General features: G+C 55.5%; 53 protein-coding genes and 4 pseudogenes (1 of these 57 running past the window's edge). 31 read left to right on the top strand and 26 right to left on the bottom strand.

Features of this window, described 5'->3' with window-relative positions; genetic code table 11:
* The 5 genes in view from QMX98_RS06945 to QMX98_RS06925 are tightly spaced (at most 17 nt apart) and all read right to left on the bottom strand, a layout consistent with a single transcriptional unit that may run on beyond the window.
* Window positions 1-281, bottom strand: the beginning of a protein-coding gene (locus QMX98_RS06945) for a vWA domain-containing protein (protein ID WP_083375471.1). Its footprint begins 1711 nt before the window's first position; only the first 281 of its 1992 coding nucleotides appear in the window; the start codon lies at window positions 279-281; its stop codon lies beyond the left edge, outside the window.
* The gene (locus QMX98_RS06940; RefSeq protein WP_083375472.1) at window positions 281-1297 is read right to left on the bottom strand and encodes a hypothetical protein; all 1017 of its coding nucleotides are present in this window, start codon (window positions 1295-1297) and stop codon (window positions 281-283) included. Before QMX98_RS06940 ends, QMX98_RS06945 begins: the two co-directional genes overlap by 1 nt.
* 3 nt (window positions 1298-1300) lie before the next feature.
* Window positions 1301-4012: a virulence factor SrfC family protein gene (locus QMX98_RS06935; RefSeq protein ID WP_010465130.1), complete on the bottom strand. Its 2712-nt coding sequence runs from the start codon at window positions 4010-4012 to the stop codon at window positions 1301-1303.
* On the bottom strand, window positions 4009-7074 hold the full coding sequence (locus QMX98_RS06930) for a virulence factor SrfB (RefSeq protein ID WP_010465128.1): 3066 nt from the start codon (window positions 7072-7074) through the stop codon (window positions 4009-4011). Before QMX98_RS06930 ends, QMX98_RS06935 begins: the two co-directional genes overlap by 4 nt.
* A gap of 17 nt (window positions 7075-7091) precedes the next feature.
* Entirely contained in the window at window positions 7092-8474 is a 1383-nt protein-coding gene (locus QMX98_RS06925) for an SrfA family protein (protein WP_282410477.1), read from the bottom strand.
* A gap of 266 nt (window positions 8475-8740) precedes the next feature.
* Here QMX98_RS06925 and QMX98_RS06920 point away from each other — a divergent pair, with 266 nt between their 5' ends.
* Window positions 8741-9952, top strand: a complete 1212-nt coding sequence (locus QMX98_RS06920) for an aldose 1-epimerase family protein (protein WP_154912754.1) — start codon at window positions 8741-8743, stop codon at window positions 9950-9952.
* A gap of 52 nt (window positions 9953-10004) precedes the next feature.
* On the opposite strand, the gene QMX98_RS06915 is transcribed toward QMX98_RS06920, so the two are convergent.
* The 9 genes and pseudogenes from QMX98_RS06915 to QMX98_RS06875 all read right to left on the bottom strand — a co-directional run bounded on the left by QMX98_RS06915 (window position 10005) and on the right by QMX98_RS06875 (window position 18018).
* Entirely contained in the window at window positions 10005-10307 is a 303-nt protein-coding gene (locus QMX98_RS06915; RefSeq protein ID WP_010465122.1) for a hypothetical protein, read from the bottom strand.
* On the bottom strand, window positions 10294-10872 hold the full coding sequence (locus QMX98_RS06910; protein ID WP_154913192.1) for a hypothetical protein: 579 nt from the start codon (window positions 10870-10872) through the stop codon (window positions 10294-10296). The genes QMX98_RS06915 and QMX98_RS06910 overlap by 14 nt, the downstream gene beginning before the upstream one ends.
* Before the next feature lie 58 nt (window positions 10873-10930).
* Window positions 10931-11521: pseudogene (locus tag QMX98_RS06905) on the bottom strand (ATP-binding protein); the annotation flags it as partial.
* 250 nt (window positions 11522-11771) lie between these two features.
* On the bottom strand, window positions 11772-12575 hold the full coding sequence (gene istB / locus QMX98_RS06900; protein WP_200646038.1) for an IS21-like element helper ATPase IstB: 804 nt from the start codon (window positions 12573-12575) through the stop codon (window positions 11772-11774).
* On the bottom strand, window positions 12568-14067 hold the full coding sequence (gene istA, locus QMX98_RS06895; RefSeq protein WP_282410479.1) for an IS21 family transposase: 1500 nt from the start codon (window positions 14065-14067) through the stop codon (window positions 12568-12570). Before istA ends, istB begins: the two co-directional genes overlap by 8 nt.
* A gap of 180 nt (window positions 14068-14247) precedes the next feature.
* Window positions 14248-15186 carry a copper homeostasis membrane protein CopD gene (copD, locus tag QMX98_RS06890; protein ID WP_282410476.1) on the bottom strand — a complete coding sequence of 313 codons (939 nt, stop codon included), beginning with the start codon at window positions 15184-15186 and terminating at the stop codon, window positions 14248-14250.
* A gap of 3 nt (window positions 15187-15189) precedes the next feature.
* Window positions 15190-15573, bottom strand: a complete 384-nt coding sequence (gene copC / locus QMX98_RS06885) for a copper homeostasis periplasmic binding protein CopC (protein WP_282410475.1) — start codon at window positions 15571-15573, stop codon at window positions 15190-15192.
* 370 nt (window positions 15574-15943) lie between these two features.
* On the bottom strand, window positions 15944-17332 hold the full coding sequence (locus tag QMX98_RS06880; RefSeq protein ID WP_077750542.1) for a heavy metal sensor histidine kinase: 1389 nt from the start codon (window positions 17330-17332) through the stop codon (window positions 15944-15946).
* Window positions 17329-18018: a heavy metal response regulator transcription factor gene (locus tag QMX98_RS06875; protein WP_024078225.1), complete on the bottom strand. Its 690-nt coding sequence runs from the start codon at window positions 18016-18018 to the stop codon at window positions 17329-17331. Before QMX98_RS06875 ends, QMX98_RS06880 begins: the two co-directional genes overlap by 4 nt.
* A gap of 207 nt (window positions 18019-18225) precedes the next feature.
* Between QMX98_RS06875 and QMX98_RS06870 the strand changes: the two genes are divergently transcribed.
* From QMX98_RS06870 to QMX98_RS06855, 4 genes are all read left to right on the top strand, one after another.
* Complete coding sequence (locus QMX98_RS06870) at window positions 18226-18579, top strand: co-regulatory protein PtrA N-terminal domain-containing protein (RefSeq protein ID WP_282410474.1); 354 nt, start codon at window positions 18226-18228, stop codon at window positions 18577-18579.
* A 164-nt stretch (window positions 18580-18743) separates the two neighbouring features.
* Window positions 18744-19280 carry a plastocyanin/azurin family copper-binding protein gene (locus tag QMX98_RS06865; RefSeq protein WP_282410473.1) on the top strand — a complete coding sequence of 179 codons (537 nt, stop codon included), beginning with the start codon at window positions 18744-18746 and terminating at the stop codon, window positions 19278-19280.
* A 93-nt stretch (window positions 19281-19373) separates the two neighbouring features.
* Window positions 19374-19625: a DUF2933 domain-containing protein gene (locus tag QMX98_RS06860; protein ID WP_077750534.1), complete on the top strand. Its 252-nt coding sequence runs from the start codon at window positions 19374-19376 to the stop codon at window positions 19623-19625.
* A 2-nt stretch (window positions 19626-19627) separates the two neighbouring features.
* On the top strand, window positions 19628-21985 hold the full coding sequence (locus QMX98_RS06855; protein ID WP_282410472.1) for a heavy metal translocating P-type ATPase: 2358 nt from the start codon (window positions 19628-19630) through the stop codon (window positions 21983-21985).
* 149 nt (window positions 21986-22134) lie between these two features.
* On the opposite strand, the gene QMX98_RS06850 is transcribed toward QMX98_RS06855, so the two are convergent.
* Genes QMX98_RS06850 through QMX98_RS06835 form a run of 4 tightly spaced genes read right to left on the bottom strand, consistent with a single transcriptional unit; the run spans window position 22135 to window position 23941 of the window.
* The gene (locus QMX98_RS06850; RefSeq protein WP_050683282.1) at window positions 22135-22317 is read right to left on the bottom strand and encodes a DUF1289 domain-containing protein; all 183 of its coding nucleotides are present in this window, start codon (window positions 22315-22317) and stop codon (window positions 22135-22137) included.
* Window positions 22318-22319: 2 nt separating this feature from the next.
* Window positions 22320-22691, bottom strand: a complete 372-nt coding sequence (locus tag QMX98_RS06845) for a hypothetical protein (RefSeq protein ID WP_050683283.1) — start codon at window positions 22689-22691, stop codon at window positions 22320-22322.
* A gap of 39 nt (window positions 22692-22730) precedes the next feature.
* Entirely contained in the window at window positions 22731-23645 is a 915-nt protein-coding gene (dmeF, locus tag QMX98_RS06840) for a CDF family Co(II)/Ni(II) efflux transporter DmeF (protein WP_050683284.1), read from the bottom strand.
* 20 nt (window positions 23646-23665) lie between these two features.
* Complete coding sequence (locus QMX98_RS06835; RefSeq protein WP_050683285.1) at window positions 23666-23941, bottom strand: metal/formaldehyde-sensitive transcriptional repressor; 276 nt, start codon at window positions 23939-23941, stop codon at window positions 23666-23668.
* Between the two features lie 364 nt (window positions 23942-24305).
* On the opposite strand from QMX98_RS06835, the gene QMX98_RS06830 reads away from it, so the two are divergent.
* Entirely contained in the window at window positions 24306-24506 is a 201-nt protein-coding gene (locus QMX98_RS06830; protein WP_019821359.1) for a heavy metal-associated domain-containing protein, read from the top strand.
* 117 nt (window positions 24507-24623) lie between these two features.
* Here the strand turns inward: QMX98_RS06830 and flgB are convergent, their stop codons facing one another.
* Window positions 24624-25040 (bottom strand): flagellar basal body rod protein FlgB, encoded by a 417-nt coding sequence (gene flgB / locus QMX98_RS06825; RefSeq protein WP_077750531.1) that lies wholly within the window; start codon window positions 25038-25040, stop codon window positions 24624-24626.
* Window positions 25041-25424: 384 nt separating this feature from the next.
* On the opposite strand from flgB, the gene QMX98_RS06820 reads away from it, so the two are divergent.
* The 13 genes from QMX98_RS06820 (at window position 25425) to QMX98_RS06760 (ending at window position 39389) form a co-directional block, all read left to right on the top strand.
* Window positions 25425-25631: a co-regulatory protein PtrA N-terminal domain-containing protein gene (locus QMX98_RS06820; protein WP_050683287.1), complete on the top strand. Its 207-nt coding sequence runs from the start codon at window positions 25425-25427 to the stop codon at window positions 25629-25631.
* Between the two features lie 178 nt (window positions 25632-25809).
* The gene (locus tag QMX98_RS06815) at window positions 25810-27771 is read left to right on the top strand and encodes a copper resistance system multicopper oxidase (protein ID WP_050683288.1); all 1962 of its coding nucleotides are present in this window, start codon (window positions 25810-25812) and stop codon (window positions 27769-27771) included.
* Between the two features lie 12 nt (window positions 27772-27783).
* Window positions 27784-28032: a hypothetical protein gene (locus tag QMX98_RS06810; protein WP_177346273.1), complete on the top strand. Its 249-nt coding sequence runs from the start codon at window positions 27784-27786 to the stop codon at window positions 28030-28032.
* Entirely contained in the window at window positions 28004-28978 is a 975-nt protein-coding gene (locus QMX98_RS06805) for a copper resistance protein B (RefSeq protein WP_050683289.1), read from the top strand. Before QMX98_RS06810 ends, QMX98_RS06805 begins: the two co-directional genes overlap by 29 nt.
* Before the next feature lie 9 nt (window positions 28979-28987).
* Complete coding sequence (locus QMX98_RS06800) at window positions 28988-29803, top strand: cytochrome c (RefSeq protein WP_282410471.1); 816 nt, start codon at window positions 28988-28990, stop codon at window positions 29801-29803.
* The gene (locus tag QMX98_RS06795) at window positions 29793-30260 is read left to right on the top strand and encodes a DUF411 domain-containing protein (protein ID WP_052966109.1); all 468 of its coding nucleotides are present in this window, start codon (window positions 29793-29795) and stop codon (window positions 30258-30260) included. Before QMX98_RS06800 ends, QMX98_RS06795 begins: the two co-directional genes overlap by 11 nt.
* 217 nt (window positions 30261-30477) lie before the next feature.
* Entirely contained in the window at window positions 30478-31224 is a 747-nt protein-coding gene (locus QMX98_RS06790) for a helix-turn-helix transcriptional regulator (protein ID WP_282410470.1), read from the top strand.
* A gap of 68 nt (window positions 31225-31292) precedes the next feature.
* Window positions 31293-32162, top strand: coding sequence for a sterol desaturase family protein (locus QMX98_RS06785; protein WP_050683301.1), 870 nt, complete (start codon window positions 31293-31295; stop codon window positions 32160-32162).
* 256 nt (window positions 32163-32418) lie between these two features.
* On the top strand, window positions 32419-32760 hold the full coding sequence (locus tag QMX98_RS06780) for a hypothetical protein (protein WP_090401472.1): 342 nt from the start codon (window positions 32419-32421) through the stop codon (window positions 32758-32760).
* Between the two features lie 101 nt (window positions 32761-32861).
* A complete protein-coding gene (locus QMX98_RS06775) occupies window positions 32862-34118 on the top strand; it encodes a TolC family protein (RefSeq protein WP_172689356.1) in 1257 nt (418 codons plus the stop codon).
* The gene (locus QMX98_RS06770; protein WP_052966031.1) at window positions 34115-35599 is read left to right on the top strand and encodes an efflux RND transporter periplasmic adaptor subunit; all 1485 of its coding nucleotides are present in this window, start codon (window positions 34115-34117) and stop codon (window positions 35597-35599) included. Before QMX98_RS06775 ends, QMX98_RS06770 begins: the two co-directional genes overlap by 4 nt.
* Complete coding sequence (locus QMX98_RS06765) at window positions 35596-38754, top strand: efflux RND transporter permease subunit (RefSeq protein ID WP_282410469.1); 3159 nt, start codon at window positions 35596-35598, stop codon at window positions 38752-38754. The genes QMX98_RS06770 and QMX98_RS06765 overlap by 4 nt, the downstream gene beginning before the upstream one ends.
* A gap of 239 nt (window positions 38755-38993) precedes the next feature.
* On the top strand, window positions 38994-39389 hold the full coding sequence (locus QMX98_RS06760) for a hypothetical protein (protein ID WP_077747122.1): 396 nt from the start codon (window positions 38994-38996) through the stop codon (window positions 39387-39389).
* 298 nt (window positions 39390-39687) lie between these two features.
* Here the strand turns inward: QMX98_RS06760 and QMX98_RS06755 are convergent.
* The 3 genes and pseudogenes from QMX98_RS06755 to QMX98_RS06745 form a co-directional block, all read right to left on the bottom strand.
* Window positions 39688-39909 (bottom strand): annotated as a pseudogene (locus QMX98_RS06755) (TIGR03756 family integrating conjugative element protein); the annotation flags it as partial.
* A gap of 462 nt (window positions 39910-40371) precedes the next feature.
* On the bottom strand, window positions 40372-40857 hold the full coding sequence (locus QMX98_RS06750) for a hypothetical protein (protein ID WP_077747123.1): 486 nt from the start codon (window positions 40855-40857) through the stop codon (window positions 40372-40374).
* A 548-nt stretch (window positions 40858-41405) separates the two neighbouring features.
* Window positions 41406-41641, bottom strand: a pseudogene (locus QMX98_RS06745) (OprD family outer membrane porin); the annotation flags it as partial.
* A gap of 665 nt (window positions 41642-42306) precedes the next feature.
* On the opposite strand from QMX98_RS06745, the gene QMX98_RS06740 reads away from it, so the two are divergent.
* From QMX98_RS06740 to QMX98_RS06690, 11 genes are all read left to right on the top strand, one after another.
* A complete protein-coding gene (locus QMX98_RS06740) occupies window positions 42307-42720 on the top strand; it encodes a DUF305 domain-containing protein (protein ID WP_282410468.1) in 414 nt (137 codons plus the stop codon).
* A gap of 75 nt (window positions 42721-42795) precedes the next feature.
* Window positions 42796-43065 (top strand): DUF2933 domain-containing protein, encoded by a 270-nt coding sequence (locus tag QMX98_RS06735; RefSeq protein ID WP_077747124.1) that lies wholly within the window; start codon window positions 42796-42798, stop codon window positions 43063-43065.
* Window positions 43066-43067: 2 nt separating this feature from the next.
* The gene (locus QMX98_RS06730; RefSeq protein ID WP_077747125.1) at window positions 43068-43715 is read left to right on the top strand and encodes an isoprenylcysteine carboxylmethyltransferase family protein; all 648 of its coding nucleotides are present in this window, start codon (window positions 43068-43070) and stop codon (window positions 43713-43715) included.
* A 319-nt stretch (window positions 43716-44034) separates the two neighbouring features.
* Complete coding sequence (ppk2, locus tag QMX98_RS06725) at window positions 44035-44910, top strand: polyphosphate kinase 2 (RefSeq protein ID WP_138738996.1); 876 nt, start codon at window positions 44035-44037, stop codon at window positions 44908-44910.
* A gap of 22 nt (window positions 44911-44932) precedes the next feature.
* Window positions 44933-47362, top strand: coding sequence for a heavy metal translocating P-type ATPase (locus QMX98_RS06720; protein WP_077747126.1), 2430 nt, complete (start codon window positions 44933-44935; stop codon window positions 47360-47362).
* Between the two features lie 913 nt (window positions 47363-48275).
* Window positions 48276-48908, top strand: coding sequence for a LemA family protein (locus QMX98_RS06715; protein WP_077747128.1), 633 nt, complete (start codon window positions 48276-48278; stop codon window positions 48906-48908).
* A 41-nt stretch (window positions 48909-48949) separates the two neighbouring features.
* Entirely contained in the window at window positions 48950-49750 is an 801-nt protein-coding gene (locus tag QMX98_RS06710) for a YgcG family protein (protein ID WP_077747443.1), read from the top strand.
* Between the two features lie 2 nt (window positions 49751-49752).
* Entirely contained in the window at window positions 49753-50250 is a 498-nt protein-coding gene (locus QMX98_RS06705) for a TPM domain-containing protein (protein WP_077747129.1), read from the top strand.
* A 61-nt stretch (window positions 50251-50311) separates the two neighbouring features.
* Window positions 50312-50860: a general stress protein gene (locus QMX98_RS06700; protein WP_077747130.1), complete on the top strand. Its 549-nt coding sequence runs from the start codon at window positions 50312-50314 to the stop codon at window positions 50858-50860.
* Window positions 50861-50911: 51 nt separating this feature from the next.
* Window positions 50912-51166, top strand: a complete 255-nt coding sequence (locus QMX98_RS06695) for a heavy metal-associated domain-containing protein (protein WP_077747444.1) — start codon at window positions 50912-50914, stop codon at window positions 51164-51166.
* A gap of 116 nt (window positions 51167-51282) precedes the next feature.
* Window positions 51283-52512 carry an MFS transporter gene (locus tag QMX98_RS06690; RefSeq protein WP_238706142.1) on the top strand — a complete coding sequence of 410 codons (1230 nt, stop codon included), beginning with the start codon at window positions 51283-51285 and terminating at the stop codon, window positions 52510-52512.
* Between the two features lie 287 nt (window positions 52513-52799).
* Here the strand turns inward: QMX98_RS06690 and QMX98_RS06685 are convergent, their stop codons facing one another.
* Window positions 52800-53015, bottom strand: a complete 216-nt coding sequence (locus tag QMX98_RS06685) for a hypothetical protein (RefSeq protein ID WP_138738998.1) — start codon at window positions 53013-53015, stop codon at window positions 52800-52802.
* Between the two features lie 497 nt (window positions 53016-53512).
* Between QMX98_RS06685 and QMX98_RS06680 the strand changes: the two genes are divergently transcribed.
* The gene (locus QMX98_RS06680) at window positions 53513-54517 is read left to right on the top strand and encodes a cytochrome D1 domain-containing protein (protein ID WP_282410467.1); all 1005 of its coding nucleotides are present in this window, start codon (window positions 53513-53515) and stop codon (window positions 54515-54517) included.
* Window positions 54518-54826: 309 nt separating this feature from the next.
* Here QMX98_RS06680 and QMX98_RS06675 read toward each other — a convergent pair.
* The 3 genes and pseudogenes from QMX98_RS06675 to QMX98_RS06665 form a co-directional block, all read right to left on the bottom strand.
* A pseudogene (locus QMX98_RS06675) lies at window positions 54827-55120 on the bottom strand (MFS transporter); the annotation flags it as partial.
* A gap of 518 nt (window positions 55121-55638) precedes the next feature.
* Window positions 55639-56964: an OprD family porin gene (locus QMX98_RS06670; protein WP_282410466.1), complete on the bottom strand. Its 1326-nt coding sequence runs from the start codon at window positions 56962-56964 to the stop codon at window positions 55639-55641.
* Between the two features lie 219 nt (window positions 56965-57183).
* Window positions 57184-57516 (bottom strand): DUF2790 domain-containing protein, encoded by a 333-nt coding sequence (locus QMX98_RS06665; RefSeq protein WP_077747133.1) that lies wholly within the window; start codon window positions 57514-57516, stop codon window positions 57184-57186.
* Between the last annotated feature and the right edge of the window lie 155 nt (window positions 57517-57671).

The raw sequence follows: 57671 nt of genomic DNA, 5'->3' as shown, positions 1-57671 counted from the left end.
ATGGTTTTGCCGTAACTGTCGGGACCGACTTTGAGCCATTCGGCGTTGGCCGCTTGAGCACGCTCATAAACATAGAAGCGGCTGAAGACTGGTTGCGCATCGCCTGCCGCGCCGCCTGCCGTCGGGCTGAGTTTGCAGCCCGGGGTGGTCAGTACGCGCTGGAACAAGGTCTTTTTACCGGCCTGGATCAGCGGTTTGTCTTCGGCCTGGGACAACGGGCTGATGCACAGTGCCAACAGCGCGGCGCCGCTCAGCAGGAAACGACTCAGGGGAGAACGCATCACTTCTGCAACTCCTCGAAACGCTGTTTGGCTTCGGCGTTGTTCGGGTCCTGGGTCAGGATCGTTTCATACCAGTAGGCGGCGGTGGCGTTGTCCGCGGCCGGGAAGCACTCGCTGGCTTTCAGGTATTTAGGGTCGTACTCGCGGGCATAGGCATTGGCGATCAGCGCGTCACCGGCCTGGGCACGGTTGGCGTACAGGCGCTGGGCAACACCGCAGTGTTTGCCGGCCTTGGCTTCGTTGATGATCTCCAGCAACTTGGCACTGTCGGGCGCGGCCTTGATGCAGGTCTGGACGAAGGTCAGCTCGGGCAGGCTGTTCATGCTGTCGAGGGTGCAGGCTTGCGCATCGGCGCCGGCTGGTACGGCGGCAGCGATGGCCGGGGCGGGGACCGGAGTACGTTTGTAGAACCAGAACCCGGCCGCTGCGGCCACCAGCAACAGCACGACGAGCGCGAGGCCGATGAGGCCTTTTTTGCTTTTCTTTACCGGGGGTGGAGGCGGGGTGTAAGCGGGTTCGTTGGGCACCGATTCCAGTTCGATTTCTGGCTCGGCGGTGTTCAGGACCAATTCCGGCAGCTCTGGAATTTCGGGTTCCGGTGCAGCAGGTGCGCTCAAGTCTGCACCACCGTAAGTCGAACGCGTCTGGCCACCGGCCGTGGACGGCAGCAACCCGACGCCTGGACGGACCACGCCTTTGTCGGTGTGCCCCTGGCTCTGTTCGCGCAGCTCGATCATGAATTGCGAGTTGGTGCCGCCTTCGAGCAGCGGGTCGACTACTTCCGGGCCGACCTGGGCTTCAAGGGCTTCACCACTGGTCGCAACGCTGAAGCGCGAGACCTTGAACCAGAACGGATTGCTGCTCCAGGCTTTCTGATCCTGGAGGTAGAACCCGTCCTGGTTACGCTGAATGGAGAACTCCAGCTGTTCTTCGCCACCCTGCCATTTCTTCACAGTGAGGCACGCCTGGCCAGGCACGTTGGGTTCTAAGGCGAGCAGGTCGACACGAATTGGCATTGCTTATCTCGCTGTGAAGGCTGTGAGCACATGGCCCAGCCGTTCATTCTGTTCAGGGGTGATTTCGCGACCGGCACCATGGCCGGCATTGTCCTGCGTGATGTAGGCCAGGCCCGAGAGCCAGTCACCCAGATACCGCTGCGCCTGGTTAGCCGGTTGCGGCGGCAACACCGGCACTTGTCCCGGACCGATGTCGGTATAGAACGAGAACAAGGGCGCCTTGGCACCGGCACGGCTGTTCGGGCGCTCGTTGACCGGTTTTTGCAGGTAGCCGAACCAGGACACGAAGTCGCGCAGCACGCGTTGCACTTCCAGCACCTGGCGTTCGACCAGTTGATCGCGCCGTGCGCCGCTTTGTGCACGCTTGAGCACCGCACGGCTCAGTTGGCCGGGCAAGTCCTGGCGGTAACCGGCCGTGATCAATTCGTCGACCACCGCTTCGATCAACGCCTTTTCCAGTCCTAGCAGGGTGAGCAGGCTTTGCCGGGTGGTCAGTTCGCGCAGGTGTGCAATCCAGGCCTTGAACGCGGCTTTGGCGAAGCGGTGTTCGTTGCTTTGCAGTTCCGGCGTCGGGGTGTTGGATTTACTGGCGGCCGGTGTGTCGTGACTCAGGTCGTCGCCGAAATCAAAATCGAACCCGGCGTCGTTGCCGTACAGGCTCTGGCTCGGTGTCGGCGTGGCCGGCTCATCGCTGGCGGCGGGCGCGTCATCGGTTTCGTACACACCGCTGAGGTACAGGTCGCGCACCGACTCGCTGGGCATGTCGAGTTCATCGATGAACTCGCCGAGCACGGCCGGACGACGGCCCAGGCCCGTCAGTATCATCTGCGCCTGGGCTTTTTTGGCGGCTGCGGCGCCGTCACCGTCGGCGTGATACCAGGTGCTCAGGCCGTGAGTGGTCAGGCCTTCGAGGCATTCGCTGAGCTGCTCGCGGATGCGCTGCAGTTTGAATTCAATGTTGGCCACGCCCTTGAAACTGCCGCTGAAATGGCTGATGCCACCGTCATCGTTGCGCAGCATTTCTTTCCAGGCGTTGGCGGGATTGTTGATGTGTTTGCACACCAGTTCGTTGCCGGCAAAGCTTGTGCCCAGGGCGTCGACGCGCTCCAGGTAGCTGGGGTTGAGGCCGGTTTCGGCGCCGCTGGCGTCTTGCACGATGAATGCGGCATCCATGCGCGGTTTACGCACCAGGAAGGTGTTCTGGAACGGCGTGCCGGCCCAGTCGTTCATCCAGCTCAGGCTGCCGAAGCGTTCGAGCATGGTCAGCTTGACCATGCCGTTCCAACTCTCGTCGTACTGATCAGGCGTCAGGCTCAGGGAGTTGGTGATGCGCAGGTCGAGCATGGTCAGGGCCCAGATCAGACCGGTGTCGCGTTTACTGCGGGCGGCCGCGTCGGCGCCTTGAGTCTTTTCGATCCAGCGCGTCAGCACCGGGCCGACGTCGTTGACGTCGCTCTGTTTGGTCGAGCCGGTGCAGACCACCAGTGCGTTCATTTCCTGGTTGTCGGTGTAGCGTTCGAACAGGTAAGCGACCTTGCCACGCAGAATCAGCTGCGAGACGGAGTTGTCCTTGGTGGCGGATTCCGGGTCGTTGGAGTCGGCTATCTCGTGCAGCTTCTTGCGCCCGCGATAACCGGGGAAATCCAGCAAGTCGACCTGGTTGACGATGTCGTCCGCCGGGGCTTCGATCAACCCGAAAGTCATCTCGGCGGTCAGTGCAGCCAGTTGCGCGACCGGGATGCCCTGGCTGTTTTGCAGGCGTCCGTCGACCCGGGGCCGCACGTCGATCGGCAAGTCCCGCGGGCTGCCGAAGCGCTCGAGGATGTCGACGTTCATGATGCTGTCGCGCTGGCTGTAGGTGTCGTTTTCGAAACTTACCAAAGCCTTCAATGGCGCGAAGACGGTCTCGGGCAGGCCCAGCTTGTGCAGCGCGCCGGCCAATTGCTGGTACACGCGCGTCAGCTCGCTCTGCTCACCCCAGAGGATGGAGAACAACTCGGCACGCTCCTGGAAATTCAGGCGTGGCGCCAGTTGCAGCGCCGTCGGCCAATACAGGTGCTCAAGCTTCTTCACCGAATTGCGGAAGTTATCGCGCAGGTAATCCCACAGCGACACCAGATCGTCAGCGCTGACGCCCGATTGCAGCGGCCCGGTCTCGCGCCCTTCGAATGGTTTCAACACGCGCTGGATGCGCGCTTCGTCGATCTCGTAGGAGATCCGCTCAAGGTCGAAGTCCTTGAACCACGAGTTGGCGAGAATCTTCGCCAGTTCGATTTCCTTGAACAGCGTCAGTTCGACCGGGAACTGCGGATCCTGGCTCGGCGTGGCGCGGCGGCTGAAGCGCGTCACCAGGCCGGTGGCTTCCTTGCCGCCACCCACCGGGTTGATGTGCTTGATGAAGTCCAGGCGCTGGCCACCGAAATCGGTTTCCAGTTTGCCGTTCTGACCGGCCGCGAGGGCCGAAATCAAGTAGGACTTGCCGGCTTGGGACAAGCCGAAAAAGCCAATGGTCATCGGCGTGCAGGCCACGCGACCGAGGCTGTGGGCCAGGTTGCGGGCGCGGTGCAGGCGGATGTTCAGGTTGTCGGCTTCGCTGTCCAGCCGTGGCGCGTTGCCGCGTGTCTGGCCAATCCATTCCAGCGCCTGACCGGCACCTTCATAAACAGCGGCCCAGCGGGCTGAAAGCTGAGTTTGTTCGGGGGTCAGGTCATTCATTTGCGTTTCACACTTCCACTGTCGAGCCAGTACTTGGTCTCGCTCAGGCCGGCGTCGAGCATGGTGTTGAGTTCCAGCTCGAGGTCGCTGCGCGGGTTGAAGTTGACGTTGTTACTGTTGGATTCGATGTCGCGGACCGAGAGGCGGTCGCTGACCAGATCCTGCTTGCGCGTGTACTTGTCGGCCGCCTTGACCTCGAAGCGCACCTTGAGCAGCGGCGCGCTGCCGTTTTCTCCAATGGCCCGGGAGAACTTTTCCCGGCCGGCCTTGGTGAACCGCAGGGTGTACAGAGGCGAAGCCGCCCAGCGATCGGCGGCCAACTGGCGGAAACCGAGACGCAGGTCGCCGCGCATTTCCAGCTGCGGCGTGTCGGCGTCATCGCCCGTGCCGATTTCCGGCAACTTGATTTTGTAGTCTTCGGACTGGATGTCGCGGTACAGCACGTCGGCATCCTTGATCACGTTGTTCAGGTCGATGACGCCGATGTGCTTGACCGTCGAATACGGTTTGAGCGCCGAAGAGCGGAAGTAGAAGTTCGGCACGCTGTGGTTGGCGCACAACAGGCACAACATCGCGCCCACCGAAGCGGTGCTTTTCGGGTCGTCAATGCGGCCGTTCTTGTGGAACGGGTACCAGCCGCCGGTGCGATAGTTTTGCAGCGCCAGAATGCGCCCGGGTGGCAGCGGCAGAACCTTGCGAATGAACGCCTGAATGCCCGGCAGACGCGAAGGGCGGCCAGTCAGCAGCAGAACATCGCACGGATAGTGCGCGACCACTTCACAGAGTGCGCCGAGGATCTTGGTGATGTTGATCTGATCGTTGAGGAACGCGGCGTGGAGCTTTTGCAGGTCGAAGCCGATCAGCGATTCGTACAGGTCGAAACCGCTCTGGCCCCCGACATCGCGGCGCACGGCGGCGTTGACGTAGTCAAGGACGGTCTGGCTGATCGCGTTGTCGCCCAGCAACTGGCGGTAGCTTTGCGGGCTGACTTCCTGCGGGACTTGCGGGTCGTAATGCTCGTAGGCCTTAAGCAACGCAAGGCCCAGCGGTGCGAACACCTGCAGGTTCAGTTGCTGGCGCAGAATCATGTCCTGCGCGCTGACCGATTCGTCGCCGCACAGCCGCGACATCAGCGAATCCGGGGCTTTTACACCGGCGTTCTGCAAGGCTTTCTCGAAGCTCGGCAGGATGAAATCCTGAATCACGTCCAGCAGGATGTCGTCGCCGGCCACTTTGAAGCCATCGCGGAAACGCTGCTCGGGCACGATGTGCACGTTGCTGCCGCTGCCGGTGTTGCCGGCGCGGTCGAGGCGATAGTCAGTGATGACCAGGTCGGTGGTGCCACCGCCGATGTCGATGGTCGCCAGGGTGATGCGTTCGCGGTCGGTCTTGTCTGGCCGGGCGATGGTGTCGAAAAACTCTTCCGGGTGACCAGCGAAGTTCTCGTTGACCTCGGTGTACAGGTACACCAACTGGCCGCAGGAGGCTTCGTCCCATTCCACGCGGATGCTCGGGATCGGCGTGCGCGGGCTGACGGCCTGATCCTGATGCGGATCTTCCTCGCCGGCGTGCCAGCCAAGGCTTTTCCACACCAGACCGATGGCCTGCTGCATGCGTTCATTGAGGATGCTGCGCTCGGCCTGGGGCATGCCCGGCGGCACGGTCAGGGTGATGCTGTTGAGCTGGCGCGGTACGCGGGTGTGACCCTGGCGCGAGCGTTGGGCCGGGCTGTTGATTTGCGACAGCGCCTGGGCCAGCACCTCGGCGAGCATGAAGGTCATCAGCGAGCTGCGCGAGTAACGCGGCATGAACACCGGCAGACGATCGTCTTCTTCGAGGCTGTAAAGCGCCTCGCCGGTTTCGTTGATCAGGTGCGAGAACGGCGCGGCGGTGGCGTAGGGCTCGTTGTCGGTCTTGATGTACGAGCAGTTGAAACGCCAGCCGTGGCCGTAGGCGTTTTCATCCCACAGGTAACGTTTCGGGCTGGACAGGCCCGTCGAGCCTTCGGTGCCGCGACGGCGGCTGGCCAGACGGCTGGCCTCGTTGCCGACCCGGGCGATCGTCGCCCACTGGAACGCATCGTGACGGCCGCTCTTGACCGAGCAGTGGTCCTTGCCGAAATACGCCTGGGCAAACTCCACACGGCTTTCGAACGGCAGGTTGTAGGTGTGTTCGGGGGTGATCAGGTCGCGCAGTTCCAGCACGTAATTCTGCTTCAGCCCGGAGCCGGCCTGACCGTGGTTCTCGATCAGGATGCCGCAGGTGCGTGAGTTGCCGACGTCCAGCACCAGGTCCACCGGAATCGGTTTGACCAGGCCATTGCTATCGTTGGCCACCACTTTCAGCTCAGGGATTTCCACCTTCGGCCTGGCGGTCGACTGCGCTGCCGCAGACGGCGTGCTCAACAGGCTCAGCAGGTTGAGGTAGTGCGCCAGGTGATGGTTGGCGCGGATGTCGATGTCCAGCTCTTCGCGGGAACGATGGGCATTGCCTTCGTTGAACACTTCGAGCAGCCATTCGTTGACCCATGGCTGGGCCAGGAACCAACGGGTTTCGCTGGCCTTGGTCGCCAGTTTGAAGGACACGCCGGAGCTGATGTCTTCTTCGTTCGGCGCCAGGTAGGCGGTGCCGTCACGCTTGGGCATGACGCGGCTGTCGAACGCCATCGTCAGGCGATGGGTGTTGCCGTCGATGTCTGGCGTGGCCAGTTTCACCAGGCGCATCCGCGACCAGTTGGTCGGGCCTTCGTCGAAGCGGTGCGGCGGCATGAAACGGAAAAACGGCGTCGGCAGCCAGACACCGTCCAACAGCTCGAGGCTGCTTTTCATGTCGACGCTGAACGCCGGCTTGGCCTTCTCGACCTTTTCCGGTTCGGGCTCGTAGAAGTAGAAGTCTTTCTCTTCGTTGTACATCAGCCGGCAGATCAGCCCGCTGATCATCGGCGCGAACTCGCCCGCCGGTTCCTTGCGAGGATCCAGGCGCAGGGCGAAATCCATGAACTGGATACCGGTGTCACTGACGAGCGTGACGGTGTCTTCGAATTGGGTGACTTCAGGCAACATGTCGGGTTATTCCAGTCTTATTCGCCCATTTGCCGCATGGACATGGGGAATTGATCTTTTCCGTAACCGCCGGTGCAGTCCGCGACCGTGGTCGCCCCTTTGCGGCAGTTGACCTTGGGCATGTCGTAAGTGCTGCCATCGCCGCACACGGCCTGGCCCTGGCTGTCGATGGCGAGGCTGCCGCCTTTCATGGTAGCGCTCACCGGCCCGCTGCATTTCGTGCCGTCGGCCTGGTGTACGGTGACTTCGCCCTTACCGTCCTTGAGCTGGTATTCCAGGCGCAGCGGCTTGCCGGTCCGGCGATCCTGAATGCCGGCACCGGCGCGGTACTGACCGTCGAGGAACTTGGCGGCACCGTCGGCGGCGTCAGGCGGAATGCTCAAGGCCGGGCCCGGTTTTGGGGTTGCGGCTGCGGCGGCGGATTTTTGTGCGTCGGGCGGTGTGGTGACAGGTGCCTCGGTTTTGGCTTCGGCTTCGGCTTCCGGTGGCGCGGGTGGCGCGGTTGGGGATTCGGCGGCCGGGTCTTGCGTGATGCCGGCAGTCGCGGCGTCAGCTTCGTTGCCAGCGAGCGCCGGGGCTTCCGCGCCTTGGGTGCCGGTCACGGCGGTGCCTGTGGTGGAACCAGCGACCGTGCCGGTCACGGGAACGCCATTCAGCGTTGTGACATTGCCGGTCAGTTGTGGCTCTTCCAGCTGATTTTCCACCGGCACGATGCCCTCGGGCAGCAAGTCCACCGCCACCAATGGAATCGGTACGCAACCGCGCAGGCCGAGCAACAGCCACAACAGCAGCAACAGGAGCGGCAGCAGCAACAGCCACCACCAGCGACGCCACCACGGACGAGCTACCACGGGCACGACGGGCGCCACCACCGGTTCTTCGACCACGGGTGGCAGCGTGAAGACGGGCGGAACCTGATAGAGGCAGTGCAGGGGATCGCGATTGCCGGTACCGGCGTGCTCGAAACCCCAGAAGGTCAGCACCGGCTTGCCTTGCACCAGGTAGACGAAGTTTTCGTCAGGGAAATGAATGACGCGCTTGAGCAGCTTGCCGAACACGGCTTTGTCGCCTTGCTGCTGTTCGGCCGGGTCCGTGCCCAGGAAACGCTGGCTCAACTCATCGAGCGCAGCCTTCAGGGCTTCAAGTTGGCGACGGGCCGGAGCGCGTTCTTCTTCGGTCGCACTGCTCCACGGGATCACATCGCCTTCGATACCGCTGTACCAATCGATCTGGTTGCCGAGTTCATCGCTTTGAGGAATGGCCAGGTGGTCGACCATGTCGGGGTTCTTGCGGCGAATGGCTTCGCGCAATTGCAGGGCAGCCCGATAGACCGGTTGACCTGTTTCGCCCAGGGCTGTGAATGACCCGCTCTTACCGCTGCGTAATAATGCCCCGCGCATTCAAACTCCATATGTTCCGTTGCGCAAAAATGACAGACAAAGGCGTCTGTTCCTGCTCCTGCATTTAGCTGGCGACCTTAATGTCATAATGATGTCGCCGTCAATCAGCAGAGGTCCAAAACCGTATGAGACTAGCGTAAGCGTGCGGAGGTTGCATGGGGGCAATGTGAATTGATTTGGGAAGACTCGGACGTCCGCTTTTTTAAGCTTGCTGAATCGTTTCATCAGCGCTATAAAAAATGCACAACTCCAAGAAAGGCTTCCCCATGACCCCTCTCAAATTAGTCGTTGCCCTTGGCGCGCTGTCCGCCTCCCACGCCATGGCTTGGGACTACGTCCTGCTCGACAGCGACAAGGCTGCCCAGAACTGGCAGATCACCAGCCAGCAACTCGGTGTCAAAACCGACAAACCCTTCTCCGTGACCCTGCGCACCTTGCACGGCGGCCGGCAAGAGGGCGTCAGCATCGTCGACATCGATAACGGCACAATGAAACTCTCGGTGGTGCCCACTCGCGGCATGAACGTGTTGCAAGCATCGGTCGGCGATGTGCGCATGGGCTGGGACTCTCCGGTCAAGGACGTGGTCAATCCGTCCTTCATCGAACTCAACGGCCGCGGCGGACTGGGCTGGCTCGAAGGCTTCAACGAACTGGTGGCTCGCTGCGGCTACGAATGGGTCGGCCATCCCGGCATCGACAACGGCGAACTGCTGACCCTGCATGGCCGCGCCGCCAACATCCCGGCCAGCAAAGTCACCCTGCACATCGACGAAAAACCGCCTTACGCCATCAGCCTGCGCGGCGAGCTGAAAGAGCAGGCGTTCAAAAAAGTCGATTTCTCGGTGGTAACTGAGTTGGTCACTGAACCCGGCAGCGTAGCGTTCGCCCTGAACGACACGTTGACCAACAACGGCGACTACCCGAAGGAATACCAGGCGCTGTACCACAGCAACTTCAGCACGCCATTCCTGGAGCAGGGCGCGCGTTTTGCTGCGCCGGTTAAACAGGTGTCGCCGTTCAACGACAAGGCCAAAGGGGATTTGCCGGATTGGCAGACTTACCGTGCACCGACCAAGGACTACGACGAGACGGTTTACAACGTCGTGCCTTATGGCGATGCCAAGGGCGACACGCTGACCGTGTTGCATAACAAAGCCGGGAGCCTTGGGGTGTCGGTGGGGTTCAATACGCAGCAGTTGCCGGTGTTTTCGTTGTGGAAGAACACGGATACGCAAGGGCAGGGGTATGTGACCGGGTTGGAACCGGGGACGAGTTTTTCTTACAACCGTCGGTATCAGCGGCCGATTGGTTTGGTGCCGATGATTGGGGTTAAAGAGCAGAGGCAGTTTCAGATCCATTACAGCTTGTTGGCGGACAAGGGGGCTGTGGATAAGGCGCTGAAGCGTGTGAGTGAGATTCAAGGTGGGCGGGAGACTGAGGTAAGGCAGACGCCGCTGGTGGATTTGACCAAAGAGTAAGCGGCCTTTCGAGATGAGCAGTGGAAGTCTGTGTTCACCGCTCATCAAAAGGCTAAAAAGGAAGTCTCATTTCTGACGCTTGTGCCGCATCAAACAGGCGCCGGATGAAATCGAAGTCGTTCCAGGTTTGGTTGGTATAAAACCGATGCTCCTTATTTCCGATCTCATCGATGTAATAGATAACGTACTCCGCATATTTCTCGTCGGCGTTGAAGCTGTAACGCAATGAAAGAGAAAAGTCCTTTTCCTTGAGTTTCACAAACGAGTTGTTGTCGTCATAACTCCAGGAGAATTCGCCTCTCTCCGTTCTCGCGGTGAGTGCTTTGATGAAATCGAGAAATCTAGGCGGTAGCATATTGACGCCCTCTGGCCGGGTTAACCTTTTCGAGGTTTTCTTTGATGTTTTCAAGATTGTGGTGAAGAAGGATTCTGATCGGCTTTTCGAGCGGAGCGTTTGCCGTCGCGAAAACCCCTTTTCTGATGGTGATTTCAGTTTCTCCAAGGATATTGTCAATCCTTTCGAACTCCTGACCTGTACCGGGTATTTTGGCAAACAGAATCCTGAAATGCTGATAGCACTTCAGCGCCAATGGATAGTTTTCGGTGTCCACATAACCTGCTGCTTCATTGAGCGTCGCAATGCATTCACTGACGGCCGAGGCGCCCTCTACAGCTTTTGCGTCCTTGAGTATTCTGTTGGCTTCTGCACTGATGCTGCGTGAGTAACGAACACTGTGCAGAACTTCGGATATTGAAATGATTAGCGCGACGATCGTAATGACTGTGCCAATGTAGGAAAAGTTGTTCAGGGTTGTCGGAGAGCCAACAACAATTTCCTGCTGCAATAGCGCCGCCCATACGATAGCAATGCTTATCAGGCAATAGACGAATCTGATCCAATGACTTCTTAGTAACTTCATGTATTACTGACGCTCTCTCTGAATAGTGATCTGAATGATTTGCTGGAATAGCCATCGGTTACGCTGAGGCTGGTCGGTATTGCAACGCTTCTGCCAAATGCTCGCGTGTAATTGCATTTACCTGTTCAAGGTCTGCCAGCGTGCGTGCGACCTTGAGCAGTCGATGAGCTGACCTGAGTGACAAGGTCAAACGCTCGCAAGCAGTTTCCAGCCAGGCTTCATCGGTTGCGGTTAACTTGCAGTGTCGACGCAGCCCTGGCAGATCAAGGAATGCGTTGGCACAGCCTTGGCGCTTGTTTTGACGCTCCCGGGCGTCGGCGACCAGTACCGCAGCAGTGGCGGTGTCATCACCGGGTTTGAGCGCAGGATTTAACGCCGTGGCTTCGCGCGCGACGGTCAGGTGCAGGTCGATCCGATCCAGCAGCGGCCCCGACAGTTTGTTGCGGTAGCGCTGGACCATGTCCGGTGTGCAACTGCATTTGCCGCTGGGTTCGCCAAGATATCCACAGGGGCACGGGTTCATCGCGGCGACTAACTGAAAGCGCGCCGGAAACCTCACGCGATCCTTGGCGCGGGAAATCACGATGTGGCCCGATTCCAGTGGCTCCCTTAAAACCTCCAACACCTTGCGATCGAATTCCGGAATTTTGCTGTTTGAGACGTTAATCACAAAAAGTTGTCAAAAATACGGTGATCACCTCCGCTGTGATTAGTCGAGTTTCGCGTTCGGTGTTGGCGCTGATTGAAAACTGACCCACCCTGCCGATTGAAAATTGACCCAGGGCGGATTGCTGTTTTTTGTCCCAGCAATTGTGAATAAGCTTAGCAGTAGTGTCCCGGTTGAACGGTCATCGAGCCCCACCGCATAAAGGCATGCGGCAGGGTGTTTATGGTGCAGATCAAAACGGTTCATCGTCCTCGATACCATCTTCGTCCTTGCGCTTTCGTTCACGTGATTTGATCTTTGTCTGCGCGGCCAGCGTGCTGTGTTGCAGGCGGTAGGACTCGTTGCCCGTTTCGACGATGTGGCAATGGTGTGTCAACCGATCCAGCAACGCTGTGGTCATCTTGGCGTCGCCGAACACACTCGACCATTCCGAGAAGCTGAGGTTGGTCGTGATCACAATGCTGGTGTGCTCGTACAGCTTGGACAGCAAGTGAAATAACAGCGCGCCACCGCTCTGGCTGAAGGGCAAATACCCCAGTTCATCGAGTATCACCAGGTCTGTCCGAAGCAGCCCTTGAGCGATTCGGCCACTCTTGCCGTCGTACTTTTCACGCTCCAGCAGATTGACCAGATCCACTGTGGAAAAGAAGCGCACGCGTTTGTTATGGGTCGTGATTCCGGACACGGCCAGGGCGCTGGCCAAATGTGTTTTGCCGGTTCCGGGCCCGCCGATGAACACCACATTCTGCGCGGTCTCTGTGAACTCCAAGCTCGACAGATCTTTGACCAGACGGGCATCTGCGCTGGAGGCGCTAAAGTCGAAGCCAGCCAAGTCACGATGCATGGGTAGTTTGGCCATGCTCATCTGATGGTTAACCGAGCGTACGGCGCGATCTGCTTGTTCTTGTTGGAGCAGATGTTCGAGCAGCCATTTCGACGACGCCGTCGAGGCCTCTCCTTGAGAAGCCAGCTCTTCCCAAGCGCTGGCCATGCCATGCAGACGCAGCTCTTTGAGTTCCGCCATTAGGTCACGCATTGCGATTCTCCTCATCGGTTGTACGGAGCCGGTCGTAGCGCGCTGTATTGGCGACAGGCGCTACCTTGAGTTGCAGGCTGGTTTCTGCGGAAGGAGGTGGTGCAGTAGAGGTCAGTCGAGCTAGAACATTCAGGATGTGATCGGCGCTCAGGCTTCCCGACTCAAGCACCAGTTCTACCGCCACGAGCACCGGGTCGAGACCGGCGATGGGCACAGCAGCCAGTACCTGCGTCATGATTCGATCACCGTTGCTGTGACGTCTCAGGCCCCGCTTGAGAAGCTGTAACGGCTTGGGCAGATCGGCAAACGGCGCGCCATTGCGCAGCGCACCGGGTTTGCGTTCGATGAGTGGGATGTAATGCTGCCAGTCAAAACTGACCTGATCTCGATCAAACAGACGCTCGTGGCTGGCGATCATCGTTTCATCGGCGATGACCACGATCCGAGAAGGATACAGACGGCTGCTGACCCACTGGCCGACTCGCTCACAAGGCACCGAATATCGATTTCGCGCCACGCTGATCAGGCAGGTGCTGGAGACCCGTACGGTGCGCTCGACGTAGCCATCAAAAGCCGTCGGCATCGGCATCATTTCGACCCGCTCCAGCTCCAAGACCTCTGCCACCGTCAGCCCGTTGTACTGCGGATGCACCAGCTCGCTCCAGAGTGCACGACAGCGTTGGCCGAGCCAGGCATTCAATTCTTCGAAGGTGTGAAACATGCAGTCTTGAGCGTCGAGCCAGATGCGTCGTCTGCTGTCTTGCACGTTCTTTTCAACGATGCCTTTTTCCCAGCCCGAGGCGACATTGCAGAAGTCCGGATCGAACAGGTAGTGCGCGCACATCACGGAAAACCGGGCATTGACCGTGCGGCCTTTGCCCTTGTTAACCTTGTCGACAGCCGTTTTCATGTTGTCGTAGATGCCGCGACGTGGCACCCCACCTAACGCACCGAACGAGCGCGTATGGGCATCGAACAGCATCTCGTGGCCTTGGCTGGGATACGCAACCAACCAGAACGCGCGACTGGCGCACAGCTTCATGTGGGAGACCTGAATGCGTCGGAACAGGCCGCCGATCAGCAGACCTTCTTCGCTCCAGTCAAATTGAAAAGCCTCACCAAGTGCAAACGTCAGCGGTACAAAGGCACGTAACGATTTGCCTTGCTCACCGTGCCACGAGCGGATGAAGGCTGTGAGCTGGCTGTAGCCGCCGTCATAACCCTGGGCTTTGATCTGCTCAAAGAGTGCTTTGGCGCTCCTGCGGTTGTGCTTTGCCCGAAACGAATCAGCCTTCAGCGCCTGCTCCAGCGTCTCGTGGAATGGGCTGAGTTTGTTGAAGGTAGCGCCCCGCTGGTACGCCGGCTGAGTGGCTTCGGGTGCTCTGACCCATTTTCGGATGGTGTTTCTCGACAGCCCGGTACGCTTGGCGATCTGGTGCAGCGACAGCTTGTCGCGAAAGTACATCCTCCGAATTTTCCCCAACATTTCCATGCTGATCACCCTGTGTTCTCCTGCTCGGAAAGTGAGCAGAAGTAGTTGAACACCTGGGTCAGTTTTCAGTCGGCAGAACAGCCTTTACTGGGTCAGTTTTCGGTCAGCGGCAACACGCGTTCGGGTCAGGTGAGATGCAGGTTTCCAAGAAGCTCGTCACCTCTCCGAAGTCAGGTACATCTATTCCGCGCTCATTTCCATTTCCGGACTTAAAGTGCCTAACCATGCGACAAGACAAATTATGACGACTGCCATTGAAAACTCGAGTGTCATGCTGCGGCGCAAAGCATTGACCGCGGCAGAGTATTCTCCATTTCGAACTGAACGCTCCAATACCGGACTTAGGTGAAAGCGGTTCAGCGTGGCTAACACGATCATCCCGGCAAAGAGCAGGACCTTCAAAAACAGCAGTACACCGTACGTAGTGAGCATCACTTCATCGAGATTTGGACCGATGACAAACAGGTAATTCACTACGCCTGTGATGCTTATAATCACTACGATTACAGCGCCGGCCGATTCAAAACCAGTCAGCACCCGTGCAAGAATTCGAGCTTCTTGTTCGCCCTTTAGCGATTTCAACCGCAGCAGTAGAGCGAATGCCAATAGAGCACCCAGCCAGCCACCTGCGGCTAGAAGATGGAATATATCGGTGATGAAATGCCAGTAGCGTCGGCTGCCTTCATCCATGGCGCCGTGCCCTGTCCAAGCCAACGTCGCCAACGCAATCGCTCCGCATACGGTGACGATCCAGAGACTGGGTGTCGGAAATCGCTTATTCAACGCGACGCCAATAATTGCCAACACCAAGGCAGCTATTCGGACCATCCAGGTCAACCCGACGTCGGTCCCCATGAGGACCATTTCAAAAATATGGTGATGTAGCTCCATAAGCTCCGACACACCGCTCATTGCTTTCGCAAGCAACAGCATGGCGACAAGGGATAGAGCTACACCTGCAACAGAAGTACCGTAAAGAAGCGACTCAAAATTCAAGACCGTGCCCGATACTCTTTCCTTTCCCCTGAGGCTGTACAAGCCGAAAATTGCCAATCCGAATAACAACATCAGGTCGAAATAAAGAGCAAAGCGAACCACAATATTTATTGAGTCGCTCATAAATCATTTCACTTTAAATGAGAAGTTGCCGGTGATCGGGTGAGTATCCGAGGAGACAGCACGCCATTCGACTTTGTAGGTACCGGTGGTCAGAGGTGCTGCCGGTGTAATCACCATCGTTTTCGGATCACCGCCACCAGCGACGGCGGCCTTAACACCCATTGGGGAGTTCGGCATGCCAGGCATATCGGTCATGATCAGTTTTGCACCGGAAAACTGAGTGGTGAGATTCTCAGAAAAGTGCAGTTCAATTTTCGAAGGGGCCGCCGCATTCGAGCCTTCTGCCGGAGTCGAAGAAAGGAGCTTTGGATGTGCTTGAACAACTGCACTCAGAAGCAAACCAGCGGTAAGTGCAACAGCTACGGTCGTAGTTTTAAGGAATGACATGCAAGGCTCCTCACAGCAAGAGCTGTTGATTCGAGGTTTGTTTGGGAATATCTAGTTTTTACTTTTCGATTCTTGTTAAAACCACTGATGATTAGCTAGTAGCCTCCTTGTTCTAGGGCAGGGTGAACACGAGAAACTCACTAGGCCCCAACGTCACAGTGCAAGAACACGATGCCACACGAACGCAAACTGTTCGATTACATTTCAGTCAGCTTGACGCGGGTGCTTGGCCGCGAATTGGCGGGCGTAGCGGGATTTAAAGACGAGACCGCGTGCCCGCGATACCAGGGTTTTCACTCATTCAAAAATAACGAAAGTGGACGCTGGGCGCAGGCTGAGAGATCGCCGTTGATCACAAATGCGCCGTTGATCAGCTGACCTTCAAGTCAACACTAGGAAACTCTAGATGGAAGGCCGTTTTTCCACTAAAGGACGTACACCATATCTTGCCATCATGCGCTTCAATTATTGATCGTGTAATCGACAGACCTAGCCCCGCGTTGCTTGGACTGCCTTCTCGCCGAGCTGGGTCCACGCGGTAAAAGCGATCGAACAGCTTTTCAAGGTGTTCGGGAGCAATGGGCTCTCCATGGTTCTCCACAACGACCAATACCGACATCTCCTTCTGCTGAATATCGACACTGATGGACTTCCCTTCATAGGTGTAGCGCAGCGCATTTGAGAGCAGATTAGAAATGGCTCTGTGGAGCATAAGAACATCGCCTCGAACACTGCCCCTTCCTGAAACCGTGAGCTCAATACCTCGCTCATCAGCCAACAGGCGGTAGTATTCGAGCAATTTCTCTACGACTTCCACCAGGTCTATCGGTTTGTTCTCGTGCGTGATCAGACCATTGTCAGACTTCGCCAGAAAAAGCATGTCATCAATCATTCGCCCCATACGCTTCAAATCATCAAGATTTGAGTACAGATTGTCTTCGTAGTCCTCGATATTCCTTTTTCTAGAAAGCACCACTTCCGTGTGGGTCATCAAGTTGCTGACGGGGGTCCGCAACTCGTGAGCAATGTCCGCAGAGAAATTCGATAAGCGAACAAACGCATCGTCCAACCTAGATAACATTGCGTTGAATGACAGCACCATTTGCTGAAGTTCTTTGGGAACCGGTGCTAATGGAATTCGTTCTTTGAGTGATTTAGCTGACATTGAGGCCGCGACCTGAGTGACTTGGCGAATAGGCCGCAGGCCACTGCTTGCAACCATCCAGCCCAGCGCCGCACTGACCAGCGCGCTGATCACCAGCCCTATCCAAAACCATCGCTCTAGCGTCTCGAAAAAGGACATGTGCTGAGTAACGTCAAAGATCAACATGACAGTCAATGGCTTGTCTTGCCCCGTCACAACGGCTTGTGCTGTCACGCCACGGAACATCTGCTCTTGATCTCGCCACTCCCAGACGTTGTTGTTTGGGATTGTGCGGAATTCCTCCGGAACATCGACGGGGCCGGGATCAGCAAACAGTATTTTGCCGCCGCCATCGATTATCAGGGCAGTCAAATCACGGTGAGCGCCAAGCAGCGCCTCCAGCTCAGGCTTAACATCACTGAATTGATCAATGCTGTTCAACCCCGTTAGAATTCTTTGAGTCGAATGGAGTTTTTCGTTCAGCGCCTGCTGATCCAGCATCTTGAAGTGATGCCGGCTGAGGTTATTGAAACTGAGTCCGGCAACGGTGAGAACGGCCGTTACCGCGAGCATGAACATCAGACTCATGCGAGTCGTCAGGGACATCCGGTTCATTCCGACTCCGAATCAGGTGCGTCGAGCATGTAACCCATTCCCCTTGAGGTATGAATCAACTTGACCTCAAAGTCGTCATCTATCTTGGCTCTCAACCTTCTCACTGCAACCTCGATAACATTGGTATCGCTGTCGAAGTTCATATCCCAAACCTGGGAGGCGATAAGTGACTTTGGCAGCACCTCCCCTCGACGTCGTAGCAACAGCTCAAGCAACGCAAACTCTTTGGCCGTAAGGTCTATGCGCTTACCTCCACGAATGGCCCGACGCTTGAGCAGGTCCACCTCCAGATCAGCCAATTTCATATAGGTTTGCGAGGGAGCGCCGTTACCCCGACGCAGCAATGTTCTGACGCGAGCCAACAGTTCAGAAAATGCGAAGGGTTTGATCAGGTAATCATCTGCCCCGAGTTCAAGTCCTTTCACTCGATCCTCAACGCGGTCCCGCGCCGTGAGGAAGAGCACGGGAACATCTTTTCCGGATGCACGAACCTTCTGAAGTACTTCCCAGCCATCCAGCCCGGGCATCATGACGTCTAAAATCAGCAGGTCATAGGCCTCGCTCAAAGCGTGCTGTAGCGCCACTTTGCCATTGGTAAAGCGATCCACATTGAACCCCGCCTCCGTGAGTCCTTGTTGCAAATAGATACCTATTTTGGGTTCGTCTTCAGCAACCAGAAGTCTCATGAGGGTGGCTCTCGGATAATGATGAAGCGCAGTCTGCAACGAAACACGCCAGCCAACCAGCAACTGACAGAAAAGTAATATTGGCTTCAGGTAGATGTCAGCGAGCGCTGTCTAGGGTTCAAGCATGAGTACTTCCTGGTGCTCGACCGACTCTTCAGCATGAAACGTTTGGGAGCCGGAAAAATCATTCCATAAGGAGTTGCCCCCATGAATCGCCTGAAAATGCTGTTTTTTGTGAGCTCAATACTCGTCTCAGCTTCTGTATGGGCTGAAAGTGGCGGAGACCGGGTGATAGAGCGTATGGAAGGCCTGCGCGACAGGGCTGAAGCCGTACTGATTCAAGCTGAAAAAGCCCCTGAAGGACAACGTCATGTCCACATGGCCGAGCATATGAAGATGCTCGGCGACATCATGAGCCAACTCCATAAAGATCATCCAGACGCCTCAATGTCACCCCAGCAGCACCTGACCTGGATGGAAAAACACGACAAAATTGTCGACGACGTTCTGAGTCAAATGCAACGCGAGCACAAGCTGATGCTTTCAGAGAACCACCAGTGAGCAACTCGCTGGAAAGAGCTTTTTAAACAGTCTTGTTGAATGCGGCGTCATCTGGACGCCGTATTTATTTCGAAAACTGACGGAAATGTAATGTTCAGGTCAGTTAACTGGCAGCTCCGCATCATTAGCATAGCCGGTGCTTCCCACTTACTCCCGAGGTCACCATGAAAGCTAAGCTCGTTACCCCAGTCATCGCAGCAATCACCCTGCTATTCGGTGCAACGGCCATGGCCGGCGTAGGTCATGGGAAAGAGGACATCGGTCGTCCTGGAGTCGCCTCTGAGGTTACCCGTACGGTGGAGGTTGAGATGGGTGATCTTTTCTTCAAGCCTGAAAGCATCGACGTAAAACCTGGTGAAACCATTCGATTTGTCCTTCACAATGAGGGTTTGATGCTGCACGAGTTCAACATCGGCAAAGCCGCTGCTCATGCAGCGCACCAAAAAGAAATGGTAAGCATGCTCCAGAACGGGACGCTGACCCCCACTGGTACCGGGAAAGCGATGAGCGACATGGGCCACAGCATGGGTGGAATGAAGATGGTCGGAATGGAACACAACGACCCGAACAGCATCCTGATCGAGCCAGGCGCAACCCAGGAGTTAATCTGGACCTTCAACAACAGCACTGGGCTTCAGTTTGCCTGCAACATGCCGGCGCATTATCAATCGGGGATGGTCGGTCAGTTTGACCTGAAATAAGCCAGAGCTGGCTGCTAACACCGCTTCGATACAAGAGTTGGCTACGCTCTGTCGCAGAGATCACAGCAATGCTCACACAGTGGGGTATAGATCATGAATAACCATCAGCATCCGGATGGAAACACCACCGCCCCATTTTGGAGGCGCAAAACAGGCGTTGTACTGATCATGCTTATTGCGATTGGTGCCTTTTACGTTTTGCGGGAGCATTTCAGCCACGTTTATCCATTTTGGCCTTATCTGATTCTGTTGATCTGTCCATTGATGCATTTTTTTGGACATGGACATGGCGGACATAGCCATGGCGATCAGACAGCAACCAACAAGGACGAAAAAGGGAAATAGCCATGCCTACCATATCGAGCCACCACGAACACAGTCACGCCCATGCTGCTCCGCTCAATGACGATGATCTGCGTGACCCGGTGTGCGGAATGGCAGTCACTTCACCAAGTAAATTTGGTGAGTCTTATCAGGGACAGGCATATCAATTTTGTAGCCTGAAATGCCAGGAGAAGTTTCGAGCTGATCCTGAACGCTTCAGCGGTAATGTTTCGAGCGCCGAATCCCGCGTCACCACTCCAGATTCTGCGGTACAAACAGGCACTGAGTTTACCTGTCCGATGCACCCGGAAATACGCCAGTCCGGACCCGGCAACTGCCCTAAATGTGGCATGACATTAGAGCCGGTCATGCCCGCGCTCGATGAAGAAGAAAATCCTGAACTCCGGGATTTCGCCCGCCGCTTTTGGTGGTCGCTGCCATTAACCGTGATAGTGACCGTGCTCGCCATGGCGGGACACTCGTTACAACTCCTCCATGGCTCGATCCAAAACTGGATCGAGTTCGCTCTGGCGACACCGGTGACTTTATGGGCAGGTTGGCCCTTTTTTGTAAGGGGCATAGCCTCTATTAGAAATCGCAGTCCAAACATGTGGACTTTGATTGGTTTGGGTACCGCCGCAGCCTACCTTTACAGCGTCATGGCAACGTTCTTACCCCAAAGCTTTCCCGCTACCTTTATGCAAGATGGACGTATCGGCGTCTACTTCGAAGCCGCTGCGGTCATCATCTCGCTCACCTTGCTTGGGCAGATTCTTGAGCTCAAAGCCCGATCGCAAACCTCCGCCGCCATTAAGTCCCTTCTCGGCCTGTCGCCCAAGACCGCACGCCGGATCAATGCCGATGGACAGGAAGAAGACATTCCTCTCACCCATGTCCACCTTGGAGACCATCTGCGGGTCAGGCCTGGTGAAAAGGTGCCAGTTGATGGCTCAGTACTGGAGGGTGAAAGTGCGGTGGATGAGTCCATGCTCACTGGCGAGCCAGTGCCGGTAATGAAGAGAGCTGGAGATAGCCTGATCGGCGCCACGCTGAATACACATGGGAGCTTGGTAATGGAGGCGCAGAAGGTCGGCGCCGAGACCATGCTGTCACAGATCGTACAGATGGTCGCTCGGGCTCAGCGCTCCAAAGCACCAATGCAACGAATGGCCGACTCGATTGCCGGCTACTTTGTGATGGGTGTTATCGCGATTGCGATACTGACATTTGTTGGTTGGGGGCTTTTTGGCCCTGAGCCCAGCTGGGTGTTTGGTCTGATCAACGCTGTCGCCGTGCTGATCATCGCTTGCCCCTGTGCGTTGGGTCTTGCTACACCCATGTCGATCATGGTTTCGACAGGTAAAGCAGCTAGCATGGGTGTGCTGTTCAGGGATGCCAGTGCCATCGAAAACCTTTGCAAGATCGACACGCTGATTGTCGATAAGACAGGCACGCTGACAGAGGGGCGGCCAGTGTTTCACAGTGTGGAGGCCACACCCAGATTCAATCCCCACGATGTTCTTCAGCTGGCTGCCAGCCTTGATCAGGGCAGCGAGCATCCCTTGGCTCATGCAATCGTCGATCACGCCCGAACCGAGAACATTAAGCTCACCAAGCCAGAATCCTTTGAGTCTGGTTCAGGTATCGGGGTCAGTGGCATCGTTGATGGCAAGAAGATCCAGCTGGGGAACACCGCGTTGATGGAAGCCGCAGGCGTGAGCACTAAGCCCCTACAAGAGCGTGCAGAGTTGTTGCGACTTGATGGCATCAGCATCATCTACCTCGCAGTCGACGGGGTATTGGCAGGGTTGTTGGCAGTATCAGATCCAATTAAGCCGACCTCCAAAGAAGCAGTCACCAAGCTCAAGGCTGATGACATCAAAATTATCATGGCTACTGGCGACGGGCTCACCACCGCTCGGGCTGTCGCCAGGGAGATGGGGATTGAAGAAGTCCACGGTGAAGTGAAACCTCAGGACAAGGAACGTCTGGTCGCAGACCTCCAGCAATATGGCAGGAAGGTTGCCATGGCTGGTGACGGTATCAACGATGCACCGGCCCTGGCGCGAGCAGATGTGGGCATAGCCATGGGGACAGGGACTGACGTGGCGATGAATAGCGCGCAACTCACGCTGGTAAAAGGCGACCTGATGGGGATTTTACGAGCACGGGCTCTTTCGGTCGCAACAGTAAAAAACATGCGGCAAAATTTGGGTTTCGCCTTTCTTTACAACTCAATGGGCATTCCTCTTGCCGCAGGCTTGCTCTATCCACTTACGGGACATCTCCTGTCGCCCATGATCGCTGCCATAGCCATGAGCGTGAGTTCTGCATCTGTAGTTTTCAATGCATTGAGACTGAGGAATACCCGAATTGACTGAGCTTCAAAATTGCAGCGCACTTGCCATGCGTTTGCATACGACCTGACCAGTCATTCGCATTTGACTGATCAGCGATTGAGAATTTGACCAACCAGACATCAAAGCTGAGGGGCTCATAACGACCCAAAGCGGTAAACCTGGGCAAGTGACTACCCATGTGCTTTCTTCAGTCCCTTCAAGCGCACATTCGCCCTTTGAACAGCGGCCATTTTTTCAGGCCGCTTCATGCGTTTCCATTTTCTGATGTCTTCCTTGCTTCGCCCACAGCTCACACACAGATCACCACTGAGTTGGCAAACTGAGATGCAGGGATTCTCGATTTCTTTAGCCATTGTCAGCCACCTTTGGACACACGTGATTGAGTCAGGCGGGTGTTCCAGTCACCTCCGTGAGTTCGCTGACACTCCTCCTCAGAGTCGAAGCGGACGTTAAGGTTTGAAGGGATCAGATCGATGTTGGCCTCATTCAACGCTAAGGCCGTCAACTCAAAGATGCGCGCCTTAGCGTTAACCAGGGCGCGCTTTCTGTCAGCCTGGGTTTCGAACACCCAGATTACATTCAGGGTTTCAGCCAATGCGTTCAGGTCAGCGGCATGAGTGAGCCAGGTAAAGCCTTCGATTTCACCTTTTGCTGTTTCGCATGCTTCGGTGAGCGTGGTCATCAACCGACGTTCGATTCGTGCCAGTTCACGTTTCCCTGGAGGCATTGCGGGTTCCTTTGGAGACAATGGTGGGGAGGCGCTGAATCAGACAGGTCGAAACTCGACCGTCAGATGGCTGACTTCGTAGACCGGCTTGAGACGTTCACGAATTCTATCGGCGTTCGCAGTGGCCTCACCAAGGACGCTGACGATGGCCGCATGGGCTTGCGGTCCAATCCGCCAGACGTGCAAGTCCGTGATAGTGGCATCCCCCGGTTTCTCAACCAGTTCGCGGATTTCCTCGGCAACGTGTGCGTCTGTCTGATCCAGCAGTACTCCTGCGGTTGCCCCCATCAAGGTCCATGCCCAGCGCGCGATAACAATGGCGCCGACAATGCCCATGACCGGGTCTAGCCAAACCCAGCCGAGATACCGGCCGGCGAGCAGTGCAGCAATGGCCAGAACCGAAGTCAGCGCGTCTGCGATGACGTGGACGTAGGCCGATTTCAGGTTGTTGTCGTTCCCGTGGTGGGCATGGCCGTGATCGTGATCGTGCCCATGACTGTGCCCGTGGCCCAGCAATAAGGCACTGACAATGTTGACGATCAAACCGGCAATCGCGATGAGCGTAGCGGTGCCGAACTGAACTTCCGTTGGCTGCAAGAGGCGCATGACAGACTCAATGCCAATTCCCAGGGAGACCATACCGAGAATCAGTGCCGAGGCGAATCCGCCCAAGTCTCCAACCTTTCCGGTACCGAAACTGTAGCGCTGGCTGGAAGCATGGCGTTTTGCGTATCCGTAAGCGGCCGCCGCGATGCCCAATGCGCCGGCATGGGTTGCCATGTGGAAGCCATCGGCCAGTAACGCCATCGAACCCGTGATATAGCCGGCGGTGATCTCGCCAACCATCATCACCACCGTCAGTGCCACAACCCAAAGCGTACGCTTGGCATTTTCGTCGTGCGCTGAGCCAAGGAACACGTGGTCGTGTGTGTAATTGATGTTGGTGCTGCTCATGAGTGTGTACCTAGATGCGTTCACTTGGCGTAACGGCGAATGGCTTCAAGAAGCTCTTCGACGCCCTTGTTACGCTCTTCTTCGCTGAGCGCAGGGTTCGCGACATGCTCCCGCGCGTGGTCCTCGATGATTTCCTCCATTAAGCCGTTGATTGCTCCGCGAGTGGCAGCAACAAGGTGTAGTGTTTTGGCGCAATCGAGATCCGATTCCAATGCCCGTTCAACGGCTTGGATTTGTCCGGCTATGCGTTTTACGCGTTTGAGAAGATTTTCTTTGTTTGCTGCAATATGGCCCATAGGATACCCCCCCTAGCTATGTATTGAGCATGATAGGCATACCCCCTATACCTATGCAAGACCAAGGAGCGGAGAGAGCATCTACAGTGCCTGGCAGGAAAGAGGCTTCAACTGCGAGTGAGGAGCGAGAGTAGCTGGAATGTCCGCCTCTGACCGTTCTCTCCCGGCCATGACCAAGAAGCGTACTGGTCGAATACGCTGCAAATCGTTTATCAGGTCAAATGCAAACGAGTGATTAAGTCTGTGCAATTACCCGTCAATGACACTCACAACCCGAAACATGTAACTGTTGACCTTGCCGTCGTGTCAACGTTGATGCTATCGGTGCGGTGAAAAGAGACCGCTCAGCACGAGAGGAATAACCATGTTCGTCTTAGATGTATCAGGCATCGGTTGCGGCAGTTGCGTCAGCAAAATCACCAAAGCGATTCAGTCACTGGACAACGAAGCTACCGTTTCCGTGGATCGGTCAGCCGGTAAGGTGAGTGTTGAAAGCAGCGAAAGCCCAGAGCAGATTCGTAAAGCTGTCGAGGCGTTAGGTTTTCCTTCCCAGATCAGTGCTTGAATGCTGGCACCTTTCCATGGTCAGAGCCCCGTATACAGGGGCTCCCCTTGGTTAACCCTCAGGAAGTACCGAAGCAGCCACGTCGGCCACAATTACCGCTCGCAAGCCCTTGCGCTACTAATCACCTCGCAGAGCTTTGAGCAAACCTTTGAATGCTCCATTCAACCTAGTAAAAGCGGCGTCGAAACGTATTCCATTTTCTGTGTACTTTGCGATCTCGACCTGCTGATCGACAGTATTTTGATCAATGGCAGGTTGAGCTGGTGTGCTGTAAAGCAAAGCACCTCCGTAAATATCATTTACTGATTCTTTTCCGGTAATGTGTTTTACATTTGTTGTTTTCAAAGAAATCGGAGTAGCAGGAGTTTCTTTTGTCTGGCTTTGCAAAAGCACAGTAGAAAAATCTAAATCTCGGGCCTTGAAGTTCGGCGTATCAGCGTTTGCGATATTGTTACTCAAGATTTCAGCTCTTTGGCTACGAAAAATTAACGCTCTTTCTGCGGAGCCAAGCGCTTTCTCAAAATTAATACTCACACTCAATCACCCTCAGTAGCGTTGCTATTTTTCATGAGCATCGAACACTTAAGTGTTGACGCGGTGCATCCAGGCTCACATATGCAGTTCCAGTGCAGAAACTAAAAAAACATCTGCACCTTGAAAGCTAACGGACACTTACAATGTTAAGCGCCTCAACTGATACTCAGTTAATAGCGGTGTAACGTTGGAAGATCGAGACCTTACGGATTAAATAGCGTGTTCCTCAAGAGAAATATCGCAACCTGACACAACTGTAATATTGGCCTAAGGTTCCTGACAGGGTATGAGTCTTATAGTCCTATTGAGCCTTAAGCTCTCCCCTAAGAATTGTCACTTGATGTGGATTCGAGGGGTTACCAATACTCATCCGAGGAAATTCAAATGAACCCCATCAAAACTTTGTTCGTCATCGCAGCCCTGACCGTCTCTTCTTTGGCTATGGCTGAAGGCGGTGGTGACCGGGCGTTCGCACGTATGGAAGTGGCTAGGAATAATTCGATGGAGTCGTACCAAGTAGCTCAAACGCAAAGCTCCCAACCTCCCGTCGCAGAAAGCCAAGCCAAAGCGATGGACCACAAGAATTGCTAAATAGCTGGGTACATTCCCAAGCTGACAGAAATGTAATCACTGTGGTGGTTTAAATGTGGCAATTTCTGAGCTCGCTTGCCGTAAGAGTTCGTTTTTTGTGACGGTGGGCGAAGCTCATCCGGGCAACTCATTGGTTGTTTCGTACGGCTTCCCTTTTGACTGATTGGACATAAACGGCATGCATTCCAAAACCTCTAGGCGGACATTCGTTAAAGGCCTGGCCGCTGGTGGCATTCTTGGCGGCCTTGGTCTGTGGCGCACTCCTGTATGGGCAGTGACCAGTCCTGGTCTGCCGAGCGTTCTCACCGGCAACGAATTTGATCTGTTTATTGGTGAAACCCCTGTAAACATAACTGGCTCGCCGCGCACAGCCATGACCATCAATGGTTCGTTGCCCGGACCTTTGCTGCGCTGGCGCGAAGGCGATACGGTCACACTGCGTGTGAAAAATCGCCTGGACCAAGACACCTCAATCCATTGGCACGGGATCATCCTGCCGGCCAACATGGACGGTGTACCTGGCTTGAGTTTCCATGGCATCGCACCCGATGGCATGTACGAGTACAAATTCAAGGTTCATCAGAACGGTACCTACTGGTATCACAGCCACTCGGGTTTACAGGAGCAGGCCGGTGTTTACGGGCCAATCGTTATCGACTCGAAAGAGCCTGAACCTTTTCAATACAACCGCGACTACGTGGTGATGTTGACTGACTGGACCGACGAAGATCCTAGTCGCGTCATGGCGAAGCTCAAGAAGCAATCTGACTACTACAACCATCACAAACGTACCGTTGGCGATTTCATCGACGATGTCAGCAAGGAAGGCTGGTCATCTGCCGTAGCCGACCGGAAGATGTGGGCTGAAATGAAAATGAACCCCACTGATCTCGCAGACGTCAGTGGGGATACTTATACCTACCTCATGAATGGCCAGGCGCCTAACGGTAACTGGACCGGTATTTTCAAACCGGGTGAGAAGTTACGCCTGCGCTTTATCAACGGCTCGGCGATGAGCTATTTCGACGTCCGCATTCCTGGCTTGAAAATGACCGTTGTGGCCGCCGACGGCCAACATGTCAAACCGGTGAGCGTCGACGAATTCCGCATCGCCGTGGCAGAAACGTATGACGTGATCGTAGAACCTGCCAGCGAAGAGGCTTACACAATCTTCGCCCAGTCCATGGATAGAACCGGTTATGCACGTGGAACCTTGGCAGTTCGCGAAGGATTAAAGGCACAGGTACCTGCGATTGATCCTCGGCCGCTTTTGACCATGGATGACATGGGTATGGGCGGTATGGCGGGCATGGACCATGGCAGCATGGCTGGTATGGGCGGCGGCGACATGTCAGGCATGGCTGGCATGGACCACAGCAAGATGGCCGGAATGGACCAAAGTAACATGACCGGGATGACCGGCATGGACAGCGGTGACATGACTAACATGGCCGGTATGGACCACAGCAAGATGGCGGGCATGGACAAAGGCGACACGCCCAACATGGCCGGCATGGACCACAGCAAGATGGCGGGAATGGACAAAGGTGACATGTCCAACATGGCCGGCATGGACCACAGCAAGATGGCAGGCATGGGCGGCATGGGTGGCGAAATGCAGACTCACCCAGCCTCCGAAACCAATAACCCCTTGGTTGACATGCAAGCCATGAGCCCGACACCGAAGCTAAACGATCCTGGCATTGGCTTGCGGAACAATGGCCGTCGCGTGCTCACCTACTCAGATCTGAAAAGCACTTTCCAAGATCCTGACGGCCGCGAACCCAATCGCACCATTGAGCTGCATCTGACCGGTCACATGGAGAAGTTCTCGTGGTCATTCAATGGCATCAAATTCTCTGACGCCGAGCCGTTGCGCCTCAAGTATGGCGAGCGTCTGCGCATCACCCTGGTGAACGATACCATGATGACCCACCCCATCCACCTCCACGGCATGTGGAGCGACCTTGAGGATGAGAACGGCAAATTCATGGTGCGCAAACACACGATCGACATGCCGCCTGGAACCAAACGCAGCTACCGAGTCACTGCTGATGCCTTAGGTCGCTGGGCCTATCACTGCCACCTGCTATTCCATATGGAAATGGGCATGTTCCGTGAAGTACGGGTTGATGAGTAAAGGAGACGATCTGTGAGCACATACCTAAATCGTAAATCGCTGGTCGGCTGCCTCTTTGCCGTCGGCTTGATGGGTGGACTCTCGTCCGTGACGCTGGCAGTCGAAGATAGTAGTGATCACTCACCTGCTACTCCTGCGAAAGCAACGAGCAAGCCTGCAACTGCGACAAACGAGTCTAAGCCCGATCACGGGTCAATGGACCACAGCAAGATGAGCCATGAGTCGATGGATCATGACCAAAAAACCAAAAAGGCAGATTGAGATCATGACCAGGAAGTTTTTACGCCCAACGTTGATGGCACTGGCAGTTTCTACCAGTCCTGCTTTCTTTGTCGTGGCTCACGCCGCTGAAGAGATGGATCACTCCAAGATGGACCACGGCTCAATGGGAGCTATGGACCATAGCAAGATGGGGGCTATGGATCACAGCAAGATGAGTATGGATGACGGGAAAATGGACGGAATGGAAAGTATGGATGGAGGGGCGACTACCACCAGTCGAACCCCAGTCCCCGTACTTACCGACGCTGACCGTGCAGCCGCCTTTCCAGATGTCGCTGGTCATGGTGTCCACGACAAAAAACTCAACTCCTTCATGCTGCTGGATAAGTTCGAGTACCAGGATGCTGACAACGGTAGTGCATTGGCTTGGGATGCAAAAGGATGGATCGGCGGTGACGTTGATCGACTGTGGTTGCGCTCGGAAGGCGAACGTACCAATGGCGTAACGGAAAGCGCTGAACTCTCAGCACTTTGGGGGCACTCCATCGGTCCATGGTGGGATGTCGTCACCGGCGTACGACAAGACTTCAAGCCCGGGTCACCACAAACTTGGGGAGCGCTCGGTATTCAGGGCATGGCCCTCTATAACTTTGAAGCCGAAGCGACTGCCTACATCGGTGAGAACGGTCAAACCGCAGCTCGATTGGAAGGCGACTACGACATTCTGCTGACCAATCGCCTGATCTTGCAGCCGACGGCCGAAGCCAATTTTTACGGAAAAAATGATCCTCAACGCGGCATTGGGTCTGGATTGGCAAACACCGAAGTAGGGCTCCGATTGCGTTATGAGATTGTTCGCCAATTTGCCCCTTATATTGGTGTTAGCTGGAGCCGCTCCTACGGCAATACGGCAGACTTGGCCAGCGATGAAGGAGAGGATGCGAACGAGGCGCGATTTGTCGCCGGTATTCGGATGTGGTTTTGAGGGCCTGACATGAAAAGAACATTGAAAACATTGACTGCTGCCGGGGTGGTCGCCGCAATAGTAGGTGCCGGCGTGGTGTATTCTGGTGTGATCAATGTTGGGGCGGATGATCCGCATTTCGGCCCCGTTCACTCACTTCTTTCCACTGCTCGGGATCGCTCGATTGCTGTGCGCTCACGCGATATTAAAGTCCCCGACCTGAGCGAAGAAGCTCTCATCCGCGCAGGTGCTGGCAACTACAACGCTATGTGCATTGGTTGCCATCTGGCTCCAGGTATTGCAGGAACCGAATTAAGTAATAGCCTTTACCCTGCACCTCCGAATCTTTCAAAACTGGGCGTTGATGGAAACCCTTCCGCAGCTTTCTGGATCATCAAGCATGGAATCAAATCCACAGGCATGCCCGCTTGGGGTAAAAGCATGGCCGATCCCTACATATGGGGAATGGTCGCTTTTCTCCAACAGCTGCCTTCATTGGATGCAGAGCAATACAACGCTCTAGCAACCAGCAGCGGTGGTCATCAACACGGTGGCGGCGAGAGCAAAATGCATAACCATGAAGGCCAGCATGAGGGCCAAAAAGGGGCTGTCGCGGGGCATCATGATGCGGGTGCAGCCGAAGAGATAGCCGAAGCAGGCGACCATCATGGCGAGAGAAACAGCGCCCATGCCCATGAGGCGGCCGCAGCGCCTTCTCAGGATGAAAGTACCAAACACGCCCATCCTCAGGTTTTGGAGGCTTCACATGACGCTCCTGCAACTCCGGCCGTTCAGCCAAAAACTCATACCCACGCTGATGGGAAGGAGCATACCCATGCGAAATAACTTTCTTCGTCCCGGTCGGGCACTTCGCCTCGCTGCGTTCGCGGCTCTGTTTATCAGTTCAGTTGGTCATGCAGCAGAGTCGCTGACGATCGACGTCCATCGTGACGCTAACTGTGGATGCTGCAAGAAGTGGATCCAGCACCTTGAAGCTAACGGCTTCACCGTCGTTGATCATGTAGAAACCAACATGAGCGCGGTCAAGCAGGATCTCGGTGTTGCTCCACGACTCTCGTCCTGCCACACCGCAGTGATCAACGGAAAATTTGTTGAAGGCCACGTACCAGCTGAGCAAATAGTTGCCTTGAGCAAACGCGATGACCTTATTGGGATTGCTGTGCCGGGGATGCCGGCAGGCTCGCCTGGTATGGAGGCTGGTGGGAAGCAGGATGCGTATCAGGTCATCGGTCTGAGCAAAGCAGGTACTGACCAAGTGATCGCTGAGTACCCGGCAAACTAATCACAAAAGTTCATTACCCGAACGGTGGCAAAGCGGTCGAACCGGCGTCGGCAAAAACTCTCAACTATCCAGGTGCGCAAGCACGGTAAAGAAATTGGGAGTCGGCGCACGAATAGCCCATCATGGCCCAGCATCAATACGATGCCGCAGTCAGATGCCGAATGACTATACGTGTGCAGTCAGCACGGAAAAAAGTGGAAGTAGGCCGAGCTAGAGAATGAAAAGCTGGGTTACAGCAGAGACCGTGCGCTGGGCGGGTCATGCATGGGTTGGCCCTGGTATCGGTGTCTTTTATGGCCGTGCCGGTCACCAAGAATGGCACCTCCATCAAGCACATCAGATCTCAGTTGGCCTCGACTCAACTGTATCGGTTCAAACCCCGATGGGTATTCAAACAGGGGGCGCCATCTTCATTCCGGCCGGTATGAAACACCAACTGAGCGCCGGTCACGTTCTGTCGATCTATGTGGATGCGCTGTCCGAGGAAGCCCGCGCTCTGCGGGGTGCGGAAGAAGCGAGGGTGATTTGGATCACTCCGGCGGACGTAGCGCCGATAGTCGACGCACTGCACGAGCCAGGACACACTGATCTCCAGGTTAGGACCGGGGTGCGCCAGGCACTGCGACTGCCCGATCTCCCGCCCCCAGATCCTCGCTTGATCAAGGTCATTGAGGCGCTGAGCAGAGGCCAAATGGGACGCGAAGAGTTGGCCGCGGTGGTGCATCTATCCCCCACGCGGTTTTCTCATTGGTTCGTGGAGCAGACGGGGCTGCCGCTTCGCAGTTACGCGAGATGGTTACGTCTCACGCAAGCCCTGCAGCATTTGGCAAAAGGTGCACGGCTGACCGACGCGGCTCATGAGGCGGGCTTTTCAGACTCGGCTCATTTCTCCCGGACATTCCGGGCGCTACTGGGTATCGATCCGTCATCCGCCTTGGCAGATGTTCATCTCCAGGAGGTTTAGCTCTTTCGTTCAAGTCGAAAGCTCACCTCTTAACATATTGTGATGGTTCCATATCTAGGAGCTGAGCAATGCCTTCCTTTCTACGATTCGCCTTACGGTGGGTGAGCTATCCACTCGTGTTTGGCGGCTCTGCTGCCTTCATGATCTGGACGCTGTATACCGGCGTACCGTATTGGCCCACGACTCCCCTAGTTGCTGCAGTGGGACTTTTGATCATTGCTGGTTTGGAGCGCATCCAACCTTTCCGAGAAGCTTGGCTTGAGGATCATCACGACACCGCGACAGACCTGCTGCACATGTTGGTGAACCTTTCTGTCATTCAATTCACAGCTGGAGTCCTGGTCAAGCTTGGTGATGCGGTGCCAGCTTCGGTTCGTCTCTTTCCGATCGAGAGCCCGCTGTGGCTGCAGTTGCTACTAGTCATCGCCGTACTCGATCTGAGCCTATATGTCATGCACCGGATCAGTCACCGAGTGCATTGGCTGTGGCGTTTTCACATGCCACATCACAGCGCCGAGCGGTTGTATTGGATGAACGGGGAGCGACGACATCCGTTGCACGCGGTGCTTATGGCGAGTCCGGGGCTGGTGATCCTGTTCGCATCAGGCGCACCCTCCGCAGTTGTGGCCACTTGGTTTGGAGTTCTAACAGTGCACTTGGCCTTCCAGCATTCGAACCTGGACTACCGGGTGGGATGGTTGCGCCACATTATCGGTGTTGCCGAAATTCATCGCTGGCATCACAAACGCGACTTTGAAGACGCCCAGGTCAACTATGGTGAGTTTCTGATGGTGTGGGACCGAATATTTGGCACGTTCTATGACAGTCTGGGGAAACTAGGCCAAGCCGAGGTCGGATTGCATGGAAAGGATTACCCCAAAAATTACCTTGGACAGCTCATCGAACCCTTTGAGCATGGCCGTGTAAACAAAGGCTAGTGGGCTCCCTTACTTTGCAGCTACGGCAGCTACGGCAGCTACCGAGGCCACACTAATAGTAAAACCAATCAAACGTGATCCGAACGGTATTCTGTGAGCTTTAACTACTTCCATGCTCAGGGAGTCAGGCTTCGCTGTTTAGCGAGTCCTTGTTTCTAGGCAAGGAGACTCATGTTGACCTGCTGGGCTATCTGGCTGGTTCCTCCTGACAGATTCGTAATGGTTTATCCCTTTACCTGCGACTAAACTCCTTCGCATGAAACGCTATCTGCGGTGTTGCCTCATTTTCCTGATCAGCTTGGCGCTTCCCCTCAGCGGGATGGCGGGTATTCAGTCACCGATAGAACCTTGCCCGATGAAAACGACGGGCATGACCATGATGGCTGATATGAACCAGGACTGCTGCGTCGAGATGAGCAGCTCCTCCGACCATGGCAAACCCTGCAAACCTGGTCAGGAATGCAGGAGCGCCAGTCTGCTACAGGTGTCGTTTGGGAAACCTGCCACCCGTTTGTCCAGTCCTCAGATGCTGACAATCTTCAGCGACTCCCTGCCTACTCAGACCCCGTCCGGGGTGTGGCGACCGCCTCGCGCTTGATTCCTGTACCACACTGAGCCTCATCCTGCTCTGGCGCGGGATGGCATATCTGTGCGCATGTTTAGAGAGGCGCGCAGTGGATCATCACAGGAATCGTGAACATGAATTCCAAGTGCTACTGCACCGGTTGGCCCCTCGTGGCGGCCCTGGCGGCAAGCGTGCTGGCGTTGCCAAGTCTTGCTGCGCCCCTGACACTCGACGAAGCCTTACGCTTGGCTGAAAACAATGCACCATCACTGACCGCCCAAGCAGCCAAACTGCAAGCCGCCAGCAGCGCCGCCATTCCAGCCGGTGAACTACCCGACCCGAAGCTCCTACTGGGCGTACAAAACTATCCCATCGGCGGCCCTGACCGCTGGCGCCTCGAGCAGGACTTCATGACCATGCAGATGGTCGGCGTCATGCAGGAGGTACCCAACCGTGACAAGCGTAGGGCGCGCATTGAAGTTGCGGAAGCGTCAATAGATCGAGCCGCGGCCGAAAGCCGTGTCGAGCGCTTGAACGTTCGTCAGGCCACGGCATTAGCCTGGATCAGCAGCTACTCCGTCGAACGTAAAGAGGCGCTTTTTCAGGATTTTTACCGGGAGAACCGTCTATTGGCTGATACCGTCCGGGCGCAGATCGCCGGAGGCCGTGGTCAGCCTGCCGATGCAGTAACGCCGAAACAGGAGGCGGCTCAGTTGGCGGAACAACAAGACGACCTGATCCGTTTGCGGGCTCAAGCCAGAGCAGCTCTCAGACGCTGGATAGGTCCGGCCGCCAATGACCAGCCCGTCGGCAGCTTGCCCGAGTGGCCCATCGACGCTTCGGGTTACCCGCATAAGCTGCAACATCACCCCGCACTGGCGGCGTTCGTTCCAATGACTCGCGAAGCGCAGGCCAAGGTCCGTGAAGCCAAGGCGGAAAAGCAGTCCGACTGGAGTTGGGAGCTTGATTACCAGCGGCGCGGCCGTCAGTTCGGCGACATGGTCAGCGTGCAGTTCACGTTCGACCTGCCACTGTTCCCCGACTCCCGACAAAACCCGAAGATCGCCGCCAAACACGCCGAACTGAATCAGTTGGAGGCCGAGCGCGAGGCTCTCATACGTGAACATACCCAGCAACTGGAGGACGATTTGGCCGAGTACGAGCGTCTAAACCGTGCCATGCGCCGCAGCCAGGACAGTCTGCTACCCCTGGCCAAGGAAAAGGTGGCGCTGACCATGGCCAGCTACCGCGCCGGTAAAAGCGACTTGGCGGCGGTCATCGCGGCCCGACGGGAACTCATCGAGACCCGCCTCAAACAGATCGACTTCGAAGAACAGCGCGCCCTCACCAGTGCTCGCCTGTATTTTGCTTATGGGGACGCCAATCAATGAGCACTCGAATCTGGAAAGGGGCTTTGCTGACAGGCCTCTCGATTGCCTTGGGCGCTGCCGGCGGTTATTGGTTCGCTCAGCAGCGCATGAGTGCAATGCCTGAGACCACCTCCGAACAGGCCCCTAAAACGCAAGACGAACGCAAAGTACTGTATTGGTACGACCCGATGCAGCCGCAACAGAAATTCGATAAACCAGGCAAATCTCCCTTTATGGATATGGAGTTGAAGCCCCGCTACGCTGATGCTGCAGCGGACAGTGCGGCCATCAGTATTGACCCCAGCCTGACCCAGAATCTCGGCTTACGACTGGCCACAGTCACTCGCGGCGTGCTTGCTTCCAGCCTGGACGTGGTCGGTGTGCTGGCATTCGACGAGCGGGATGTTGCGGTGATTCAATCGCGTACTGCTGGCTTTGTGGAGCGGGTGTATGCCCGTGCTCCAGGCGATGTGCTCAAAGCCCATGCGGCTTTAGCCGATATCCTGGTCCCGGAGTGGGCCGCTGCTCAGGAAGAGTTTCTCGCACTCAAACGCAGTGGCGATGCCGACTTGCTGGCGGCAGCGCGCCAACGCTTGCGCTTGACCGGGATGCCAGCGACGTTGATTGCTCAAGTGGAGCGAAGCGGCAAGACCCAGCCGGTCCTGACGCTCACCAGCCCCATAAGCGGTGTGCTGCAAGAGTTGAATGTACGTTCGGGTATGACCGTGGCGGCCGGCGAGACGCTGGCTCGAGTCAATGGCTTGAGCAGCGTCTGGCTGGCAGTGGCCGTTCCAGAGTCGGAGACTGGATCGATCATCATGGGGCAAGCGGTCGAAGCACGTCTGCCAGCCTTTCCGGGCACAGTGCTTAAGGGCACGGTCAGTGCGATTTTGCCCGAAACCAATCCCGACAGCCGAACTGTGCGTGTGCGGGTCGAACTGCCCAACCTGGATGGGCGACTCAGGCCGGGTATGACGGCCCAGGTGCACCTGAATCGTTCGACCGAACAAAGTGTGCTGTGGGTGCCGAGCGAGGCAATCATTCGCACCGGCCGACGAGTCTTGGTGATGCTCGCCGAAGACGCTGGTCGCTACCGCCCCATAGAAGTGCAACTCGGGCAGGAAAACGAAGGCAAGACGGTGGTTTTAAAGGGGTTGGAAGAAGGTCAGCAGGTAGTCAGCTCTGGACAGTTTCTGCTCGACTCTGAGGCCAGTCTCAAGGGCATTGTTGCGAGCACGCTGGAAATGTCACCACCCAGCGCAGCAGCCTCCAGCTTTCATGAGGCGGATGGGCAGATCGTCGAGATCAATAACCAAGACGTAACAATTGCCCTTGGTCCGTTCAAGACGCTGGGCATGCCTGGTATGACAATGACCTTCCCATTGGCTGACCCTGCTCTCATTCAAGGTCTCAAGACTGGCGAGAAGGTTAGGGTCTCGGTTAGCCAAACCGATGATGGTTTGCGCGTTGAACACCTGGAAAAACTAGGGGGCCAGCCATGATCGCCGCCCTGATTCGCTGGTCAGTGGCAAACCGCTTTCTGGTGCTGCTGGCGACGATCTTCGTCACGGTTTGGGGCGTCTGGTCGGTTCAGAGCACACCCATCGATGCATTGCCAGACCTTTCCGATGTTCAGGTGATTATCCGCACCCCTTATCCGGGACAAGCGCCGCAGATAGTTGAGAACCAGGTGACCTATCCGTTGGCCACCACCATGCTCTCGGTGCCGGGGGCTAAGACCGTACGCGGCTATTCCTTTTTCGGCGACAGCTTCGTGTACGTGTTGTTCGAAGACGGCACGGACTTATATTGGGCCCGCTCGCGGGTGCTGGAATACTTGAGTCAGGTCCAAAGCCGCCTACCGGCTTCCGCCAAACCGTCCTTGGGACCCGACGCCACAGGCGTGGGCTGGATCTATCAGTACGCACTGGTGGATCGCAGTGGCGGACACGACTTGGCGCAACTGCGCGCCTTGCAGGACTGGTTCCTCAAGTTCGAACTCAAGACCCTACCGAATGTTGCGGAAGTGGCCACCGTGGGCGGCATGGTCAAGCAGTATCAGGTGCAGCTCGACCCACTGAAACTGGCCAACCTAGGCATCACTCAAGCAGCGGTGACTGAGGCTATCGGCAAGGCCAATCAGGAAACCGGTGGTGCGTTACTGGAGATGGCGGAGACCGAGTTTATGGTGCGCGCTTCCGGTTACCTGAAGACGCTCAATGACTTTCGTTCGATTCCGCTCAAGCTCGGTGCCGGCGGGGTGCCGGTGACCCTCGGCGACGTGGCAACGATCCAGTTGGGCCCGGAGATGCGTCGTGGTATCACCGAGCTCGACGGCGAGGGTGAGACTGTCGGCGGCGTGGTTATTCTGCGTAGCGGCAAGAACGCTCGTGAGACCATTGCGGCGGTCAAGGCCAAACTGGACGACCTGAAAAGCAGTTTGCCGGCGGGGGTGGAAATCGTCACCACCTATGACCGCAGCAAACTGATCGATCGCGCCGTCGAAAACCTCAGCTACAAGCTACTCGAGGAGTTCATCGTCGTCGCGTTGGTCTGTGCAGTATTCCTCTGGCATCTGCGTTCATCCCTGGTGGCAATCATCTCCTTACCGGTGGGGGTGCTGATTGCCTTCATCGTTATGCGTTACCAAGGGATCAACGCCAACATCATGTCCTTGGGCGGGATCGCCATCGCCATCGGCGCCATGGTCGATGCCGCCGTGGTAATGATCGAGAACGCCCACAAAAAGATTGAGGCCTGGCATGTGGCCCATCCAGGGGAAGAGTTGAAGGGCGAACGTCACTGGCATGTGATAACCGAAGCGGCGGCGGAGGTGGGACCGGCGCTGTTCTTCTGCCTGCTGATCATCACCCTGTCATTCATTCCAGTGTTCACCCTAGAGGCCCAAGAGGGTCGTCTATTTGGTCCATTGGCCTTCACCAAGACCTATGCCATGGCTGCGGCGGCAGGACTATCGGTAACCCTGGTGCCGGTGCTGATGGGCTACTGGATTCGTGGACGGATCCCCAAAGAGGACCGGAATCCTCTGAACCGCTGGTTGATCAGGATCTATCAACCGGCCCTGGATGCGGTGTTACATCGGCCCAAAGTCACCCTGTTGATCGCTTTATTGGTCTTCCTTAGCGCGTTGTGGCCGATCTCCCGTTTGGGTGGCGAATTCCTCCCTGCGCTGGACGAGGGCGATTTACTCTATATGCCTTCGGCTCTGCCGGGATTGTCGGCGCAGAAAGCAGCGCAGTTGCTGCAACAGACTGACCGTCTGATCAAGACAGTACCCGAAGTTGAACACGTCTTCGGTAAGGCCGGCCGCGCTGAAACTGCCACCGACCCCGCGCCGCTGGAGATGTTCGAGACCACTATCCAGTTCAAACCTCGCGAGCAATGGCGTCCTGGTATGACCCAGGAAAAATTGGTGGAAGAGCTGGATCGAGTGGTACGGGTCCCTGGCCTGACTAATATCTGGATACCACCGATCCGCAACCGCATCGACATGCTCGCCACCGGGATCAAGAGTCCGATCGGAGTAAAAATTGCCGGCAGCAACTTGATGGAGATCGATGCAGCCACGCAGGCCGTCCAGCGCGCGGCCAAGGACGTGCCCGGTGTCAGTTCGGCACTGGCCGAACGATTAACCGGTGGGCGTTACGTCGATGTGGATATCGACCGCAAAGCCGCTGCCCGCTACGGATTGAATATCGCTGATGTGCAGTCGATCGTGGCCGGTGCTATTGGCGGTGAGAACGTTGGCGAGACCATTGAAGGGCTCGCACGCTTCCCTATCAACGTACGTTATCCCCGTGAGTGGCGTGACTCGCTCGGCGCCCTGGAGCAATTGCCAATCTACACCCCTTTGGGGAGTCAGATCACTCTTGGTACCGTGGCGAAGGTCAAAGTCAGTGAAGGCCCGCCGATGCTCAAGAGCGAAAATGCCCGACCTTCCGGATGGGTGTATATCGACGTGCGTGGCCGGGACATTGCTTCCGTGGTTGCCGATCTGCGTCGGGTTGTGAGTGAGCAGGTCAAGCTGCAGCCAGGCATGAGCCTGAGTTACTCGGGACAGTTCGAGTTTCTTGAGCGAGCCAACGCACGGCTCAAACTGGTGGTGCCCGCCACGCTGCTGATCATTTTCGTACTGCTGTACCTGACGTTTGCCCGATTCGACGAGGCTTTGCTGATCATGGCCACCTTGCCGTTCGCCCTTACCGGTGGGGCGTGGTTCCTCTACCTGCTGGGATTCAACCTGTCGGTGGCTACTGGCGTCGGTTTCATTGCTCTGGCGGGTGTTTCTGCCGAATTCGGTGTGATCATGCTGCTCTACTTAAAAAACGCCTGGGCCGAGCGTGTAGAGGCCGGCGACAGTACTGAGCGTGGACTAATCGCAGCGATTAGCGAAGGAGCCGTGCAGCGTGTTCGACCCAAGGCCATGACCGTAGCCGTCATCATTGCTGGCCTGTTGCCGATCCTATTGGGTAGCGGTACCGGTAGCGAAGTAATGAGCCGCATTGCCGCGCCCATGGTCGGTGGCATGGTTACCGCGCCCTTACTGTCCCTGTTTGTTATTCCGGCAGCTTACCGCTTGATGCGCCTCCGGCGCCTCGCTGTTGAATCTAAACTCTCGCAAGGAAGCGGACTATGAAGTAATCGTGTCCGCCACTGCTGCACGGCTCCTGGTTGCATGCGCAATATCATCCAGCGGTCTGGCTTTCTGATTGGACAGAGGACGGGCCTTATAATCAATCCGGGATCGAACTCTATCGGCAATGCGCCAAAACACAGCTGATAGAGATCGACGCCGGAGGCTAATAAGTCCTTCTCGATGCGGATAGGTTGTAAGAACGAAGGCATATTTCTTCTTAGGCAAACCCGGAGGAATGTATGGAAGTGTCGGGCTTGATCGATTTACTGGCTGGTAAAGGAAACAGCTTGATCGGCAGTGTTCTGAGCGATGCCGAAGCGGTGTCGTTTGTTGAGGCGCATTTTCCGGGCAGAGCGTACTGCTTGGTAGCTGATTGGACGTTGATCGATGTATCCGTTTCCGACGAGCAGGCTAGAATGCTTGCGACGCTGGGCCTCGCGGCCAGCATCGTTTATGCGCTTTGCGTCATTGAAGACAGTCGTGGGCGTTTTCTTCCAGGAGACTGGGTTAAAAGCTCATATGAAGTTTCGTTCACTCATGAATGCCTATTCGAAACTCAAAACACTGTCTATGTCTTGATGAGAGGCGGTCGCAGGTTAGGTGCAGATCTGGAATTTTTACTGAGCCTACGCTGATGCACGTATTGCTACACCCCCCGAGGCGTTGTCGAGGGATGCTTCAAGTAAGCTCATACCCCTCTAGGCTGGATTCAGCACTGGCGTTTGAGAGCAGACAATCAGCTGTCTCGCCCCGCGGGTGGTAAGCGTCTGGGCAACACGCCCTCCTGATGCCATCGCTTAAGGCGATGGTGTCCACCTCATTTGAACTGACACCATTTTTAGAAAATCTGGTCACTTGTGAAAGCTCCCCAGCAGCGCCAGCACGGGGATGAGAGCAATGCCAAGATGTATTGACCAGACGCTTACGCATGATTGCTCCCTTACACACATACCCCGACGCGCTGGAGAATTGACTGAAAGTCGCTCCCCCAGGGTGCCCGATTACATCGACCTCTTAAAATTTTGCGATGTTGTTTTCGCCGATGTGATTCGTGGTTGCGTCGTTGCCAGCTTGGGAAATTGCGTTCGGCGAGCCGAGGCCAGATATTTCTGTCCAGGGATTCAACCCCCTGTCCGAATAGTTCGCCACAACGGCACCCGTTACCCCCCCTCCGGTAGCGTGGAGGTATGCATGAGAGTTTGCGGGACGTCACTCCGCCCTGCGCGACAGCACCTTTAGCGTCGCTTGCGCCAGTTACAGTCGATGTGGCTGCCGTCTCCGTCTCGATCAGCTCTTTCTCACGCGCAGGCCTTGTTGCTCACCAGGCGCTGTGCAGCCACCGCACGTTGCTGTGCTTGATTCTGGCGTGTTGCCAATCGCTCCAAGGCCAATATATGGGGTGCAGGATTGGTTTTAAGCAGAGTCTACTTTAGGAACTTCAGCCGCCGGGTTCCCTCTTTATTGACGTTCCCCAGCCGAGAAAGAGTTTTCAGATCCGAACCTTGTTCCAAGATCGCAATGAACTTGCCAATCTTGCAACCCGAGGTTACGTACTGAGTTCAAAGTGTAAATTCAAAAAGGCATTGGTCAGCGCCTTTCCGGCGGCTGTGGAGCTGGTTAACGCGGCTGCATATCCATTTGGTGTTGGCGCTGCATCAGCTGATCGATCATCATCTGCTGCATGCCCATGTACCGATCCATCATGTACTGGTGCTGCTTCATCTGCTCCGGGGTCATCGCTGAGTATCGGTCCCCCATATCCTTCCAGCCCATCATCCCGCTTTTCATCATTTGACGCCCAATCATCCCTCGGCCCCACAAGTCCCCCATCATTCCCATGCCGCGTTGCATCATCGCTTGATGCTCCTGCAAGAGTTTCTGACGCTCCTTGGGGTCCTTGGCTTGTTGGATCTCGGTCATAACCTCCTCCATCTTCTTCAGATGCTCTTGAGCCTGTGCCATGTGCTTATCAAATTCTTCGACATTGACGGCTGGTTGTTGTGCTAGGGGCATGGGGCTTCCTTCAGTGCCTTGCGCGGCCAATGCCCAGGCTGGGGTGAGTGATGCGCCTATCAGGAACGCGGTTAGCTTTGTCAGTTTCATATCATGATTCCGCTCAATGGGAACGCGCAACTTAACCGCTCTGCGCGAAGGAACAGCACAACTAAAAATATAGCTCCGAATCGCCTCTCGGGTTGATCTTGATCAAGAAGTCCGGGCCAAATGGTTGGCCCGATTTGAGCACACCAAAGATGATGTGCAACAGCTTGCGCATCGCTGCACAGTTTTCCTGAGTTACGCGTCCGCCGGCTCGGCATCGATACCCACCAGCAGGCGGCGGCGTTCATGCCACGGGATTGTCATGTCTGCCGCTCGGAAGGTTTTTCCGCCTTATCATGCACCGAGCTTATCAAAGAGAGCGACGCGTGAAGGCGACGCTGATGGTGGTCAATGTGGCTAGCAGGCGGAGAGCTGGTGTTTACGTTGATGGTCGTTTGTTGACCAAGCCTGCTCGAAATTCGTGTAAGGCCATGACCAAGAAATAAAAAAAAGGCGCCACAAGGGCGCCTAAGCCGCCTCCCACCAAAGGAATAACAAGGAGACGGGGTGTACCTAGCAATCGAACAATTGATGCTGCAGGTTAGCGCTCGTTAAAGCAGTTGCAGTGGGTACTCGACAATCAGACGAACCTCATCCAAATCAGATTCGAAGGCAGTAGCCCGAGTCGTCGCTTGGCGAACACGCAAAGACATGTCTTTCAGAGAGCCGATTTGAATGATGTACTTAGCTTCGATGTCACGCTCCAACGCTTCTGGTCCTGTAGTGGGGCGCCATCAGCTCCTCGGCGCATATAGAAACTGTTCGCATTCGAGTAGGTTTTCTCCGAGCGCTAATTAATTGTAATTAGATATTAGTCAGTAATACCTGTCAGAAAGCTGCCGCTAACATTACTTATGTGTCAGGTATGATATTTGCTCTGTTAATGTCATTCCTGACAGTGCATCGTGGTTTACACCTCGTCAGCTAAATAGGCTCGGATGGTGCTTAACACCTATGCGCATCGAAATGCTAACCAACTAGAAGCTGACAGGAATGTAATCTTAATTTCAGTCGACTGTCCGTCAAACGTGGTCTAGGGTGAAATGTGAGCCTTTGGGTATGTGCTTACTTGAGCGTTGTGAAACAGCATTTTGCTCGAGTTACGCTTGGTAGTCTTGAGGCTTGGGGTAAACATCTTGAGGCCGAACATTTTCGTCTAATGATCAACTGTGATGAAAATCTATTAGACGTCGGCCAATTTTTGTTGAGCGGTTCCGTTTCCACCTCCACGTGTGCGGGGTTTGCGCCGAGCCTCTGTGAGGCTTGCGCCCAGGGCTGTAAACGAGTCGATGGAGGTATGGGAGATTGCGTCAGGGCCTGTTGTGAATGGGATCAGCGTTGCCGAAAAATGGTTGGCACTTAGGGTTGGTCAGGCCTCATGCGGTTCAGAAATAGCAATTTCCGTGTTCGGTGGGCAATGGCCAACCCTCCCGCCCTAACAGGAGATTCACAATGTCACAGTATATCAAGCACAACAGCGCTAGCCGGTTCACTTTGTTGATGAGGGCGGTAGCGATGGTTGTTGCGGTAATGGCAGCAGCGCCGACGTTGGCCAATGCCGCAGAACCCGCGAAAAGCGAAACGATGCCGATGCCGATGCCGATGCCGATGCCGATGCCTTCCGAGCAGATGGATCAATCGAAGATCACGAAGCAACTGGGCGGCATGTCCATGACTGGTGATGCGGATTATGACTTCGCGGCCAACATGCGCATGCACCACCAGATGGCAATCGAAATGGCGCAAGCCGAACTCAAGAGCGGAAAAAATCAGGAGATGCTCCATATGGCCAAGGACATAATTGCCGCGCAAAAGAAGGAAATCGACGTATTCGATCAGTGGATTAAAGCGAATAAAAAACCATGACTATGGTGAGGCCAAAGTCTATCAATGCGCTGCGTTTTTAAAAGAAATACCCGCGTCGGTTTGAAGGAGAATTTAGTGAATCACGACCACCTCCAGCACAACTCTGAGCCACCAGGCTTCTGGAGCTCGCGCTACTTGATCGGGTTGATCGTTTTTGGCGCCATTGCTGCGTTTTTCCTGTTCAGCGAGCACCGTGTCCACTTCTTCGGCGCGCTGCCGTTTCTACTGCTGCTGGCGTGCCCGCTGATGCACTTCTTCATGCACGGCGGCCATGGTCACCAACATGGAGACCCATCGACCAAAGTCCCCCCTGGACCATCGCAGCCGCCCAAGACTGGAGATTAGTCATGCACGACACCCCGTCTTACGGACTGTGGACGCTCGTCATCCTCAATTCGGCCATCTTCATCATATTCGCGTTCAGTTTCTTCAAGCCTCAGACCGCACGCGACTGGCGCACTTTCGGGGCGTTCGCAGCCTTCATAGTCGCTCTGTTCGTCGAGATGTACGGCTTCCCGCTGACCATCTACCTGATGTCGGGCTGGCTTCAGACGAAGTTTCCGAGCCTCGACCTACTGTCCCACAACACCGGCCATCTGTGGTCGACGTTACTCGGAGAGAAGGGCGATCCGCACTTCGGTGTGCTGCACATCGCCAGCTATGTCTTCCTTGGCTTCGGCTTCTATTTACTGTCCAGCGCGTGGAATGTCCTGTACCACGCGCAGCAGCGCAAAGGTCTCGCCGTGTCAGGCCCGTATGCGCATATCCGCCATCCGCAGTACGTTGCGTTCGTACTTATTCTGCTGGGCTTTCTGTTCCAGTGGCCGACGTTGCTGACCTTGCTCATGTTTCCTATTTTGCTAGTGATGTATGCGCGGTTGGCTATCACAGAAGAGGTGGAGATGCGTAAGCAGTTCGGCGCGGAGTTCGAAGATTATGCGGCGAAGACACCACGCTTTCTGCCATCGCTGCGCAAGCGGCTATCGGCCACCTGAAGCGATGTTGCCTGAAGGCTCGCTGGCACTCCTTTAACTCGGTTTATTCCGGCGGCTATGGACCAATACCTGAATCGCGTTAGCAGGTTCAACAACGCAAGCAACGCATCAATCCCATTCCATCTGTTGATTGCTCGGGTCTTGTACCTCAGCAGAACGAGCCTAATGTCAAGGGACGTACCCGTATCGGGTACGTGTGCAGACAGCGCGTAAGCGCCTAAAAAATCTGCGTACGTAACAACGATCCAGATCGAATCGGTGGTCACCAAGATCAATCAGTTTTGCCCTGAAGGTCCGAGCTGGGCGATGGAGTACTTCCATGAGCAAAAAGAAAAAAAATGTCAGGGGACGTGATGCATTCGCTCTGCCGGTTACAGGCGGCGCAGATATTTTGCCAGCGGAGCGTATTGTCAGCAGAGGGCAAACCGAGGCATTGATCCCACCTGATGACTATGCAACTCAGCTTCGTGTTTTGCAGATTGAGTTGGTCAAGCTGCAGAGGCACTTCATCGGCTGCGGCGATAGGATTCTCGTGCTGCTGGAGGGGCGAGACGCCGCCGGTAAGGACGGCAGCATCAAGCGCGTCGTCGAGCACCTAAGCCCGCGCGAAACGCGCGTCGTGGCACTCGACAAACCCTCCGATCGCGAGCGCAGTGGATGGTACTTCCAGCGTTTCGTCGTCCACCTCCCTGTGGCTGGGGAGCTCGTTCTGTTCAATCGAAGTTGGTACAACCGTGCCGGCGTCGAGCATGTGATGGGCTTTTGCTCTAATGACGAGCATGAGGAGTTCATGCAATCGGTGCCGAAGTTCGAGGAAGTGCTCGTCAACTCAGGTATCAAGCTGCTGAAGTATTACCTCGATATCAGCAAGGACGAGCAGCGGCGCCGTCTAGACGAGCGGCAACGTAATCCGCTCAAGCAATGGAAGACGAGTCCGATCGATGCTGTAGCCATTAAACGTTGGAAGGCGTATTCCGCCGCGCGCGACGAAATGCTGATGCGAACGCATACCGCTATTTCACCGTGGCGCATCGTACGGGCTGACAATAAGCGGCTAGCGCGTCTAAATCTTATACGCGACGTCCTCTCCCGACTACATTACGCGGGCAAGAAGAACAAGCTCGTCGAGCCGGATCGGGACATCGTATTCGAATTCACGCCCAATTGCGTCGACGCTGGGAAACTGGCGCGCTGATGTCAGCCCCTCAGGAGCGAACATGAAAACAGGCACCTTCGAAGTGGGGGAGTTAATCTCCACCCTGAGCGCGGCCGGCGTCCACCGACAGATTGCAATGCTATCGGGTGTCCATCATGTCGACGTGAACTATGTGGCCGGGAGTGCCACCGTGCACTTTGACGAAGCGAAAACGTCGCTTCAAGAGATCCGGCAACGCATCATTGACTGCGGCTACCACTGCCGTGGTGAACTCGTTCCCGCTCACGTCTGCGAGCCTACAGATCACAAGATGACCGAAGACGCGCATACAGGCCACGTGGCGCATGGCGGTAGCAAGGGACATGCGCCGAAGGAAATGGCACCGAGGAGTGATCCCCATGCGGGCCACAGCGTCAAGCTCGCGCAACCGATGAGTGAAATGACGCACGATATGGGCCATGCGCCCGGCATGTCGATGCAGGACATGGCCAACGATATGCGTAATCGCTTCTTCGTTGCCCTGTTGTTCGCAATTCCTGTCTTCCTGTACTCGCCAATGGGCAAGATGTTCGGCGATTTCGCAACTCCGTTCGACCTCAATCGGAAGGTTTTTCTGTTCATCGCCGCCACTGGCGCGATCGCCTATCCGGGTTGGCCTTTCTTCATCGCAGCCTGGCGTGCTGCGCGCAACCGGGTGGTCAACATGGCGACCCTGATTTTACTCTCGGTCGGCACTGGGTATGTGTTCAGTGTGGGGGCCACCTTCCTCTACGAAGGCGAGGTGTTCTACGAAGCGGCAGCCGTGCTGCTGGTCTTCATTCTACTGGGCCACTGGCTTGAGATGCGTGCACGCGCGGGTGCCTCAGATGCGATCCGGGCCCTTATGGATCTGGCCCCGCCGATGACCACGGTGCTACGCGCTGGCGTCGAGACCGAGGTGGCCACCTCGGAGGTGCTGACAGGCGAGACAGTTATCATCAAGCCAGGCGACAAGATTCCGGTTGATGGCGAAATCATCGAGGGTAACTCTGAGGTCGATGAGTCTATGCTGACCGGCGAATCGATGCCCGTGAAGAAGGCTCTTGGTGATGCCGTCATTGGCGCCACGATCAATAAAAGTGGTAGCTTCCGCTACAAAGCCACGAAGGTTGGCGCCGACACGGCATTGGCCCAGATTGTCAAACTCGTCCAGGAAGCCCAAAACTCCAAGGCGCCCGGGCAGCTACTCGCTGATCAAGCCTCGCAGTGGCTGGTTCTAGCAGCCATTGCCATTGGTTTGCTCACTTTCGGCGTGTGGTTCTGGGTCCTGGACCAGCCACTGCTGTTCGCTTTGACGCTAACGATCACGGTGTTCGTTATTGCCTGCCCCGACGCCTTGGGCCTCGCCACCCCGATGGCCATAATGGTCGGTACAGGGCTCGGCGCTATGAACGGCATCTTGTTCAAAAACGCCGCCGCACTTGAGAACGCTACCAAGCTAACCGTCATCGTTTTCGACAAGACGGGCACACTCACACTAGGGCAGCCTGACGTGGTAGAGATGGTCACCGCCCAGGACGTCACCGAAGCTCAGTTGCTGGCTACCGCTGCGGGGGTAGAGAAATTCTCGGAGCATCCCTTGGCGTTGGCGGTGCTCAAAAGATTGGGGACCTCGCAGGCCGAGGTCGCGACGGGCTTTACCAACATCGATGGTCAGGGTGCTCACGCGATGATCGCCGGTGAGAAGGTACTGCTCGGAAACCTCAAGCTGATGGAGTCCGAAGACATCCCATTGCAGGCGCTGGCCACAGAAGCCTTCCGACTCCAGGGTGGGGGCCGCACCGTAGTGTATGTCGCTCGCGGCGGAAAGCTGATCGGCCTGATCGCCATCGCTGATGCCGTGCGGCCGACCTCCATGGCGACGATCGCCAAGTTGCAGGAGCGCGGTGTAAAGGTGGCGATGATTACCGGCGATAATCAAGCCACGGCCGATCGCATCGGCAAGGAGCTTGGTATTGATATAGTGCTGGCTGACGTGCTTCCAGGCCAGAAAGCATCCAAGCTTAAGGAGCTTCAAGCGCAGGGGCACAAAGTTGGCATGGTAGGCGACGGCATCAATGATGCGCCGGCCCTGACCCAGGCCGATGTAGGTTTCGCGATCGGTGCCGGCACCGACGTGGCTATTGAAAGCGCGCAGGTCATTTTGATGAAAAGCGACCCGTACGATGTCGTCGGTGCTATAGAACTGTCACGTGCCACCCTGCACAAGATGCATCAGAACCTATGGTGGGCGGTTGGTTACAATTTGATCGCCTTCCCTGTGGCAGCCGGCGTCTTTTACCCGTTTACTTTGTCGCCAGAAATTGCAGCATTATCGATGTCGGGTAGTTCGGCCGTCGTGGCAATCAACGCTTTGCTACTCAAGCGGACCAAGCTCGCCGGTATCAAGCGTGTACGGCAACAAATTACACCTACGGCCGGCGCGCAGGCTTCCTCGGGCGTCTCGGTATAAGCCTAAGCCGGCCGATTTGTCCCACGGGCCCGATCATGCGGCAAGAGGAAACCGACACTGTCGCGACCTTGTACGCAAGCCTTGCTGCCGCAGTGTGGCAACACGAGGTCAGTGGATTGCCAGGCAGGTGATGTAGCTCATGCTGAAGTGGCAACTCCGTGCCCTCAAAACAGATGCGCACTACCCGAGTTAGTTATAACACCCTGCGTTTCGGTATGAACTATCAAGAGCCAGGGCAGTGTGAAGTAGCCGCCGATATTTGATGTCATTCCTGTTTCAGGCGAAAAAATCTGTAAGGCTACTGAAAATCAGACCTCTGCTCTCTTGACTCATATTTTCCCTTGAGCCAAAGCTTTGCAGGGTGCAAATCACAAGCGACGAGCGGAGGAGGTTCATTCTGGTTACTTTGACCTAGATCAATCTATCTTTTCCCTCATCCTCGTACTGTAAATTTATCCACTATCCATAAGAAAAGAGGGAAAATTCATGAAACTGAAATTTTTCATCTGATTTATATCAACTCTGACTTTATTCCTCTCGGCTCTCATTTGACTCTGCCAGTATGACCAACACTGTCCAGACTTCAGGAAAAATATACCTGAAGATCGTTGTACATTGATGGCCGAGTACATGAACGCGATGCAGGATGACATGTCTAATCTAAATGGCATGGGTGTGAAATCGTCGGGCACACAAAACCGTCACTGCAATTGGTACACAAATAAATGCAAACGGCGATGGATCCGAAAAGATCTCATTATTAGCAATGCGATGAGCGGTATTGCCGCTCCGTGGCGAAGAGTTTTTATAGGTAGTACTTGGTCTTCGCAACCAAAACATGGCAAGGATATTGCCGAAAGGCGCAACAGTCACAATGTTGTCCGGTTTGAAAACCTGTTTTTGGAAAAATAAAATGCGCAAATTATGGATCCTCCTGGCAACGCTGGTTGCTTTAAACCTAAGTGGCTGTGGCTACAACACATTCCAGAGCAACGATGAGCAAATAAAAGCGAGTTGGTCTGAGGTAGTAAACCAATACCAGCGTCGGGCGGATCTGGTACCTAATCTGGTCAATACCGTCAAAGGCTATGCTGCGCATGAAAAAGAAGTACTAATCCAAGTGACGCAGGCGCGGGCACAGGCGACCTCCATACAAGTGACGCCAGAGGTGCTCAATGACCCGGCCGCCTTTGCCAAGTTTCAGGCTGCACAAGGCGAGCTTTCCGGAGCGTTGTCCCGGTTGCTGGCAGTGAGCGAAAACTACCCGCAACTGAAGGCAGACGCCAGTTTTCGCGATTTGCAGGCGCAGCTGGAAGGTACCGAAAACCGCATTGCAGTGGCACGCAATCGTTACATTAAGTCAGTGCAGGAATTTAACGTCACGGTTCGCTCGTTCCCCTCCAATTTGACGGCGATGGCATTCGGATACAAAGAGAAGCCTAATTTCACGGTAGCAAACGAAAAAGAGATCGCTAAGCCTCCCACAGTAGATTTTGGGTCAGCGCCTGCTCTTCCCTCAAGCGGGAGTCAGGGAGCAGCCAAGTGACCATGGTGCGCACGACAAGCGCCGCGTCGTTGTTTGTCTTAATGCTTTGCTGGTCTTTCCTCGTGGGTGCTCAAGTTGCAGTCCCTCCCTTGACTGGCCGGGTCACTGACCAGACAGCGACGCTCACCGCAGATCAGACAGCCAATCTTGAGCAAATTTTACGGACGTTTGAAGCCAAGAAAGGCACTCAACTCGCACTTCTCATTGTCCCCAGCACCCAGCCGGAAGCGATCGAACAATATGCTTTACGAGTTGCTGAGCAATGGAAGTTAGGCCGGAAAAAAGTGGATGACGGCGCAATCCTGGTTGTCGCGAAGACCGACCGTGCGCTTCGTATCGAAGTAGGCTACGGGCTTGAGGGCGTGCTCAATGACGCCACCAGCAAGCGCATAATCAGCGAGATCATCACGCCGCGCTTCAAGCAAGGAGACTTCTACGGTGGCATTGCTGCCGGGCTCGACCAGATGATCCGGGTAATTGATGGCGAACCGTTGCCTACCCCCAACGCACAACCTATCGGCGGTGTTACAGATATTCAGCAGTATGGGCCGCTCGTTTTTATTCTTGCGCTCGTGATCGGCAGTGTTCTGCGCCCCGTTTTGGGCAGATTTCCAGGCGCGCTAGTCACTGGAGGGGTTGTGGCCGTTATCGCTTGGTTGGTGGCCGGCGCACTGCTCATCGCGTTGGGTGCGGGAGTGATGGCGCTCTTGTTCACGTTGGTCGGTGGCGGTATGGGCGGATACGGCATGGGGGGGCATCGTGGAGGATTCGGTCGAGGCGGTGGTGGCTTCGGCGGAGGCGGAGGCGGGTTTGGCGGTGGCGGCGCATCGGGGAGATGGTAACCATGAATATCAAACGCATTCTGAACCATCTTGTTATGACCCACTGGCAGGTCAATCGGGCTTTCCCCCACGAAACGTTGATCGTGATAGAGCAAGCGATCAAAGCCAGTGAAGCTGCACACACCGGAGAAATCCGTTTCGTTGTTGAGGGCGCCCTGGATAGCACACCGCTTTTCAAGGGCCAGTCCGCGCGCGAGCGCTCTGTCGATGTTTTTTCGCAGTTGCGTGTATGGGACACCGCTCACAATAACGGTGTGCTGATTTATCTATTGCTCGCTGACCGGGACGTGGAGATTGTTGCCGATCGCGGGATACACGTGAAAGTAGGCTCTCAAGAATGGCAAAGCATTTGCCTCCAGATGGAAGTCGCCTTCAAACAATCCAATTACGAACACGGCGTAGTCAGCGGTGTTCAGGCGGTTACACAGCATCTGACGAAACACTTTCCCATTGCCGGCGTTGAGCCGAATGAATTACCGGATAAACCAATGGTTCTCTGAGGAGCCCTCTATCGCTGGTGCCAACCAAAAAACTCAAGCACGCTCAACCGAGGAACAGAGCATGACACTCCAACTGGATCAACATGACGCTGTAGTCGCTGTATTCGTTCATCATCAGGATGCAGAGGACGCTGTCCGCAAACTTGCTGCCAGTGGTTTCGACATGACGCATTTCAGTATCGTCGGACAAGGTTTTCATTCCGAGGAAAAGGTTGTGGGTTTTTACAATGTCGGCGACCGAATTAAATTTTGGGGTAAGAAGGGCGCATTTTGGGGCAGCCTTTGGAGCCTGTTCTTCGGCGGAATATTTCTGACCCTTCCTGTGATCGGGCCTGTCATGGTGCTTGGTCACTTGGCAGGGATCGTCGTTGCCGCTGTCGAGGGTGCAATTCTGGTCGGTGGGTTGAGCGCGCTTGGCGCTGCGCTTTTCAGCATCGGCATTCCGAAGGACAGCGTTATCCAGTACGAGCAAGCCGTCAAAGCTGATGGATTTCTTGTTGTAGCCCATGGATCCTCGGACGAGATGGCGAGATCCAAAGCAATCCTTGAGTCAAGCAATCCGGCAAGTATTGATCTGCATGAGAAGGTGAAGGTCCATGCAGGAGACTAAAAGCGTATTACTGCAATGTTTGTATTCCCTATCATGAAAAGGAGTATCACCATGCAAAATCAAACGTTGAACGTAACGGGTATGACGTGTGACGGCTGCACCAGCAAGGTGGCAAACGCGCTGAAAGCAATTCCCGGAGTCCATGACGTAGTAGTGTCGCTCTCGACCGGCGAGGCTGCGGTACGTTATGACGAGCAACTGACCTCACCCGATCAACTGAAATCGGCCGTTAAAGGCGCGGGCTATGGCGTGGATATGGCTAAGGCCGCGTCCAGTCATCAATCCAAGGGCGGTTGCTGCAGTTAACTCGTCCCTATGATGCCCAGCAGTCAGACCGCAGGCATGACTCGATGGCCTGTGGCTACATGAGGGTCACCAGCGTGCGCTCAGCAGGTTTGCCCATCGCGACTATGGTCACGCTTATGCTGAGCGTGTTCACTGTGTCGATTGGCTTTGGCATAGTGCTTCCACTTTTGCCCTACCTGATTGAGCGACTCCTGGGCGCGGGAGGTGATGCTGCGCAAGTTTCCCGGCACACGGGATTACTGACGGCTATCTATACCCTTTCACTTTTTCTATTCGCCCCCCTGTGGGGTCGACTTTCCGATCAACGCGGCCCGCGTGGTGTACTGCTTATTGGACTCCTCGGCTTTGGCGTAACCATGTTGGTTTTCTCGTTTGTTGAGAGTCTCGTCGCTGTATACGCCGAGCGTTTTCTGAGCGGCATGTTCGCCGCCGCCGTGACGCCTGTAGTTGCGGCGGTGATAGGAAACGTCACGACGACTGAACAGGGCCGAGCCCGTCGGCTTGCGTTCGTCAGCATGACAGGGATTAGCGGCTTCCTGCTTGGACCGATGCTGAGCGTGTTCGTAACGCGCTTTGCCGCAGATACCTTCAACCTCGCCTTGCCGCCAGGATCAGTCGCGGTTCCGCTCGCGGCGACGGGGTTACTCGCCTTTTTAGTGGCTGGTGGAGTTGCGTTTGCTCTACCAAGTATCGACGTCCTTGGTCGGTCAACGAAGATATCGAAGGCCTCGGCCGATCAAAAAACATGGCTCGTGCCAAAACTCCTTATTCTCACGTTCATCGTTTCGGTCGGCGTCGGGGCCTTCGAGGTCGGGCTCGCACTACGTGGTAAACAGGAACTTGGTTTGAGTCCATATCAGATTGCGCTGATGTTCACCGAGTGCAGCTTGGTGATGTTTGGGATGCAAGCAATCGTATTCTCACCCTGGTTTAAGCCGGACACGACCCGCTGGCTCATCGCGCCCGCACTCTCCGTGCTGGCAGCTGGGTTGTTCCTTGTACCTTGGGCATCTGATTTTATGTTGATGCTGGTCGTGATCGGTGCGGTCGCTGCCAGCGCCGGCATCCTGTCGCCGATCCTCACTTACTGGATCTCGGCCAAGGCTGGAAGTGCGCAGGGCTGGGAGCTAGGCAAGCAAACGGCAGCGTCCAGTCTTGGGACAACCTTAGGGTCGGCGGTCGGTGGAATCCTCTACAGTACTGTCTATCTGCCAGGTGCCTCTTTCGTTCTGAGCGCGAGCCTCACAGTGCTTGGCTTCTTGCTAAGCCTTGGGCTGCCGCATTTACTAATGCTTCCTGATTTATGCTCTCGTTCAGTATCCGCGCGATCGAGCAAGCAAAAATGAAAAAAGTAGGGCGTTAGATTTCTCGAGGTATTAAAAGCCCAGTCTGATTTCGATCACGAACATCATGCTGTCTCGATTAACGAATGATAAAGCGATAAAACGTTGTCAATCTTTTAAGTTTACGGCGCAGTAGCGACTTCCTGCTTAGGTGCAGCGCTTTCAGCTGCCGCGGCGAATTGAAATATCAGGTGCTCATGTACGCTGCGGCTTTGGGTGAGTGCGTCCTTGGCCCTGAGGAGGGTGTTTTGTAGGCGATCGTTGTCTTGCGCCAGGCGCTGTTCCCGTGTTTACAGTCCACCTAGGCGGGTTTGCTGAGCGAGTAGGTGCTGCCGGAGTTCAGTCAGTTCGTGTTCCAGGCACTGCTGGCGCTGTTCAGTGGCCTGGCGCTCGTCGTCGTGCTGTTGAGCGACTGACTCCTGGTAATGGGCGCGATCAGTCAGACGCGGTTCGAGGTCGAACTTTTCACTGCCCAGACCAGCCAGGACCACTTCCTGACGCTGCACGGCTTCCGTCAGCCCTTGGTTGCCAGCGCCAGGGCCTGCTGTTCCTGAACCTTGATTAATGCGTCGTGTTCTACAAGAGTTTGCTGCAACTTTCCCTTCAGCGCGGAGGTGGCTGGTTACCTCGACCATTATGGACAGCTTCCTGACCCCTTGATGTTCTGGCTATTTGGTCGGGCACCCTTGCAGCGCTTATTAGATGACCACAGTCAGACCATGCTCTAACCCAGATGCACATTAACCCGAGGCCCACCATGAACGGCGTCCCCATGAAAAAAGCATTTCGTACACGGTTGTTGAGCAGCAGTTTGATCCTTGGGCTGAGCTGTTTCGCTTCGTCTTGCCGTGAGCAATAACTTTTTTTTTCCGCAGCGCTCAATGCCGAGTAGTTGATCATGATCAATGAGCGACTGGTTGCGGCGGCGCAGCATGGTAGGCAGGCGATTGCTCGCAGAACACCAGTCGCAATAGTCACTGTTTCGCTAAAAGGATCAGCGCACATGTTCAAGTTCAAACTGCTTTTGGCGTCCAGTCTCGCTCTGGCTTTAAACGTAGCCCTGGCAGCGCCAGTTGGCACTGTGTACACGGCCAATGAGCGCGACAGTTCGATTAGCCAAGTCAGGCTCGACACGGGGGTGGTCAAAACGCTGGCCCTGAACATTGCACCGCATAATTTACAAATCAGCGCCGATGGACGCTGGCTGCTGGTGGTGGGCATGCCTGCGCATGCCGAGCATCAAACAGGAGCCATGAGGGCGGGTGAGTTGCTGGTGTTCAGCACTGCCACGCTGGATAAACCGGCCTTTAGCCTGCCAGCGGGGCAACATCCTGCCCACGTAGTGACTGACCTGAGCGGGCAGCGGGCTTTCGTTAGCGACTCTTCCGCTAATCTGGTGCGGGTATTTGACCTACAAGCACGCACTCAGCTCGGCACTGTCAAGACCGGTAGTTTCCCCCATGGTTTACGCCTTAGCCCGGATGGCAAGATGCTGTATGTCGCCAATATGCGCAGTGGCAGCGTATCAGTAATCGATACCGCAACGCTGAAAGAAGCCACGCAAATTGCCGTTGGTAACGGCCCCGTGCAAGTCGGCTTCGCCCCAGACGGGCGGCAGGCCTATGTGTCGCTGAGCGCGGAGAACAAGCTCGGAATCATCGATACGGAAACACAACGCTTGATAGGTAAAGTTGCCGTCGGCAGAACGCCGATTCAGATGTATGCCACGGCAGATGGTCGCCAGGTCTACGTGGCCAATCAGGGCAGCAGCAGTGAGCCGGATGACCGCGTCTCGGTGATTGACCCGCAGACCTTGAGCGTTGTCGCCACCCTGGCCACCGGTAAGGGCGCTCACGGCGTGGCCATCAGCAGCGACGGCGCTTATGTGTTTGTTAGCAATATCGAGGCGGGCACCTTCTCTGTGATCGATACTGCCAGTCGCACAGTGGTGGCCAGCCATAAAGTCGGGGCCGGACCCAATGGCATTAGCTACCAAGTGCCCGAGTGAGCCGCAAACAACCGCTGGTTTGTGCTGCCGGACTGCGGCAACCGAGTCTGACGGTCCAAAGACTTGTGTGAGCGTTTGCTGTCAGGGTGGTGTTATAGAGCAAGATCGCATCATTGAATCGCTATCGAGTCGCAGCTAACTGACGAAGCATTTCGTCAACATGCAATGACAGCAGAATGGCGGCATCTAGTGCCGCCAGAAATAGACCAAGCGACTATTTCATTGATTTGCATGCCGAGGCAGGGCTATCGAAATCAAAGCTGCGAGCAGCACGAAGGCGCTCGATATCCATAAGCACGTCCCCAGCCCATACACCGGCAAGGCCACCAAAAACCAGACATCGCAGGTACCGAACAGGAACATCCGCGCCGCTAAAAGAATATTGATCGCCCGGCTCTTGGACAGGATGTCGCGAAACTTTGGCTTGGCTTTGGCCTTGCCCAAATCCTTCTTCAACAGGATCAGGCTACTGATCCAAATCAGCGCCAGTACGCCGGCCATGGCCAGCAAGGCGCCTTTGAAGCCGATCAATGCCAGCAAGGCTCCGCCAAGAAAGAAGCCGACACCCTTGAGTGCGTTCTTCAAGCCGATGAGGATCGCTAAACGAGGAGTTTTCTACGGTCGCGACGTAAGGTGTATGGAAATTAGCGAAATTATGTCCTGAGCATAAACTCGCTAATTTCGATACACATGCTGGGCGTGATGGATATTGCTCCGTCGGCAGAATAGCCTCGTATACAACTGGCTGACCTGGCCGCCGAGCCGCAAGGTCCTTGCGCCAGCGGGAACTGTTCATCTAACGCAATTTTCCTGCGTTGTGTGTGAGCGCTTTGCATACGCCGCAAGGGATCTGCGTCCCAACCTTGCTGGATAGCTTAGTCGAGAAAACCCCGTTGCCCCTAATGAGTTGGCCATAGTTACCTACCACCGAAATCATCGCTTGCGACGACAAACTGAAAGCGGGGCAAACAAAGGTACTGACAACAGAACGTCCTCCCTTATGTCAGTCCACATAAAAAAGGCGCCACTAGGGCGCCTAAGCCGCCTCCCAAACCAAAGGAGAAACAAGGAGACGGGGTGTACCTGGTAGTCGAACAATTGGTGCCGCAGGTTAGCGCTCGTTAAAGCAGTTGCAGTGGGTACTCGACAATCAGTCGGACCTCATCCAAATCAGATTCGAAATCGGTAGCACGCGTGGTTGCTTGGCGAACACGCAGAGACATGTCCTTCAGAGAGCCTGACTGGATGATGTACTTAGCCTCAATGTCTCGCTCCCAACGCTTTTGGTCTTGCAAGGGTGCTCCATCTGCTCCGCGACGCATGTACACGCTGTTCGCGTTGGAATAATCAGCGTCCCACCCCTTCGCGTAGCGAGTCATGAAGCTTAGGCCCGGAATGCCAAAAGCTTGCATATCCAGGTCGTAGCGTAGCTGCAAGGATTGCTCTTTCGGAGAGTTGAAGTCGCTGTACTGGATGGAGTTATCCAGAAAAATCGAGTCTGATTGGCGCAGGTAGTCGAAGTCGTCATTGCCGTTGCTGCGCTGATAGCCAACGGTCACCGTGTGGACGCCGAATTTGACCCCGGTTTTGCCGCTCCAGATGTTGTTATCAAAGCTGCCTAGGAGTTTTTTACCCTCGTCGACCGCGCGGTAGTAATTAAATCCACCGATCAACGCGATGTTGTCTGAGAGCGGATAACTAAAGGAAGTGCCAGCGTAATACTGATTCCAAACGTCCTTAAATTGGCTGGAGTAAAGACTCACACCAACATGCTCATTAACGGTGTAATCGCCCCCTAGGTAGGCAATCCACGGAGCATCAACAGCACCGGCATAGAAAGTCGAAAATCCGTCACGCATGCTGCTCGAATTGGGTTGGCTCATCGCATGCAGCCGGCCCCCCTGAATGGTCAGGTCTTTAATGCTTATATTGGTAAACGTTGCCCCCCTAAAGCTCTCTGGCAGCAGTCGAGAATCGCCATATGCCACGACAGGCGTGGATGGAAAGACGTCTCCTACTTTGACCACCGTATCCGTAAAGCGAGCCTTCGCGGCTCCGCCTACTTTTGAGTAAGAGTCTTCAGGTTGGCCTTTGCTGTTGTAGGGCATGACATCCACTGAGCTTCGAGCCCCCGAGCGCCCATCACCCGAATCAAGCTTGAGTCCTACCATTGCAAATGCATCAATGCCGAACCCGACGGTGCCTTGGGTAAAGCCCGACTCAAAACGTCCAATAATCCCATGAGCCCATTCTTCAGCGTAGCCATTGCCTGTAGGACTTGACTGACCCTTTCGATAGTCACGATTGAAATAGAGATTACGATTGAGAAGACTAAAGGTGCTCCCTTCAATGAACCCCTCAGGTTTTTGCTCAACGGCCACTGCAACTTGCCCCATGCTCATACCAAGGGCAATGAGAGAAAGACCATAAAAGCTTTTATTGTTCATTTAACACCCCAGGCTTTAGCTTGGCAGAGTTTCTTTATGAAATATTTTTGTCATTATAAAAAGCCACCGGCACGTAGGGATTCCCTCTAAGTGCCGGCAGACATAATTTCATACAAAAGATAACTCCAGCGTGACCTGAAAATTACTTCTATGTCAGCGACCAGTAAGCATGCTTAAAAAGCCTAATGAATGATCTGACGTAGATATGACCTTTAGGGGTTAGCTTCCGTGTGGGCAGTTGGTACCCATAATCTTGTACTCCACGGTATTAAGCCTGCCCGCCGAGTCTTCATAAGTCATGCGCGAAGGCGCAACACTACAGGTTTTGTTGGCTTGCGTGACACTGATCACCTTCTGAATATCGAGGTTCATACCATATTCATAATGAACAACCTCAGGGATGGCCTTACCATTTTTCAAGGCATATTGCTCCATCGCCTGTTGGTTTTCTTGCATCATCCGACCGTAAACGCGGTCACCGCCGCCTTCAGCCATGGCCAATGACGACAAGGTCAAAATAGTGACGGCAAAAAGTGCTTTGAGTGATTTCATGATTATCTCCTGGTTCTCACTAACTTCTGAATAGAGAATAACCAATGAAGCCTTTCAGAAAGCTGCCGCGAATATTACTTATGTGTAAGCTTTCCCCCTTTCCCCCTTTCCCCCTTTCCCCCTTTCCCCCTGTACTTGTGAGCGCAACTCTTAGG

It is taken from the genome of Pseudomonas sp. PS02303 (genome assembly GCF_029959925.1).
Classification (GTDB): Bacteria; Pseudomonadota; Gammaproteobacteria; order Pseudomonadales; family Pseudomonadaceae; genus Aquipseudomonas; species Aquipseudomonas mandelii.
This window is presented reverse-complemented; position numbering and strand designations above follow the sequence as displayed.

Coding starts and splice junctions, on each gene's coding strand:
- QMX98_RS06690 (WP_238706142.1), top strand. CDS start 51,283: ATGCTGAGCGTGTTCACTGTGTCGATTGGCTTTGGCATAGTGCTTCCA.
- QMX98_RS06845 (WP_050683283.1), bottom strand. CDS start 22,691: ATGCCTCCAGGGAAACGTGAACTGGCACGAATCGAACGTCGGTTGATG.
- QMX98_RS06935 (WP_010465130.1), bottom strand. CDS start 4,012: ATGAATGACCTGACCCCCGAACAAACTCAGCTTTCAGCCCGCTGGGCC.
- istB (WP_200646038.1), bottom strand. CDS start 12,575: ATGCGTGACCTAATGGCGGAACTCAAAGAGCTGCGTCTGCATGGCATG.
- copD (WP_282410476.1), bottom strand. CDS start 15,186: ATGAGCGACTCAATAAATATTGTGGTTCGCTTTGCTCTTTATTTCGAC.
- QMX98_RS06870 (WP_282410474.1), top strand. CDS start 18,226: ATGAATCGCCTGAAAATGCTGTTTTTTGTGAGCTCAATACTCGTCTCA.
- QMX98_RS06880 (WP_077750542.1), bottom strand. CDS start 17,332: ATGAACCGGATGTCCCTGACGACTCGCATGAGTCTGATGTTCATGCTC.
- QMX98_RS06670 (WP_282410466.1), bottom strand. CDS start 56,964: ATGAACAATAAAAGCTTTTATGGTCTTTCTCTCATTGCCCTTGGTATG.
- QMX98_RS06765 (WP_282410469.1), top strand. CDS start 35,596: ATGATCGCCGCCCTGATTCGCTGGTCAGTGGCAAACCGCTTTCTGGTG.
- QMX98_RS06720 (WP_077747126.1), top strand. CDS start 44,933: ATGAAAACAGGCACCTTCGAAGTGGGGGAGTTAATCTCCACCCTGAGC.
- copC (WP_282410475.1), bottom strand. CDS start 15,573: ATGTCATTCCTTAAAACTACGACCGTAGCTGTTGCACTTACCGCTGGT.
- QMX98_RS06695 (WP_077747444.1), top strand. CDS start 50,912: ATGCAAAATCAAACGTTGAACGTAACGGGTATGACGTGTGACGGCTGC.
- QMX98_RS06770 (WP_052966031.1), top strand. CDS start 34,115: ATGAGCACTCGAATCTGGAAAGGGGCTTTGCTGACAGGCCTCTCGATT.
- QMX98_RS06855 (WP_282410472.1), top strand. CDS start 19,628: ATGCCTACCATATCGAGCCACCACGAACACAGTCACGCCCATGCTGCT.
- QMX98_RS06875 (WP_024078225.1), bottom strand. CDS start 18,018: ATGAGACTTCTGGTTGCTGAAGACGAACCCAAAATAGGTATCTATTTG.
- QMX98_RS06715 (WP_077747128.1), top strand. CDS start 48,276: ATGCGCAAATTATGGATCCTCCTGGCAACGCTGGTTGCTTTAAACCTA.
- QMX98_RS06750 (WP_077747123.1), bottom strand. CDS start 40,857: ATGAAACTGACAAAGCTAACCGCGTTCCTGATAGGCGCATCACTCACC.
- QMX98_RS06835 (WP_050683285.1), bottom strand. CDS start 23,941: ATGGGCCATATTGCAGCAAACAAAGAAAATCTTCTCAAACGCGTAAAA.
- QMX98_RS06820 (WP_050683287.1), top strand. CDS start 25,425: ATGAACCCCATCAAAACTTTGTTCGTCATCGCAGCCCTGACCGTCTCT.
- QMX98_RS06910 (WP_154913192.1), bottom strand. CDS start 10,872: ATGAAGTTACTAAGAAGTCATTGGATCAGATTCGTCTATTGCCTGATA.
- QMX98_RS06815 (WP_050683288.1), top strand. CDS start 25,810: ATGCATTCCAAAACCTCTAGGCGGACATTCGTTAAAGGCCTGGCCGCT.
- QMX98_RS06665 (WP_077747133.1), bottom strand. CDS start 57,516: ATGAAATCACTCAAAGCACTTTTTGCCGTCACTATTTTGACCTTGTCG.
- istA (WP_282410479.1), bottom strand. CDS start 14,067: ATGGAAATGTTGGGGAAAATTCGGAGGATGTACTTTCGCGACAAGCTG.
- QMX98_RS06915 (WP_010465122.1), bottom strand. CDS start 10,307: ATGCTACCGCCTAGATTTCTCGATTTCATCAAAGCACTCACCGCGAGA.
- QMX98_RS06760 (WP_077747122.1), top strand. CDS start 38,994: ATGGAAGTGTCGGGCTTGATCGATTTACTGGCTGGTAAAGGAAACAGC.
- QMX98_RS06920 (WP_154912754.1), top strand. CDS start 8,741: ATGACCCCTCTCAAATTAGTCGTTGCCCTTGGCGCGCTGTCCGCCTCC.
- QMX98_RS06775 (WP_172689356.1), top strand. CDS start 32,862: ATGAATTCCAAGTGCTACTGCACCGGTTGGCCCCTCGTGGCGGCCCTG.
- QMX98_RS06850 (WP_050683282.1), bottom strand. CDS start 22,317: ATGGCTAAAGAAATCGAGAATCCCTGCATCTCAGTTTGCCAACTCAGT.
- QMX98_RS06780 (WP_090401472.1), top strand. CDS start 32,419: ATGAAACGCTATCTGCGGTGTTGCCTCATTTTCCTGATCAGCTTGGCG.
- QMX98_RS06700 (WP_077747130.1), top strand. CDS start 50,312: ATGACACTCCAACTGGATCAACATGACGCTGTAGTCGCTGTATTCGTT.
- QMX98_RS06830 (WP_019821359.1), top strand. CDS start 24,306: ATGTTCGTCTTAGATGTATCAGGCATCGGTTGCGGCAGTTGCGTCAGC.
- QMX98_RS06800 (WP_282410471.1), top strand. CDS start 28,988: ATGAAAAGAACATTGAAAACATTGACTGCTGCCGGGGTGGTCGCCGCA.
- QMX98_RS06680 (WP_282410467.1), top strand. CDS start 53,513: ATGTTCAAGTTCAAACTGCTTTTGGCGTCCAGTCTCGCTCTGGCTTTA.
- QMX98_RS06705 (WP_077747129.1), top strand. CDS start 49,753: ATGAATATCAAACGCATTCTGAACCATCTTGTTATGACCCACTGGCAG.
- QMX98_RS06865 (WP_282410473.1), top strand. CDS start 18,744: ATGAAAGCTAAGCTCGTTACCCCAGTCATCGCAGCAATCACCCTGCTA.
- QMX98_RS06860 (WP_077750534.1), top strand. CDS start 19,374: ATGAATAACCATCAGCATCCGGATGGAAACACCACCGCCCCATTTTGG.
- QMX98_RS06710 (WP_077747443.1), top strand. CDS start 48,950: ATGCTTTGCTGGTCTTTCCTCGTGGGTGCTCAAGTTGCAGTCCCTCCC.
- QMX98_RS06785 (WP_050683301.1), top strand. CDS start 31,293: ATGCCTTCCTTTCTACGATTCGCCTTACGGTGGGTGAGCTATCCACTC.
- QMX98_RS06730 (WP_077747125.1), top strand. CDS start 43,068: ATGCACGACACCCCGTCTTACGGACTGTGGACGCTCGTCATCCTCAAT.
- dmeF (WP_050683284.1), bottom strand. CDS start 23,645: ATGAGCAGCACCAACATCAATTACACACACGACCACGTGTTCCTTGGC.
- QMX98_RS06925 (WP_282410477.1), bottom strand. CDS start 8,474: ATGCGCGGGGCATTATTACGCAGCGGTAAGAGCGGGTCATTCACAGCC.
- ppk2 (WP_138738996.1), top strand. CDS start 44,035: ATGAGCAAAAAGAAAAAAAATGTCAGGGGACGTGATGCATTCGCTCTG.
- QMX98_RS06795 (WP_052966109.1), top strand. CDS start 29,793: ATGCGAAATAACTTTCTTCGTCCCGGTCGGGCACTTCGCCTCGCTGCG.
- QMX98_RS06940 (WP_083375472.1), bottom strand. CDS start 1,297: ATGCCAATTCGTGTCGACCTGCTCGCCTTAGAACCCAACGTGCCTGGC.
- QMX98_RS06930 (WP_010465128.1), bottom strand. CDS start 7,074: ATGTTGCCTGAAGTCACCCAATTCGAAGACACCGTCACGCTCGTCAGT.
- QMX98_RS06740 (WP_282410468.1), top strand. CDS start 42,307: ATGTCACAGTATATCAAGCACAACAGCGCTAGCCGGTTCACTTTGTTG.
- QMX98_RS06790 (WP_282410470.1), top strand. CDS start 30,478: ATGAAAAGCTGGGTTACAGCAGAGACCGTGCGCTGGGCGGGTCATGCA.
- QMX98_RS06805 (WP_050683289.1), top strand. CDS start 28,004: ATGACCAAAAAACCAAAAAGGCAGATTGAGATCATGACCAGGAAGTTT.